The organism is Streptomyces sp. NPDC029956 (assembly GCF_055574655.1).
In genome coordinates this window covers 204186-260410 of the sequence record NZ_JBVHZJ010000001.1, presented here as the reverse complement: position 1 = coordinate 260410, position 56225 = coordinate 204186, and the positions used below count along the sequence as shown (strand labels likewise).

Below are 56225 nucleotides of genomic sequence, written 5' to 3'. Positions count from 1 at the left end.
AATGGTCCAAGTGGGCCCCCTTCTTCACCGACGCGCGTGTCTGGGAGACGTACATCCTTCCCGCGCTCAAGAACACCGTGATCGCCGCCGCGCTCTCCATGGTGCTGGCCCTGCCCCTCGGCGCCCTCCTCGGCATCTCCCGCCTCTCCGACCACCGGGCCGTACGCGGCGCGGCGGGCACGGTCGTCGAGTTCTTCCGTGCCATCCCCGTCCTGATCCTCATGCTCTTCGCCAACGCGGTCTACTCCGAGTTCACCGACATCAGCCCGGAGACACGCCCGCTGTACGCCGTCGTCACCGGCCTCGTCCTCTACAACGCCTCCGTGCTCGCCGAGGTCGTCCGGGCCGGCATCCTCGCCCTCCCGGCGGGTCAGACCGACGCGGCGAAGGCCATCGGCATGCGCAAGGGCCAGACCATGACGTACGTGCTGCTCCCGCAGTCGGTCACGGCCATGCTGCCCGCGCTCGTCAGCCAGCTCGTCGTCATCGTCAAGGACACCGCGCTCGGCGGCGCGATGCTCGGCTTCTCCGAACTCCTCGCCTCCGTCCGCCCGATGAGCGCCAACTACGGAGCGAACACGATCGCCTGCTTCACCGTCGTCGCCGTGCTCTTCGTCATCCTCAACTTCGCGCTCACCACGTTCGCCTCCTGGCTCGAAGCCCGGCTGCGGCGCGGCAAGAGGTCCACGGGCGCGGTCGTCGGAGCGGACGCGGTGGAGGAACTCGCCACACCGGGCGAACACGCGGGCCCGACCGACGGGACCAGGTGATCCTCCGGACGGGAACGGGGGCACGCGCGCGGGTGTCCCCACGCGCGCGTGCCGCCGGTCAGGCCCGGGGAGGGGCGACAGCGACCCCGGTCAGGCCCCGGGGAGGGCGAGCAGCGCCACCGGCGCGGAGGTCGGACTCGGCGAACCACCGGCCGGTTCCACGGTGACCCCCACCCCCGACGCCCGGTTCACGGGGCCGTCGAGAAGGGTCGCCTCGGCCGTGGCACCCGGGTCCATCAGCCCCGCGGACCGCATCGCACCACCGTCGTCGTACCAGAGCTGATAGACCTTGCCGGCCGGTGGCGGCGCCATTCCGGAGGCGGCGAACACCGCCCGGTCGAGCGACGCGGAGACGATGACCGTGCCCACGGCGCCCCCGTCGAGCCGGCTCGTGGAGACCCGGGCGTCCGGGGCCGCCAGGACCTCGGCGACGGCGTCGTTCGCCGCGCGTGCCCGGGCCGTCTCCTGCCGGGCGTCCTCGGCGAGACCGTGCTGCCAGGAGGCGACCCCGCCGAGCCCGACCGCCCCGGCGAGACAGGCCGCAAGCGCCCAGCGCGACCACCGCTGGAAGCCGCGGGGCCCGCGCGAGCCCCGCGCCGCCTTCCGGGTCGCCGGCGGCTCCTGGCGTACGGTCCTGATCCGTTCCAGCACGCCCGCCCGCAGGGTGGCGGTCGGTGTCGCCGCGACGGCGAGACCGAGCCGGACGACGGTCTCGGAGAACTCCCGGACCTCCTGGGCGCACGACGGACACTCCGCCAGATGGCTCCGTACGGCCTCGTACTCCTCGGAATCCAGTGCGTCGAGCGCGTACGCGCCGGTCATCGTGTGCGGATCCACGGCGTTCACGCGCCCACCCCCAGACAGTCACGGAGCCGGATGAGGCCGTCGCGCATCCGCGCCTTGACGGTCCCCAGCGGCACGGCCAGCAGTTCCGCGACCTCGCGGTAGGTGAGGCCGCGGTAGTACGCCAGGGTCACCGACTGGCGCTGCAGCTCGGTGAGGCCCCGCAGACAGCGCCGGACCTGCTCGCGCTCCAGCCTGCTCTCCACCTGCTCCACCACCTCGTCGTAGGCGGCCGCGTGCTCCAGGCGCGCCGCCCGCTGCTCACGGTTCGACGCCGCCTGCTCGGAGCGCACCCGGTCGACGGCCCTGCGGTGCGCCAGCATCAGGACCCAGGTCATCACCGAGCCCCGTGCGGGCTGATAGCGGGCCGCGGTCCGCCACACCTCGACCAGCACCTCCTGGGCGACCTCCTCGGACTGGGCGGAGTCCCGCAGGACGGTGCGGACGAGGCCGAGCACCGGCCCGGACACGGCTTCGAAGACGGCCGCGAAGGCCTGCTGGTCGCCGAGCGCGACGCGCCCCATCAGCTCGGGAAGGTCCGGAGCCGCTGGTCGGACGTCTCCGATCCACACGTTCTCTGTCACCGGCGGGTTCCTCCAGGAATCAATCGAGTACGGGAGGTGTTCGGAGCCGACGGTCAGGCGGACGGGCCGTGTCGGAGACTTTCTCCGCACGGCTCCGCCGGTGGGGCGGGTCGGTCGATCCTCGTCACTCTTTCGGGTGCACGCAGGCATCCGGACGCGGGTGCGCACCGAATGCCTCGTGAGGGTCGCCGGCCGGTGGACCCGTATCCCCAGGAGTGATCATGAGCACCCAGACCTTCCGTCGCGCCACCGTCGCCGTGACCGCCGCCGTGCTGCTGCCGCTGGGCCTGACGGCCTGTTCGGCCGAGGCGAGCGGCGACGGAGCGGCGGCACCCGCGGCGGCCTCGTCGCAGTCGAGCGCGACCGCCACGCCGGCCGCCGGCCCCTTCGGCCCCGGATGCGCCTCGGTGCCGAAGGACGGCGCGGGCTCCTTCGACGGCATGGCCAAGGACCCGGTCGCCACGGCCGCCTCCAACAACCCCGAGCTGTCGACGCTGGTCACCGCCGTCAAGCAGGCGGGGCTCGTCGACACGCTGAACAACGCGGAGAACATCACGGTGTTCGCGCCGACCAATGCCGCCTTCGCCAAGATTCCGAAGGCCGACCTGGACAAGGTCCTCGCCGACAAGGCGATGCTGACGGACATCCTCACGTACCACGTCGTGGGCCAGAAGCTGGCGCCGAAGCAGTTGGAGAACGGCTCCTTCGAGACCCTCCAGAAGGGCAGGCTGACCACCCAGGGCTCCGGTGAGTCCTACACGGTCGACGAGTCCGCGAAGGTGGTCTGCGGCAACGTCCCCACGGCCAACGCCACGGTCTACATCATCGACACGGTGCTGATGCCTAAGTAGCGGAGGCGTTCTCCGCTGAGGCACCACCCTCCGGCCCCGTCGCGCCCCGGCTGAGTTCGCCCGGCCACCACGCGACGGGGCCGAGGTCCCGTACGAGCGCCGGCACGAGCAGCGAGCGGACGACGAGGGTGTCCAGGAGGACGCCGAACGCGACGATGAAGGCGATCTGGACCAGGAAGGCGAGCGGAATGACGCCCAGTGCCGCGAAGGTGGCGGCCAGCACCACACCGGCGGACGTGATGACGCCGCCGGTGGCGGTCAGTCCGCGCAGGACGCCCTCGCGGACCCCGTGCCGCAGCGACTCCTCCCGCACCCGGGACATCAGGAAGATGTTGTAGTCCACGCCGAGCGCGACCAGGAACACGAACCCGTAGAGCGGGACGGAGGAGTCCGTGCCGCTGAAGCCGAAGACGTTGCCGAAGACCAGGGCCGACACCCCGAGGGTGGCGAAGAAGTTCAGCGCCACCGTGGCCACGAGGAGCAGCGGCATCACGACCGAGCGGAGGAGGAGCACGAGGATGGCCAGGATGACGGCGAGCACCACCGGCACGATCAGCATCCGGTCGCGCTCGGCGGTCCGCTGGGTGTCGTACCGCTGCGCCGTGTACCCGCCGACGAGGGCGTCCGCCCCCGGCACCGCGTGCACGGACGTGCGGAGCCGGGCCACCGCCGCCTTGGCCGCGTCGCTGTCGGCGGCGTCGGTCAGGGTGACGTCGATCCGGACCCGTCCGTCGACGACCAGCGGCGCCCCGGCCCCCGGCCGGCCCGAGGCGGTGACGGCCGCGGCCGAGTCCACTCCCTCGACCCGTTCGGCGGCCGCGGTCACCCGGGCCGCCGCGTCCGCGTCGGCGATGACGATCGCCGGGTTGCCGGCCCCGCCGGGGAAGTGCCGTCCGAGTTGCTCCTGGGCGGCGACGGACGGGGCGTCGTTCACGAAGATCTCGTCGAGCGGAACCCCCTTGGACTCCAGGACCGGGGCGAAGGCGGCGCAGGCCAGCAGTCCGGCGAGCGTCGCGGCCCACACCTTGCGGGGAGCGCGGTCCACCAGCGCGGCCACGCGACGCCAGATCCCGTGACCGCCGCCCTCGGACTCGGACGGGCGGGGCCGGGAGGGCCAGTACGCGGCACGGCCGAGCAGGACCAGGACGGCGGGCAGGAACGTCAGCGTGCTCAGGACGGCGCAGACGATGCCGATGGCACCCACCGGACCGAGGGCGCGGTTGTTGGTCAGATCACTGAACAGCAGAGCCAGCAGGGCGAGGGCCACGGTGGCCGCGCTGGCCGTGATGGGACCGGCGGACTGGCGCAGCGCCGCGCGCATGGCGGGGACGCGCTCTCCGTCGAGCCTGGCGAGCTCCTCGCGGTAGCGGGCGGCGAGGAGCAGCGCGTAGTCGGTGGCGGCGCCGATGACCAGGATCGACAGGATGCCCTGGACCTGCCCGTCGACCCGGACGACGTCGTGGTCGGCGAGCACGTACACCACGGCGCACGCCAGGGCGAGCGCGAGCACCGCGCCGACGATGATGATCAGGGGCAGCAGCACGCTGCGGTACACGAGCAGCAGGATCAGCAGCACCGTGACCAGGGCGACCACGAGCAGAAGCCCGTCGATGCCGGCGAAGGCGTCCGACAGGTCGGCCTGGGTGGCGGCGGGACCGGCCAGCCACACGGTCGTCCCGGGCACCGCGGAGGCCGCCCGGTCGATCTCCGCGAGCGTGGGCGTGAGCTCCTCGCCGAGGTCGGGGCGGAGCTGTACGACTCCGCGCAGGGCCTTCCCGTCCTCGGAGGGGAGCGCCGGGGTCGGGGTACCGACGACACCGGGCTGCCCGGTGAGCGTGGCCAGCGCGCGTGTGGCGGCGGCGCGCGTCTCGGGGCCGATCGGTGCGTTGCCGGGTGCGGTCCAGACGACGAGTGCGGGGAGCGTCTCGTCCTGGCGGAAGGCCCGCTGGGCCTCGATCACCCGGGTGGACTCGGCGTTCTGGGGGAGGAAGGCGGCCTGGTCGTTGGTGGCGACCTCACCGAGCTTTCCCGCGTACGGGCCGAGCCCGCCGCCGACGGCGAGCCAGAGGACGAGCAGGACGAGGGGCAGCAGACGGGCGGCCCATCGTGTGGGGCGGGGCATGCGGACTCCAGGGCAGGGGTCTCTCGACACGGAGGAAGTGTCTCAAGGAGAAAGAATCTCAATGATTGAGAGAGATTGAAGCACGGAGAGGTCACGCGCGGCAGCAGGGGGTGCCCACGGCTCGCCGGGGGGAGGGTCAGCGGCGCGGGACGGGCAGGTCGCCGAGTTCCTCGTTCAACGCGTCCAGGAAGCGCACGGCCACAGCCAGCTCCTCCGCGTCGAACCGCAGCCGGGCCCGCTCCGCCGCCTGCGCCAACGGCATGAAGTAGCTGCGGGCGGCGGCCTTCGCCCCCTCCACGTAGTGCACATGGACGACCCTGCGGTCGGCGCTCTCCCGGGAGCGGCGGATGTGCCCGGCCCGTTCGAGCCGGTCGAGGCAGGCCGTGACCGCTCCGGAGGTCAGCCCCAGGTGCTCCCGCAGCCGGCCCGGCGTCAGCGGCTCCGGGCTGTCCAGGACGACCGAGAGCGCCTGCACGTCCGTGGGATGCAGTCCCTGCGCAAGCGCGAAACCATGGACCAGCCGGTTGATCTCACCGTTCGTCCGCCGCAGTGCGCGGGCGAAGCTCAGGGCATCACCCGGCACGCGCGCGGGCGGCGCGGTCCCACCGGTCTCGGGTTCCTCTGTACTGGCCACACGATCAGCCTATAGAAGCCCGCCGGTGCATCCGCGGCGGCCGCACCCCGGGAAGAGAACAGGTGGAGGCCGAAACCCCGGCCGGTGGGGGAGCGCGGCACCTGCACCGCCGGCGGACCTCCATCGAGGGAACGGAGCAGATCCATGAGCGACGCGTCAGGGCACGAGGCCCCGGGACCGCTGTGCCTGGTCACCGGCGCCAGCGGCTACATCGGCGGCCGCCTGGTCCCCGAACTCCTGGAGGCCGGGTTCCGGGTGCGGTGCCTGGCCCGTACCCCCGCGAAACTCCGCGACCACCCCTGGGCCGGAGAGGTGGAGACCGTCCAGGGCGACGTCACCGACGCCGAGACCCTCGTCCCCGCCTTCCGCGACGTCGATGTCGCGTACTACCTGGTGCACGCCCTGGGCGCCGGGCGCGGCTTCGAGCGAACCGACCGCACGGCGGCCGAGAACTTCGCCCGGCAGGCCCGAGCCGCCGGTGTCGGCCGCATCGTCTACCTCGGCGGCCTCACCCCGCACGGCGTGCCCGACCAGGAGCTCTCGCCGCACCTGCGTTCACGCGCCGAGGTGGGCCGCATCCTCCTGGAATCCGGGGTTCCCACCACCGTGCTCCGCGCCGCCGTCATCATCGGATCCGGCTCGGCCTCGTTCGAGATGCTCCGGTACCTCACCGAACGCCTGCCCGTGATGGTCACCCCCAGCTGGGTCCGCACCCGGATCCAGCCGATCGCCGTCCGGGACGTCCTGCGCTACCTGGTCGGCAGCGCGCGGATGCCCGCGGAGGTCAGCCGGACCTTCGACATCGGCGGCCCCGACGTCCTCACGTACCTCAGCATGATGCGCCGCTACGCCGCAGTCGCCGGACTGCCCCGGCGGCTCATCTTCCCCGTGCCGGTGCTCACCCCGCGGTTGTCCAGCCACTGGATCGGACTGGTCACCCCGGTGCCCTGGTCCATCGCCCGCCCGTTGGCGGAGTCGCTCCGTCACGAGGTCGTCTGCGACGAGCACGACATCGCCGACTGGGTGCCGGACCCGCCCGACGCCCCGCTCCCCTTCGACCGGGCTCTCGCTCTCGCCCTGCAACGGGTCCGCGAGGCGAGGACGACCACCCGCTGGTCCTCCGCGTCGCTGCCCGGCGCGCCGAGCGATCCGCTGCCCACCGACCCCGACTGGGCGGGCGGCAGCCTCTACACCGACGAGCGCGAACTCACCGTCGACGCGTCACCACAGGCGCTGTGGCGGGTCGTCGAGGGCGTCGGCGGGGAGAACGGCTGGTACTCCTTCCCGCTCGCCTGGGCCGTCCGCGGCTGGGTCGACCGGCTCGTCGGAGGCGTCGGTCTGCGCCGGGGCCGGCGCGACGCCCTGCACCTGAGAGCCGGCGACTCCCTGGACTTCTGGCGGGTGGAGGAGATCGAACGGGGCCGGCTGCTGCGGCTGCGCGCCGAGATGAGGCTCCCCGGCCTGGCCTGGCTGGAGATGTACGCCGAGCGCGACGGGAGCGGGACGACCCGCTACCGCCAGCGGGCCCTGTTCCACCCCCACGGACTGGCCGGTCACGCCTACTGGTGGAGCGTCGCGCCGTTCCACGCCGTGGTCTTCGGCGGCATGGCCCGCAACATCGCGCTGACGGCGCAGGCGAGCGAGGCGGCGGCCACCGCCGGCCCCTCGACGGGCTCCGACTCGTCACCCGCGTCGGACTCGTCACCCGTGTCGGACTCGGCACGCGCGTCCGGCCCGACGCCGGTACCGGGCTCGTCGTCCGCGTCCGGTTCGTCGTCCACCTCCGCCCCGTCGTCCACCTCCGCCCCGTCATCCCCCTCCGCCCCGTCATCCCCCTCCGGCTCGTCCGGTTCCGCCCCGTCGTCCGGCTCGTCCGGCTCCGCCCCGTCCCCCGCATCCGGCGCGCCGCCGCAGGGCGAATGACCTCCGCACGTCAGTACAGCGACCCACCGGACAGGCGTCTCGCCGAGCCGGTCGGTGACCCGATGCCAGGAGCGGTGCCATGAACGTCTCGGTCGTCCTGTTCACCTCGGACCTCCGCGTCCACGACCATCCCCCGCTGCGCGCCGCGCTGGGTCGGGGGAACGAGGTCGTCCCCCTGTTCGTACGGGATCCGGCCGTGGCCCGCGCGGGACACGCGGCGCCGAACAGGGACGCGTTCCTCGCGGATTGCCTCGCCGCCCTCGACGGCGGACTGCGCGAGCGCGGCGGCCGGCTCGTGGTGCGCTCGGGCGACCCCGTCGCCGAGGTGTGCGCGGTCGTGCGGGAGGCCGACGCCGACGACGTCCACATGGCGGCCGGCTGCAGCGGGTTCGCCCGGCGCCGCGAGGACCGGCTCCGCCGGGCCCTGGAGGCGGACGGGCGGCGCCTGTACGTCCACGACGCCGTCGTCACCGCGCTGCCCACGGGCGCCGTGACACCGGGCGGCTCGGACCACTACGCGGTCTTCACCCCCTACTTCCGCCGCTGGTCGCGCGAGCGGCTGCGCGAGCCGCTCGCGGCGCCGCGCGTGGTCCGGACGCCCGGGAGCGTCCGCTCCGAGGACCTGCCGGCCCGACCGGACGTGGGGACCGTCTCCGAGGGGCTCGCCGGGGGCGGTGAACAGGAGGGCCGCAAGCGGCTCACCGAATGGCTCGCACGCGGCGTCGACACGTACGAGGAAGGCCACGACGACCTCGCGGGCGACGCGACGTCCCGCCTCTCGCCGTACCTCCACTTCGGCGCCGTCTCGGCGGCCGAGGCGGTCCACCGGGCCCGGTCGCGCGGCGGGGCGGGCGCCGAGGCGTTCGTACGCCAGCTCTGCTGGCGCGACTTCCACCACCAGGTCCTCGCCGCACGCCCCGACGCCGCCGCCGACGACTACCGGACCCGTCACGACCGCTGGCGGCGCGGGAAGGAGGCGGACGCCGACCTCCGGGCGTGGCGTGAGGGCCGCACCGGCTACCCCGTCGTCGACGCCGCGATGCGGCAGCTCGCCCACGAGGGCTGGATGCACAACCGGGGGCGGCTCCTCACGGCCTCCTTCCTGACCAAGACCCTGTACATCGACTGGCGCGAGGGAGCGCGGCACTTCCTGGACCTGCTGGTCGACGGCGACGTCGCCAACAACCAGCTCAACTGGCAGTGGATGGCCGGCACAGGCACCGACAGCCGCCCCAACCGGGTGCTCAACCCGGTGATCCAGGGCAAGCGGTACGACCCGGACGGCGCGTACGTACGGCGATGGGTGCCGGAGCTCGCCGGAATCGAAGGCCCCGCGGTCCACGAGCCGTGGAAGCTGCCCGGACTCGACCGGGCCCGATACGACTACCCGGACCCCGTCGTCGACCTCGCCGACGGTCTCGCCCGCTTCCGGCAGGCCCGGGGCCAGGACTGAGCGGGCCCGGGACGGGACCGGCCGGTGGGGTCCGGCACCGGACCGTGTGACGTATCCAGGTCCGGCACCGGACCGCGTGATGGATCCAGGTCCGGCACCGGACCGCGTGATGGATCCAGGTCCGCACCGGACCGCGTGATGGATCCAGCTCCGCGCCGGACCGCGTGACGGATCCAGGACCGGGACCGCGAGACGGATCCAGGTCCGCACGGGGAGGCGTCCGCTCAGGAGTCTCCCGGAGCGGCCGTGGCCCCCTCGCCGTCCCGTGCGGCGGCGCACAGACCGTGCAGCAGCGACAGGGCCTCCCGCAGACCCGCGGGGCGTACCGTCCCCGGCCCGGGCGTCCGGCCCGCCCAGCCCGGACCCGCGAGGAGTACCGCCGTCCGGGACCGGGCCCCCCTGACGCCCCACGAGGTGTCGGCGACATGGCGGGCGAGCGGGTGGTCCGCCGTCGAACGTGCCTGCGCCCACAGCGCGACCGCGGCGGGCCCCGTCCTGCGGACCGCCTGGTCGAGCGCCTCCGGCGGCACGGCCGCCCCGAACATCAGGGTGGGGATCCCGAGCTCGGCCAGTCCCGCGGCGAGCGCCTCCAGCGGGAGGGTGTGCTGCTCGTGCGGCACACAGGCGAGCAGGACCGGAGGAGTGCCCGCCTCCGAGATCCCGGCACGGCCCGCCGGACCGACCCGGCGCAGCGCCGTCGAGACGTGCCAGGACAGCAGGTGCTCCACCTCGACGTAGCGGTCCTCCGAGGTCTCCCACTTGCGGCCCACGGCATGCAGGGCGGGCGCCAGCACCTCCTCCCAGGCGGTGACCAGACCGTGCCGAGCGATCGCGGCGTCCAGCAGCTCGTCCATGGCCGCCGAGTCCAGCCTGACGGCCGCGCGGCCCAGGCCCCGCAGCTCCCTGCGCACGTCGCCGAGGACCGGTCCGCGGGCGGCGGACGGGGCCGGCGCCTCCCCGGGCGCGGGGACGGGCGCGGCCGGTACGGCTCCGGCCCGGGCCGCCCGGGCCGCTTCCGCCGGAGGAACCCCGGACGCCGTCAGCCGGCACATCTCCTGGAGGACGGCGATGTCGCCCGGGCTCCACCGCCGGTGCCGGCCGCTCTCATGGGTGGCGGGGCCGATGCCGTAGCGCCGGTCCCAGGAGCGCAGGGTGGTGGGCGCGACACCCAGGCGGCGCGCGACCGCGCCGCTGGTGAGCCCCGGCGAGGGTTCGGTCATGGGGCCCACGATACGACGCACGACCGTTGCGAAGGGTGGGGGCCTCCGGGCCGGGACGGAGCCGTGGTGCCCGTCAGGGAGTTCCGTACTCCGAACGGCGGCCGGGCACCGGAACCCGATCGCCGTCCACCTTCCAGGTGAATCGGCCCATCCTCGGCGCCGTCGATGCCGAATGAGGAGCATGACCCTCTCCGAGCCCCCGGGCGAGCCCACCCGCACGGACCGACTCCTCGCGGCCGTCGGCGGCCTGATCGCCGGCTACGTCTCCCTCGCCGTCGCGGACCTCGCCGCCTTCTGGGTGCGGCCCGAGGCGAGCCCGGTGACCGCCGTCGGCGGCGCCGTCGTCGACCGGACACCGGCGGCCGTCAAGGAATGGGCGATCCGTGAGTTCGGCGAGAGCGACAAGGCCGTTCTCCAGCTCGGCATCCTGGTCGTCCTCGGGGTCCTCGCCGTCGGCATCGGGCTCCTCGCGCTGCGTCACCGGCTGCTCGGCTCGGCGCTGGTCGGCGCGTTCGGCGTCCTCGGGGCCCTGGCGGCCGTCACACGGCCCGACTCGAGCTCCGCGCTCGACGCCGTGCCCTCGCTGGTGGGCGGCGCCGTCGGCGCGGCCCTGCTGTACGCCCTGACCGGCATCCTCACCCGGCGAGCCGGGACGGGACCCGCGGCCGCCCGGGCCGACCGCAGGACCTTCCTGGTCGTCGCCGCCTCCGCCGGTCTCGCCGCGACCGGCGCGGCCGCCCTCGCCAGGGCGGTCGGCAGCCCCGTCGAGGAGAACGCCGCCGCCTCCCGTGCGGCCCTGCGCCTGCCCCGACCGGCGTCCCCCGCACCCCCCGTGCCCGCCGGAGCCCAGCTCCGGGTCCCCGGCATCAGCCCCTTCGTCACCCCGAACCGCGACTTCTACCGCGTCGACACCGCGCTCGTCGTCCCCCGGGTCGACGCCGACGACTGGCGGCTGCGCGTCCACGGCACGGGCGTCCGCGAGGAACTCACCGTCACCCTGCCGGAGCTCATGACCCGGCGGATCGTGGAGCGGGACATCACCCTCGCCTGCGTCTCGAACGAGGTCGGCGGCCCGTACGTCGGCAACGCCCGCTGGCTCGGGGTGTCCCTCGCCGACCTCCTGCGCGAGGCAGGCGTCCGGCCGCCCTCCCAGGGCGGCCCCGCCGACCAGCTGGTGGCCCGCTCCGTCGACGGCATGACCATCGGCACCCCGGTCGAGCAGGTCATGGACGGCCGCGACGCCCTCCTCGCCTTCGGCATGAACGGCGAACCCCTGCCCTTCACCCACGGCTTCCCCGTCCGCATGGTCGTCCCCGGCCTCTACGGGTACGTCTCCGCCTGCAAGTGGATCGAGTCGATCGAACTCACCACCTTCGCCGCCTACGACGCCTACTGGGTCCCGCGCGGCTGGGCCGCCCAGGCACCCGTCAAGACCCAGTCCCGCATCGACACCCCCCGCGCCTTCGCCCGGCCCGCCGCCGGCACCGTCATGGTCGCCGGGGTCGCCTGGGCCCAGCACCGGGGCATCCGCAGGGTCGAGGTGCGGATCGACGAAGGCCCCTGGCAGGAGGCCCGGCTCGCCGCCGAGGACAGCAGTGACACCTGGAGGCAGTGGCTGTACCCGTGGCAGGCGACCCCGGGCCGCCACACCCTCACCGTCCGCGCCACCGACGGCACCGGCGCCACCCAGCCCGAGGAGCGCACCGACACCATGCCCGACGGGGCCCAGGGCTGGCACTCGGTCGTGGTGACGGTCGAAGGGGGGTAGCCGCCAGGTCGCCGGCGTACGCCGGTGCGTCCGCGGCGGATGAGCCCGCGCGTCCGAGGTGGAAGAGCCGGTGCGTCCGCGGCGGATGAGCCCGCGCGTCCGCGGCGGACGAGCCGCCACGTACGAGGTGAAGGAGGGCCATGTCCGAAGTGAAGGAGCCGTGACGGTGGAAGGGGGTAGCCGTGACGCCCGGGGTGCGGCATCGTGACGGTCGGGAGGTGGCGACGCTCCGGTCCGGGCAGCGTAACGAACCGGTGCCGACCACCCGTTCGTCGCTCTCATGAGGGAGACTGCTCCCGTGCGTGGACATCTGCCGGACGAGAACCCCGGTTTCGTGGGACGCCGCACGGAACTGGAGCGGATCTCCGCCGCGTTGGCGGAGCATCGCCTCGTCACCGTGACCGGCGTCGGGGGAGTCGGGAAGACCCGGCTCGCGCTGCGCGCCGCGCACCACTCCGCCGACCGGTACCCCGACGGCGCCTGGTGGACGGACCTCAGCCCGCTCGACGGCGAGCGGCTCCTCGTCGCTCTCGTCGCCGACTCGGTCGACCTCTCCGACCACACCCCCGGCATGGCGACCACCGGACTCTGCCGGCGGCTCTCCGACGACCGGCTGCTGCTCGTCCTCGACTCCTGTGAACACCTCGCCGAGCCCTGCGCCCGGCTCGTCGCCGAACTCCTCGCCGCCGCCCCGGGACTCACCGTCCTGGCCACCAGCCGGCGCCCCCTCGGCGTCGAGGGGGAGCAGGTCGTCGCCCTCGACCCGCTGCCGCCCGCCGGGGTCGACGCCCTGGAGCTGCTCCGCCGGGCCGCGGGCGAGGAGTTCACCGCCGCGGGCCCGGCCGGCGAGATCTGCGTACGCCTCGAAGGCATCCCGCTGGCCCTGGAACTGGCCGCCGCCCAGATCCGCCTCCAGGGCGCCGAAGCCGTCCGTGACCAGCTCGGCACCCGCTTCGACGCCCCGCCCTCCGCCCGCTTCGAGCTGCTCGCGCACACCGAGCGGGTGTGGCCGAGCCGCCACCAGACCCTGCGGGCCGCCATCGGCTGGAGCCATGAGCTGAGCGCCCCGCTCGAACGCCTTCTCTGGGCCCGGCTCTCCGTCTTCCGCGGCCCCTTCGACCTGGCGTCGGCGACCGCCGTGTGCATCGGCGGCCCGCTGAACCGGGCGACCCTGCCGGGAGCCCTCGACGGCCTCGTCCGCGCCTCCGTGGTCCGCCCGCCGGACGCGGGCGGCCGGCTCAGGATGCTCGACACGATCCGCGCGTACGGAGCGACCTGGCTGGACCGGACCGGCGAGACCGGAACGGTCGCCGACCGGCACGCCGCCCACTTCCGGGGGCTCGCGCGCCGGGGCGAGAACGAATGGCACGGCGCGCGTCAGCTGCGCTGGTACCGGACCGTCGACGCCCACCACACCGACCTGCGCACCGCTCTCGACCGGCTGCTGCGGACCGACCCCGACGCCGCCCTCGACCTCATCGGGTCGGTCGCCTTCGCCTGGTCCTGCCGGGGCCGTCTCCGCGAGGCCCGCGACGGCCTCGAACAGGCCCTGCTGCTGAGCGGGGCCCGCGGCCGCATCCGGGCCCGCGCGTTGTGGGCGCTCGGCGTCACCCTCGTACTCCAGGGGGAGTTCGGTCCCGCGCAGGAGGTGAGCGAGCGCTGCGCCCGGGAGGCCCGGTACACGGAGTACACGGATCACACGGATCACACGGATCACAGGGACGGCCTGGACGGCGCGGACGGCATGCAGGAAGCCGACGGCGCCGGCGACCACGGTCGTCCCGGTGACCTGACCCTCGACGCCGCCGCCCTCGCCGGGCTCCTCGCCCTGACGACGGGCCGTCCGATGGCCGCGCACGTCGTCGTGGGCCATGTCCTCGACGCCGCCCGGGGCGGCCCCGCCGACTCAGCGGCCCGGCTCCGCTGCCACCTCGTCCGCGTGTTCGCCCTCACGGGACTCGGCCGGCTCGGCGAGGCCCGCGACCGGGCGCTGGCCCTGCGGACCCTGTGCGAGGAGCTGGACGAGCACTGGACCCGGACGGCCCTGGAGTACCAGCTCGCCCTCACGGGCCTCCTGGAGGGCGACCCGGTGACGGCGGCCGGGCACGCGCGCGCGATGCTCGAAGGCACGCGAGGACTCGGCGCGAGCCTGGGGGTGGCGCTCGGGCTCGACGTCCTCGCCACGGCGCTCGCGGCGGCCGGTGACGGCGAGCGGGCCGCCGACGTCTCGGGCACGGGGGAGGCGTACTGGCGCTCCACCGGCCAGCCACGTCGCGGCCTGCCCGGCCTGCGGGCGCTGCACGAGAAGTACACGGACACCGCCCGCGCCACGATCGGCGAACCGGCCTACGAGGAGATCTTCGTACGCGCCCTGACCGGGTTGCCTCAGGACGGCCTGGACCGAGCCCTGCAAGGCCCCCGCCGGACCTGAGACGGCACACCGGGCAGTGTGCCGCCCCCCACCGGGGGACGGCCCGTCCGCGCCCCGTCCCCGACCCGTCCGCGCCGAGGTGCCGGACGCCGGGCCGCGGCGCACCATGAGGGCATGGACGGATCCGACGGATCCCTGAGCGGTCTGAGCGACATCAGCACACCGGGACGCGTGGCCGGGCCGGACGAAGGCGTCTCCGTACAGGAGTTGGCCCTCGCCGCCCGCAATCACGGACTGCCCCTGGAAGCGCTGCGGTACGACGTCACTCCGCCCGGGCTGCACTACGTCCTCGTCCACTACGACATCCCCGACACCTCCGCCGACGGCTGGCGGCTCACCGTCGGCGGCCGCGTGCTGCGGACCCTCGACCTCGGCCTGGAGGCGCTCCGCTCCCGGCCGTCCGTCACCCGACGGGTCACCCTGGAGTGCGCCGGGAACGGCAGGGCCCGGCTGTCGCCCCGGCCGGTCAGCCAGCCCTGGCTCGTCGAGGCCGTCGGCACCGCCGACTGGACCGGTGTCCCCCTCGCCGCGCTCCTCGCCGAGGCGGGTGTCGCGGAGGACGCCGTCGAGGCGGTGTTCACCGGCGCCGACCACGGGGTGGAGCGGGGCGTCGAGCAGGACTACCGGCGGAGCCTCCCCCTCACGACGGCCGCCGACCCGGCCCGGGACGTCCTCGTCGCGTACGCCATGAACGGAGCGCCCCTGCCCCCGCAGCACGGCAGCCCGCTCCGGCTCGTCGTCCCCGGCTGGTACGGCATGGCCCATGTGAAGTGGCTCCACGACATCACGCTCACCGACACCCCGTACACCGGCTTCCAGCAGGCCGTGGCCTATCGCGTACGGCAGGCGCCGGAGGAGCCGGGAACGCCCGTCACCCTCATCGCGCCCCGGGCCCTGATGACGCCACCCGGATTCCCCGACTTCATGTCCAGGACCCGCGTGGTCCGCCCCGGCCCCGTCCCGCTCACCGGCCGCGCCTGGTCGGGCCACGGGCCGGTCACCCGTGTCGAGGTGAGCGAGGACGGTGGGGCGGCGTGGACCGATGCGGAGCTCGTACGGGATCCCGCGCACCCCTGGGCCTGGTCCGCCTGGCGGACCACCTGGACGGCGACCCCGGGCCTGCGTCATCTGACCGTGCGGGCCACCGACGCCGAGGGCAACGTCCAGCCGCTCGTCGAGGCCTGGAACCGCGGCGGATTCGCCAACAACCTCGTCCAGCGGGTCGAGGTCCTCTGCACCCGCGGTCCCTGAGGGGCTCCCGGATCGCCCCGACCCACCGCTCACCCCGCAGTCCGGCTTCTGTGCTGGAAGCCCCCTCCGAAGCCTGACCTGCCGTTTCGGGGAGGGCGGGTGACGCGGTGGGGTACGGGGCAGGGCCACGCGGTGGGATACGGGGCAGGGCGACGCGCCGCCGCCCCGGTGCGTAGAGTCGACTCCCGCAGCCCCTGAACCCGATGAGGAGACTCCCGTGACCGACCCGGCGTCCACCGCCCTCCAGCAGCAGATCGCCCGGGACCTCCAGGTGGCCGAGACCTTCGACCCGCGGGCCGAGATCGAGCGCCGCGTGGCCTTCCTGACCGAGCGCCTCACCTCCACGGGTCTGCGCTCCCTCGTCCTCGGCATCAGCGGCGGCGTCGACTCCACCACCGCCGGACGCCTCTGCCAGCTCGCCGTGGAGCGGGCCCGCGCCGCCGGACACGAGGCCACCTTCTACGCGATGCGCCTGCCGTACGGCGTGCAGGCCGACGAGAAGGACGCGCAGACCGCGCTCGGCTTCATCCGCGCCGACGAGGTCCTCACCGTGGACGTCCAGGCCGCGAGCGACGGGGCCCTGGAGGCCGCCCTCGCCGGTGGCGTCACCTTCCGCGACGCCCACCACCAGGACTTCGTTCAGGGCAACATCAAGGCCCGTCAGCGGATGATCGCCCAGTACGCGGTCGCCGGAGCCAACGACGGGCTCGTCGTCGGCACCGACCACGCCGCCGAGGCCGTCTCCGGCTTCTTCACCAAGTTCGGCGACGGTGCCGCCGACGTCGTGCCGCTCACCGGTCTGACCAAGCGGCGCGTCCGCGCGGTCGCGGCCGAGCTCGGCGCCCCGGCCGAACTGGTCTGGAAGACCCCCACGGCCGACCTGGAGACCCTGGACCCGGGCAAGCCCGACGAGGACGCGCTCGGTGTCACGTACGACGACATCGACGACTTCCTGGAGGGCAAGCCGGTCGCCGATGCCGCCTTCGCCACGATCGTGCGCCGCTACGAGCTCACCGAGCACAAGCGTCAGCTGCCGGTCGCGCCCTGAGCACCGCGCGCCTCAGCCTGAGCGGCGGGCGGCGGACACTCGGCGGATCCTGGAAGGGGTGCCCGCAAGGGGCCCCCGGAAAGGAGCACGCCATGTTCGGCGAAACCCCGGCATTCAGCGGTTTCTCGGTCGACGACCTGGACGCCGCCCGGCGCTTCTACGGCGAGACCCTCGGTCTGGAGGTGGGCGAGGAGGGAGCGGGCGACATGCGGATGCTCTTCCTCACCCTGGCGGGCGGGGCCCGGGTCTTCGTCTACCCGAAGGACGACCACACCCCCGCCAGTTTCACGATCCTCAACTTCGCGGTCGACAACATCGACCGGGCCGTGGACGACCTGACGGGACGTGGAGTGGCCCTGGAGCGCTACGAGGGATTCGAGGCCGACGCGAAGGGCATCGTGCGGGTCGACGGCGGACCGGCCATCGCATGGTTCACGGACCCCGCGGGCAACGTCCTGTCGGTGCTCCAGGAGAACTGACCGGCGATCTCAGGGCGTCGGCGTAGCCGTCCGGCACCGTCCCCGCCCCCGAACGGACCGGCCCGCGTGCGCCGCGGCCCCGTACCGCCTCGAATGGGAGGGTGATCGCGCCGCCCGACGACTGCCTCGCCCGCAACGAGTGGATCTGCGGCGCCTATCTCTCGACCCGGAGCGAGATCCTCACCGACGCCGTCGTCCAGCACCTCCAGCTGACGACCGTCTCCGTCGCCCTCGGCCTGGTGCTCGCCCTGCCCCTCGCGGTCGCCGCCCGCCGGTGGCGCTGGGCGGCCGGGCCGGTCCTGGGGGTCACCACACTCCTGTACACGATTCCGGCGCTCGCGATGTTCTCGCTGCTCCTGCCCGTGTACGGGCTGTCCGCCGCCCTGGTCGTGGCCGGCCTCGTCCTCTACTCCCTCACGCTCCTCGTCCGGAACATCCTGGCCGGGCTCCGCGCCGTTCCCGAGGAGACCCGCCAGGCCGCCCGCGGCCTCGGATACGGTCCGGTCCGGCTGCTGCTCGCCGTCGAGCTGCCGCTCGCCGTGCCCGCCGCCATGGCCGGACTCCGGATCGCCACCGTCTCGGCCGTCTCCCTCGTCACGATCGGCGCGATCGTCGGGCACGGCGGACTCGGCAACCTCATCTACTCGGGCATGAACACCTACTTCAGGGCCCAGGTGCTCACCGCCTCCGTGCTCTGCGTCCTGATCGCGGTCGTCGCCGACCTGCTCCTCCTCGGCGCGCAACGCCTGCTCACCCCCTGGACCCGCGGGCAGGCCGCATGACCACCCTCGCCGACGCCTGGTCCTGGCTCACCACCTCCGCGCACTGGTCCGGCGAGAACGGCGTCTGGCACCGACTCGCCGAGCACCTCTTCCTCACCGTCGTCTGCCTCGCCGTCAGCTGTGCGATCGCCCTGCCCGTGGCCCTCGTCCTGGGGCACCTCGGCAAGGGCGGCGCGCTCGCCGTGAACCTCTCCAACGCCGGCCGGGCCGTTCCCACCTTCGCCGTCCTCGTGCTTCTCCTGCTCAGCCCGATCGGTTCGTACGGCGAGTGGCCGACGATCATCGCGCTCGTGCTGTTCGCCGTGCCCCCGCTGCTGACCAACGCGTACGTGGGGATGCGCGGCGTCGACCGCGACGTCGTACGGGCCGCCCGGGGCATGGGCATGACGGGCCGCCAGACCCTGACCCTGGTGGAGGTGCCGCTCGCGCTGCCGCTGATCCTCACCGGTGTACGGATCGCCGCCGTCCAGCTCGTGGCCACCGCCACCGTGGCCGCGCTCGCCGGCGGCGGCGGGCTCGGCCGGATCATCACGGCCGGGTTCAACCTCGCCTCCACCCCGCAGGTCGTCGCCGGGGCGTGCCTCGTCGCCGTCCTCGCGCTGCTCGTGGAAGGGGTCTTCGAGGGGGTCCAGCGCCTCGCCCCCGGCGGGGCGTCGCGGGGGAGCGGCCCGTGAGCGGACCGCCCCGCCCGCTCCGGAGCGCCGCCGCCGGTCTCCTCCTGGCGGCCTGTGCCGTGCTCGGCGGCTGCGCCACGGGTCCCTCCCTGGAGGCCCAGGGCGAGGTCACGGCCCCACCGGGCGACAGCCGCCGTCTGACCGTCGGCTCGGCCGGGTTCACCGAGAGCGACCTGCTGGCCCAGCTGTACGCCCTGCTCCTCGAGGACGCCGGGTACGGGACGAAGATCCTCTCCGTCACCAACCGCGAGCTGTACGAACCGGCCCTGGAGCGCGGTCAGATCGATGTCGTCGCGGAGTACGCGGCGACCTTCGCCGACTGGCTGAACGCCAAGGCCAACGGGGCCGACGCGCCGACCGTCGGCTCGCCCGACCCGGACGCCACGATGAAGGCCCTTCGTGAGCTCGCCGCACCCCGCGGGCTCACCGTCCTCGACGCGGGCCGGGCCGTCGACCAGAACGCCTTCGCCGTCACCGCCGAGTTCGCCGCCGAACACCGGCTGAAGACCCTCAGCGACCTCGGCGCCACCGGCCTCCCGATCCGCCTCGCGGCCGGTGACGAATGCGTCCGGAGACCGTACTGCGCCCCCGGTCTGAGGGAGGTCTACGGCATCGACATCACGGCCGTCGATCCCAAGGGCGTCGGCACCACGCCGGCCAAACAGGCCGTCCAGAACGGTCAGGACCAGTTGGTGCTCACCACGACCACCGATGCCACCCTCGACGAGTTCGGGCTCGTCCTGCTCGCCGACGACAGGCACCTGCAGAACGCCGACCTCGTCGTCCCCGTCGTCAACCGGGCCCGCGCCGGCGGCGAGGGCGTCACCCGGGCGCTCTCCCGTCTCAACACGGTGCTGACCACCGAGGATCTGGCGCGGCTCAACGAGCAGGTGGACGGCTGGCGGCGTCTCCCTGAGGACGTGGCGCGGAACTATCTCGTGACGAAGGGGCTCCTTCCGCGCCGAGTTCGGGGAGTGTGGCTTCAGCCCGCTGAACTGCGTCTCCTGTCATGACTCTTGCGGGGCGGTTCGAGACCCTGCTATTCATCCGTTAGGAAAGTTTCCTTCCAGTCCAACGGCGCCTTCGTCCGCATCCCCCGGCCTTCCCCAAGGCCTCGTTCGTCGTTCCGTGGAGACCCCCATGACTTCGGCACGATCCGCACGACTCCGCACCCGCATCGTCCTACGCCCCGGCGTCCGACGCCTCGGCGTCGCCGGAACCGCCCTCGGCGCGCTGCTCCTCGGCCTCGCCGTCACCCCGCCGACCGCGACCGCCGCCCCCGTCACCCACGAGGCGGAGACGGCCACCGTCTCCCGTGGCGCCGTCGAGTCCAACCACACCGGATACACCGGCGGCGGATTCGTCAACTACGACAACGCCACCGGAAGTCACGTCCAGTGGAACGTCAACGCCGCCCAGGCGGGCCCCGCCACCCTCACCCTGCGGTACGCCAACGGCACCACCACCGACCGCCCCATGGACATCGCCGTCAACGGTGCCGTCGCCGCCTCCGGCACGTCCTTCGCCGGCACCGGAGCCTGGACGAACTGGGCCACCACCACCGTCACCACCACCCTCAAGGCCGGTGCCAACACCATCCGGGCCACCGCCACCACCGCCAACGGCGGCCCCAACGTCGACCACCTCACCGTCGACAACGCCACCACGCCGCCCACCACCGGCAGCACCCCCGCCGCGATCAACGGGCAGCTCGAGGTCTGCGGCACCAAGCTCTGCAACCAGTACGACAAGCCGATCCAGCTGCGCGGCATGTCCAGCCACGGCACCCAGTGGTACAGCCAGTGTCTGACCGGCGGCTCGCTCGACGCCCTCGCCAAGGACTGGAAGGCCGACGTCCTACGCGTCTCCACCTACGTCCAGGAGGAGGGCTACGAGACCGACCCGCGCAAGTACACCGACCTCGCCCACTCCCTGATCGAGCAGGCCACCGCTCGCGGCATGTACGTCATCGTCGACTGGCACATGCTCGACCCGGGCGACCCGCACTACAACCTCGCCCGCGCCAAGACCTTCTTCACCGAGATCGCCCAGCGCCACGGCGCCAAGACCAACCTGCTCTACGAGATCGCCAACGAGCCCAACGGCGTCGCCTGGTCCCGTATCAAGAGCTACGCCGAACAGCTCATCCCGGTCATCCGCGCCAAGGACGCCGAGACCCCGATCCTGGTCGGCACGCGCGCGTGGTCCTCGCTCGGCGTCTCCGACGGCGCGAACGAGTCCGAGGTCGTGTCCAACCCGGTGAACGCGACCAACATCATGTACACCTTCCACTTCTACGCGTTCTCGCACCGGGACGAGTACCTGAACACCCTCTCCCGCGCCGCCGACAAGCTGCCCGTCTTCGTCACCGAGTTCGGCACCCAGAACTACGCCGGTGAGGGCAGCGACGACTTCGCGATGTCGCAGCGCTTCCTCGACCTCATGGCCGCGAAGAAGATCAGCTGGGTCAACTGGAACTTCTCCGACGACGAGCGCAGCGGCGCCGTCTTCAAGACCGGCACCTGCGACGCCGGCGGAACCTGGACCGGCACGAGCTCCCTGAAGCCGGCCGGTGTCTGGATCCGGGACCGCGTCCGGACCGCGGACGACTTCCCGACCTCCTGACGACCCTGCCCCCGGTACGCCCCCGCCGTGTGATCCACTGTCCTCGCGGGGGCGTACCGAACAGGAGCAGGAACAGCGTGACCACCTACCGGCAGCCCGGGCTCGTCCTCACCGACCACCGCTTCCCCGTCCCCCTCGACCACGCCCGCCCCGACGGTGAGCGGATCGAGGTCTTCGGCCGTGAGGTCGTCGCGAGCGGCAACGCCGGCGCGGGCCGTGAGCAGCTCCCCTGGCTGGTCTACCTGGAGGGCGGCCCCGGTTTCGGCGCCCGCCGGTTCATCGGCCCGCAGGCCTGGCTCGGCCGGGCCGTCCGGGAGTTCCGCGTCCTCCTCCTCGACCAGCGGGGCACCGGCCGTTCGACCCCCGCCAACCGCCAGACCCTGCCGCTCCGCGGCACCCCCGCCGAGCAGGCCGACTACCTCGCCCACTTCCGCGCCGACTCGATCGTCGAGGACTGCGAGCTCATCCGCCGCCGGCTCACCGGGGGCGCCCCCTGGACCGTCCTCGGCCAGAGCTTCGGCGGCTTCTGCGCCACCCACTACCTCTCGACCGCGCCCCAGGGTCTTGAGCGGGTCCTGATCACCGGCGGTCTGCCCTCCCTGCACGCCACCGCCGACGAGGTGTACCGCGCCGCCTACCCCCGGATCCGGCGCAAGAACGAGGCCCACTACACCCGCTACCCACAGGACGCCGAGCGGGCCCGCGCCGTCCTCGCCCACCTCCTCGACCACGAGGTCACCCTGCCCGGCGGCGGCCGGCTCACCCCCGAGGCCTTCCAGTCCCTCGGCATCCTCCTCGGCTCCGGCGAGGGCACCCACCAGCTCCATCTGCTCCTGGAGGGCGCGTTCGTCCCCACTCCCGGCGGACCCGCGCTCGCCGACGCCTTCCTGGAGCAGGTCCAGGCCCAGCTGTCGTACGCGGGACACCCGCTGTACGCCGTGCTCCACGAGGCCATCTACGCCCAGGGGAAGGGCCCCACCGACTGGGCGGCCGAGCGGGTCCGCGCCGAGTACCCCGAGTTCGACGCCCGCGCCGCGCTCGCCGAGGGCCGGCCGCCGCTCTTCACCGGCGAGACCGTCCACCCCTGGCACTTCACCACCGACCCCGCCCTGCGCCCGCTCCGCGAGACGGCCGAACTCCTCGCCGCCCGCACCGACTGGACCCCGCTGTACGACCCCGAGCTCCTCGCCGCCAACCGGGTCCCGGTCGCCGCGGCCGTCTACCAGGACGACATGTACGTGGACACCGGCCACTCCCTCGACACCGCGCGCACGATCCGCGGCCTGCGCACCTGGGTGACGGACGAGTTCGAACACGACGGAGTACGGGCCGGGGGACCGCGGGTCCTGGACCGGCTGCTCGCGCTCGCCCGCGACGAGATCTGACCGCCGGGGGAGAGGACGACGTGCGGCCGGCGGCGCGCAAAAGTCCAAGGGGTGGACCGCCTCCGCTCATGGAGGCTTCCGGACGGATGCCGGTAGAACTCGGTCCGTGCCCCGTGCGGGGGCCTGCCGAGGAGAGGACCCGGACATGAGCACCCACGTCAGCGAGGAGATCGCCGGCCAGCCCGACTGCTGGCGCCGCGCCGCCGAGATCGCCGACCGCGACGCCGGTCTGCTGCCGGCCCGAGGCGAGCGGGTGGCGGTGGTCGGCTGCGGCACCTCGTACTTCATCGCCCGCGCCTACGCGGCGCTGCGCGAGTCCCTCGGCGCGGGCGAGACCGACGCCTTCCCCGCCTCCGACTCCACGCCGCTCGGGCGCGGTTACGACCGCATCGTGGCCCTCACCCGCTCCGGCACCACCACGGAGGTCGTCCGGCTCCTCGCCGGCGCGGCGGGGCGCATCCCGACCCTCGTCCTCACCGGGGTGCCCGGCAGCCCCGCCGGACAGCGCGCCGACCGGGTCCTCGACCTCGGGTTCGCCGACGAACGCTCCGTCGTCCAGACCCGGTTCGCGACCACGGCACTCCAACTCCTGCGCGCGGGACTCGGGGTGGACCTGGGGCCGTCCGTCACCGACGCCGAACTCGTCCTCTACGAGCGGCTGCCCGCCGCGTGGGAGCGGCGCGGCCAGTTCACCTTCCTCGGCACCGGATGGACCGTCGGGCTCGCCGACGAGGCCGCCCTCAAACTGCGCGAGGTGGCCCGGGTCTGGACCGAGTCGTACGCGGCGATGGAGTACCGCCACGGCCCGATCAGCATCAGCGACGGGTCCAGCCTCGTGTGGTGCCTGGGCCCCTCCCCCTCCGGGCTGAAGGACGAAGTGGAGTCCACCGGAGCCCTGTTCGCGGCCGACGCGATCGACCCGGTCGCCGCGCTCGTCCGCGCCCAGCGGCTCGCGGTCGCGCTCGCGGTGCGCCGCGGACTCAACCCCGACCGGCCCAGGAACGTCTCGCGTTCGGTGATCCTTTCCGGAGCGTTCCGCCCGACCGCGTCGGAGGCGGCCCGTATCCTGCGGTCATGACCGGAACCGATGTCACGGACCTCGCGGAGATGCCCGGTGACTGGCAGCGCGCCCTCGCCGTCGTCGCCCACCCCGACGACCTGGAGTACGGCTGTGCGGCGGCCGTCGCCGCCTGGACGGACGCGGGCAAGGAGGTGGCCTACGTCCTCGCGAGCCGCGGTGAGGCCGGCATCGACACGATCGCCCCGGACGTCTGCGGCCCGCTGCGCGAGCGGGAGCAGCGGGACAGCGCCGCGGTCGCCGGCGTGGACACGGTGGAGTTCCTCGACCACCGCGACGGTGCGATCGAGTACGGGCTCGGGCTGCGCCGCGACATCGCGGCGGCGATCCGCAGGCACCGCCCTGAGCTGGTCATCACCCTCAACCACCGTGACACCTGGGGCGGGAGTCCCGGCGCCCCCTGGAACACCCCCGACCACGTGGCCGTGGGCCGGGCCACGCTCGACGCCGCGGGGGACGCGGGCAACCGCTGGATCTTCCCCGAGCTCGCCGACCGGGGACTCGAGCCCTGGAACGGGGTGCGGTGGGTCGCGGTCGCGGCGTCCAGCACCCCGACCCACGCGGTGGACGCCGGCCCGGGCCTGGACCGCGCGATCCGCTCGCTGCTCTGCCACCGGGCCTACATCGAGGTCCTGACGGACGAGGACCCGGAGCAGTACGTCCGGTCCTTCCTCACCGCGACGACGAGTCAGGCGTCCGCTCGCTTCGGCGGCCGCCCCGCGGTGGCCTTCGAGCTCTTCGGGCGCTGACGGAGCGGGGGGTCAGGGGCGGCGGGTCAGCACACGGGTGGTGCTGCCGTCGTCCTCGGTGATGTCCCGGACGTGCTCGAATCCGATCCGGCCGAGCAGCTTCAGCGAGGCGACGTTGGGCTCGGCCACGGTGGCGTGCACCTCGGCCAGGCCGAGCGTGCCGAACCCGTGGCCCACGAGGGCCTCCGCCACCTCCGTACCGAGCCCCGAACCCCAGGCCGCGGGGGCGAGCGCGTACACGATCTCGTGCCCGCCGACGTCCTCGGACGGCTTGATCTCGGCATGCCCGACGAGCACCCCGTCCCGGCGCACGGCCCAGACGGCGAACAGCTCCTGTGCGTAGACCTTCGTGAAGATCCGCCCGAAGAGGGCCCGGTCGTCCTCCTCGGAGACCGGGCCGTCACCCATCCACGCCGACACCCTCCGATCCTGGAAGAGACCCACGAAGGCCTCCTCGTCCGCGGGGACGTAAGGGTCGAGCAGCAGGCGCTCGGTGTGCAGCGTCGGGATCATGAACGGCGACGCTACCCACCGGTCACCGACCGGGCAACCGGCTTTCGCCGGTGGGAAAGGGCGCTGTCGGGTCAGCCCATCGGAGCCGGCTTCAGGACCGCGAAGGCCGCGCCGAAGGGGTCGGCGAGCCAGGCGATGCGGCCGACGTCGGGGATGTCGGCCGCGGGCATCAGGACCGAACCGCCGTTGCCCTGGGCCGCCGTGACGATCGCGTCCGCGTCCGCGACGTCGAAGTAGACGATCCAGCGGGGGCCCTCGTTCGTGTCCTGGAGTTCGGCCGCGCCGCCGAAGGAGGCGTCCTGCTGGTCGCCGTCGGCGGTCGAGACGACCCGGTACTTCATGCCGGGCGCGTCCATCTCCGCCGACCGCCAGCCGAACAGCGTCCGGTAGAAGGCCAGGGTGCCCTCCGGGTCCGCCGTGTGCAGCTCCACCCAGACGAGGGTGTTCGTCGACGACGTGCGGTCGAGGCCCTTGGTCGTGCCGGGCTGCCAGATCGCGAACCGTGCGCCGCCCGGGTCGGTGAGGGCGGCCATCCGGCCCGCCTCCATGACGTCGAGCGGCGCGAGGCGTACGGCGCCGCCCGCCGACTCGGTGTCCTTCGCCGTGGCGTCCGCGTCCGGGGTCTGGAAGTACACGGTCCAGGCGCTGGACGCGCCCTCCTCGGTGAGCGGGCCGAGGGCGGCGACCGTCCTGCCGTCCTGCTGGAAGAAGCCGTAGCCGCCTGCCTCGGGACCCGCGGAGCGGAACTCCCAGCCGAAGACGGCGGTGTAGAAGGCGGCCGCCGCCTCCGTGTCCGGGCTGCCGAGGTCGATCCAGCAGGGAGAGCCCTTGGTGAACTGCGTACCGAGCATGGGAGGTGTCCCGTCCTTCCGTGAGCCGTCACCTGTGTGCCGTTTCGGCCACCGTGACCGATCCTCGCCTCTCGGCCCGCGCGGCGCAGCCTCAACCGCCGCGGTTCATCCGACCGGCCGACCGGCCACCTTCTCCTCCAGGTCGCCGAACACCAGCTCGTTGTTGAGCGCGGCCGCGGCACGGTATCCGCGGCTCACCGCGTTGACCACCTGCTCCTGCGGACCCGTCACATTGCCGGCCGCCCACACGCCCGGCACGCTCGTCCGCCCCACCTCGTCCACCACCACGAACTCCCCGAACGGGGTCTCGCGCAGCTCCGCGCCCAGCTGTCGCAGCACCCCGTCGCGGGCCGCCAGGCGGGTGCCCGCCGCGAAGACCACCGTGCGGGCCACGGTCCGCCCGTCGGCGAGCCGCACCCCGGTCAGCCGGTCCTCCTCCACCGCGAACCCCGCCACCTCGCCCCGCTCGACCCGGACGCCCGCCGCGTCCAGGAGCGCCGCCTCGTGCTCCGACGGCTCGGCCGAGGTGTGCAGGAACAGGGTCACGTCCTTCGACCAGTGCGCCACCATCAGCGCCTGGTGCGCGGGCATCGTCGGATGCGCGATCACCCCGAAGGCCTCGTCGCGGACCTCCCAGCCGTGGCAGTACGGGCAGTGCAGCACGTCCCGTCCCCATCGCTCGGCCAGTCCGTCGATCGCGGGGAGCTCGTCGACGAGCCCCGTGGTGACGACGAGCCGCCGCGCGCCGGCCGTCTCGCCGCCCGCGAGTGTGAGGACGAACCCGCCGTCCCCGTCCGGTGCCGCGCCCGTCACCTCACCGGTCCGCAGCTCCACCCCGTACCCGGCGATCTCGGCCCGGCCGGCCGCCAGATAGTCGGCCGGGCTCATGCCGTCCCGGGACAGGACGCCCTGCATGTGCGCGGTGGGGGCGTTCCGCGGCTCGCGGGCGTCGACGACCAGGGTCCGGCGTCGTGAGCGGCCCAGGAGCAGGCCGGCGCTGAGCCCCGCCGCCCCGCCGCCGATCACGACTGCCTCGTACGTGTCGTTCTCCAGGTGTGCGTTCATGGGCCGAGCGTCACCCGAGTCCGCGAGATGAGCAAGTGAGCTTGCCGTTTCTGCAAAACTGGACGTATGACCGAAGACGATCGCATCGACGCCGTGCTCAACGAGGTCGGTCCCCGCCTCCGCCGCCTCCGCCGGGATCGCGGGGTGACCCTGGCCGAACTCTCCGCGGACACGGGGATCTCCGTGAGCACCCTCTCCCGGCTGGAGTCCGGGCAGCGCAGGCCCAGCCTCGAACTGCTCCTGCCGCTCGCCCGCGCCCATCAGGTCGCGCTGGACGAACTGGTCGGCGCCCCGGCGACGGGCGACCCGCGGATCCGGGCGAAGCCCATCGTCCGGCACGGCCGCACGATGTACCCGCTGACCCGGCAGCCGGGCGGCCTCCAGGCGTACAAGGTCATCCAGGAGAGACCGCAGCAGGAGGAGCCGGAGCCGCGCGTCCACGAGGGCTACGAATGGCTGTACGTGCTCTCCGGGAGGCTCCGGCTCGTCCTCGGCGAGCACGACGTCGTCCTCGGTCCCGGAGAGGCGGCCGAGTTCGACACCCGCGTCCCGCACTGGTTCGGTCCGACGCCCGAGGGGCCCGTGGAGTTCCTGAGCCTGTACGGGCCCCAGGGGGAACGGATGCACGTCCGCGCCCGCCCGAAGAAGTCGGGCTGAGTGGTTCCCCTCGGATCAAGCGACCGCTTAGTATGCGACCGACCGCTCGGTACGGAGGAGGCTTCCGGATGCAGGCATGGCGTGTGTACGAGAACGGGGAACCGCGCGCGGTGATGCGTCGCGAGGAGGTGGCACCGCCCACGCCGGGCGACGGCCAGGTCCTCCTCAAGGTCCGCGCCGCGAACGTCAACTTCCCCGACGCGCTGCTCTGCCGCGGCCACTACCAGATCCGTCCCCCGCTGCCCTTCACCCCCGGCGTGGAGGTCTGCGCCGAGACCGAGGACGGCCGCAGGGTCATCACCACCGCCGCGCTCCCGCACGGCGGCTTCGCCGACCACGTCCTCGCCGACGCCGCCGGGCTGCTCCCCGCCCCGGAGTCGCTCGACGACGCCGAGGCCGCCGCGCTCCACATCGGCTACCAGACCGGCTGGTTCGGCCTGCACCGCCGCGCCGCCCTCCAGGAGGGCGAGACCCTCCTGGTCCACGCGGCGGCCGGCGGCGTCGGCAGCGCCGCCGTCCAGCTCGGCAAGGCCGCCGGCGCCACCGTCATCGGGGTCGTCGGAGGACCGGAGAAGGCAGCCGTCGCCCGCGCGCTCGGCTGCGACGTGGTGATCGACCGGCGCTCCGAGGACGTCGTCGCCGCCGTCAAGGCCGCGACCGGCGGCCGCGGCGCCGACGTGATCTACGACCCCGTCGGCGGCGAGGCCTACCAGCAGTCCGCGAAGTGCGTCGCCTTCGAGGGACGGATCGTGATCGTCGGCTTCGCGAGCGGCACGGTCCCGGCGCCCGCCCTCAACCACGCCCTGGTGAAGAACTACTCGATCCTCGGCCTCCACTGGGGCCTCTACGCGGCGAAGGACCCGGCCTCGATCGGCCGCTGCCACGAGACCCTCACGGCCTACGCGGCCAAGGGCCTCATCAAGCCCCTCATCGGTGAACGCGTCCCCTTCGCGGGCGCGGCGGACGCCGTCCAGCGCGTCGCCGACGGCACCACCACCGGCCGCCTGGTCGTCCTCCCGGAAGGAGCCCACGCATGACCGACGCCGAGGAACTCCTCGTACGCACCAGGAAGCTGCTGGACGAGCACCCGCCCGCCACCACGGACCGCACCGACTTCCTGCGCGCCCGCTTCGACGCCGGCCTCGCCTGGGTGCACTACCCCGTCGGCCTCGGCGGACTCGACGCGCCCCGCGCGCTCCAGACCGTCGTCGACGCCGAGCTCGCCGCCGCCGGAGCCCCCGACAACGACCCGCGCAAGATCGGCATCGGCCTGGGCATGGCGGCCCCCACCGTCCTCGCCCACGGCACCGACGAGGTCAAGGAGCGCTTCCTGCGCCCGCTGTGGGTGGGCGAGGAGGTCTGGTGCCAGCTGTTCAGCGAGCCCGGGGCCGGATCCGACCTCGCGGCGCTCGCCACCCGGGCCGTCCGGGACGGCGAGGACTGGGTGGTGGACGGGCAGAAGGTGTGGACCTCCAGCGCCCACACGGCACGCTGGGCGATCCTCATCGCCCGCACCGACCCGGACGCACCCAAGCACCGGGGCATCACCTACTTCGTCTGCGACATGACCGACCCCGGCGTGGAGGTCCGGCCGCTGCGCCAGATCACCGGCGAGGCCGAGTTCAACGAGGTCTTCCTCACCGGCGTCCGCATCCCCGACGCCCACCGTCTCGGCGAGGTCGGCGACGGCTGGCGGGTCGCCCAGACCACCCTCATGAACGAGCGGGTCTCCATCGGCGGAGCCCGTATCCCCCGCGAGGGCGGCATGATCGGGAAGGTCGCCACGACCTGGCGCGAGCGCCCCGAACTGCGCACCCGCGAGCTGCACCGGCGCCTCCTCGACCACTGGGTCGACGCCGAGGTCGCCCGGCTCGCCGGGGAGCGGCTCCGCCAGCAGCTCGTCGCGGGCCGTCCCGGCCCCGAGGGCAGCGCCATGAAGCTCGCGTTCGCCCGCCTCAACCAGGCCATCAGCGGCCTGGAGGTCGAACTGCTCGGCGACGAGGGTCTGTTGTACGGGGAGTGGGAGATGCGCCGCCCCGAACTCGTCGACTTCACCGGCCGCGACGCCGGCTACCGCTATCTGCGGTCCAAGGGCAACTCGATCGAGGGCGGCACCAGCGAGGTGCTGCTCAACATCGTCGCCGAGCGGGTCCTGGGCCTGCCGCCCGAGCCCCGCAACGACAAGGACGTCGCCTGGAAGGACCTCGCCCGATGACGGAATCGTCAGAACTGACGGAACAGCCGCTCGACCTCCTCTACTCCGAGACGGAGGAGGACCTGCGGGCCGCCGTCCGCGCTCTGCTCGCCGACCGGGCCGGCCACCAGACCCTCCTGGGCCGGATCGAGACGGACAGCCCCTACGTCCCCGGCCTGTGGAAGTCCCTCGCGGGCGACATCGGCGCCGCCGGACTCCTCGTCCCGGAGAAGCTCGGCGGCCAGGGCGCGAGCCACCGGGAGGCCGCCGTCGTCCTGGAGGAGCTGGGCCGCGCGGTGACCCCGCTGCCCTGTCTCACGAGCGCGGTGGTGGCCACCGAGACCCTGCTCGCCCTGGTGGGGGAGAGCGGCGCGGCGGCCGGTCTGCTCGCGGACCTGGCGGGCGGCGGCACGGTCGCGGTCCTCGCCGTACCGCTGTCGACGGCGCCCGGCGCGGAGCTCCCGCTCGGTGCGACGGTCACGGCGGTCGCCGACGCCACCGCCGCCGACGTGTTCCTCGTCCTGCGGGCCGACGGCCTGTACGCCGTACCCGCCGGCGAGGCGACCGTCGAGCCGCAGACCCCGCTCGACCTCACGCGCCCCCTGGCCACCGTCACCACCGGCGCCGGGACCGGAGCCCGGCTCGCGGGCTTCGACGCGGCCCGTGCGGCGGTCCGCCGCGGACTGCTCGCCGGGGCCGGCCTCCTCGCGTCGGAACAGCTCGGCCTCGCCGAGTGGTGCCTGGAGGAGACCGTCCGGTACACCCGCGAGCGCCACCAGTTCAACCGGCCGGTCGGCTCCTTCCAGGCCCTCAAGCACCGTATGGCCCAGCTCTGGCTGGACCTGGTCGGGGCCCGGGCGGCGGCCCGTGCCGCCGCCGACGCCCTCGCCACCGGCAGCGCTGACGCCCCGCTGATCGTGGCCGTGGCGCAGGCGTACTGCTCCAAGGTCGCGGTCCGGGCGGCCGAGGAGTGCGTACAGCTGCACGGCGGGATCGGGATGACCTGGGAACACCCGGCGCATCTGGCGCTCAAGCGGGCCAAGGCGGACCAGATCGCGCTCGGTTCCACGGGCGCCCATCAGGACGCGATCGCCGCCCTGGTGGACCTGGCGCCGCCGTCCTGACCGGCACGGCGCCTCGCTCGCGGCCGGTCCGAGGCGCCTTGTAAGGGGCCGCGAGGTCCACACCCCTTTACATACTGTTTAATTGCAAGCTGTTCGCAATAACAGTTGATCTCCAAAAAGGGGTGTGGACACGATGACCGCCCGATTCCTCCGCGGCACGGCCGCCGCGACGCTCGCGGGGGCCACCGCCCTCACCGCGGCGGCCTGCACGAACCCCGGCTCCGCCGGGGCCTCCGGCGGGCCCAAGGATTCCGCGGTCGTCGGCATCGCCTACGAACCCGAGACCCTCAGCCCCCTCCTCGGCTACGGCAAGGACGGCAACTCCAAGATCTTCGACGGGCTCCTCGCCTTCGACGCCGACATGAAGCTGAAGCCGGCGCTCGCCACCAAGCTGCCGGACGTAGCCGACGGCGGGCTCACCTACACGTACACCCTCCGCGACGGGGTCACCTTCAGTGACGGCGCACCGTTCACCGCCGAGGACGTCGTCTTCACCTACCGGACGATCCTCGACCCGAAGACGAACAACGCCTCGCGCACCGAGCTCGACGCCCTCAAGAGCGTCGAGGCCGTCGGCGACGACACCGTCGTCTTCCACCTGAAGTACCCTTACGCGCCCTTCGCCGAGCGCACCGTCCACGCCATCGCCCCCGAGCACGTCGCGGCGAAGCAGGACGTCAACACCGGCGCCTTCACCACCGAACCGATAGGCACCGGCCCCTACGTCCTCACCGGCTGGTCCAAGGGCGAGAAGCTCAGCTTCAAGGCCAACCCGACCTACTGGAACGGCGCGCCCGCGGTGAAGAGGTTCACCATGGCGATCATCAAGGACGACGACGTCCGCGCCACCCGGCTCCGCGCCGGCGACCTCGACGGCGCCGTACTGCCGCCGAACCTCGCCGCCGGATTCAAGGGCGACAAGGCCAGGAAGACCTGGCAGGCGAAGACCTACGACTACCGCACGGTCACCCTGCCCACCCACCACGAGGTCACCGGCGACACCGACGTCCGCCGCGCCCTCGACATCGCCGTCGACCGCCGGGCCATGGTCGACAAGATCCTCGAAGGGGCCGGAAAGCCCGCCTACGGTCCCGTCCCCACCGACAGCCCCTGGTTCGCGAAGGGCACCGAGCGCCGCCACGACCTCGCCGGAGCGCAGAAGATCCTCGACGAGGCCGGCTGGAAGCCCGGCCCCGACGGCATCCGCGTCAAGAACGGCGTCCGCGCCGCCTTCCCGCTCTGGTACCTCTCCGGCGACAAGCTCCGCCAGGACCACGCCCTCGCGTACGTCTCCGACGCCAAGAAGGCCGGCATCGACATCACCGCCCAGGCCGGCACCTGGGAGGTCATCGAGCCCCGGATGAAGACCGACGCCGTCCTCGCGGGCGGCGGCGCGCCCGGCGACCCCGACTTCGACCAGTACCTGCTCCTGAAGTCGAGCCTCGCCGGCGACGGCTTCAACAACATGGCCTGGTACGACAACAGGACCGTCGACCGCGCCCTCGACGAGGGCCGCCGCACGAACGACCTCACCAAGCGCCGCGCCGCGTACGACACCGTCCAGCGCGAACTGGTGAAGAACCCCGGCTACACCTTCCTCACCCACATCGACCACCTCTACGTCGTCGCCGACGCCTGGGACGGGCCGAGCACACAGACCGAGCCGCACGACCACGGCCTCGCCTCCGGCCCCTGGTGGAACGTCGAGAGCTGGAAGCCGAAGGGCGCGACCGCCGGAGCGACGAAGAAGTGAAGCGCCGCCTCCCCTGGGGGCCGATGGCGCGGATGACGGGACGGCGCGCCCTGGCCGCCGTCCCCGTCCTCCTCGCCGTCACCTTCGCGGTGTTCGCCGTCGCCGAAGCCTCCCCGTTCGACCCCGTCAAGGCCTACGCCGGCACCGCGGGGCTCACCGCCTCGCAGGAGAACCTCGACCAGCTCCGCGCCAACCTCGGCGTCGACCGGCCCCTCCTCACCCGCTGGTGGGAGTGGCTCACCTCCGCCCTCACCGGCGACCTCGGCGACTCCGCCGTCCTGCGCAGGCCCGTGGCCGAGGTCATCGGCGAACGCCTCGGCTGGTCCGTCCTCCTCGCCGTCACCGCGTTCCTCGTGGCCATCGCCCTCGGCACCCTCCTCGGCGTCCTCGCCGGGCGCCGCCGCGGCGGCGCGATCGACCGGGCCGTCAGCTCCGTCGCGTACACCCTCGAAGCCGCGCCGGCCTTCTGGCTCGGCCTCCTCGCCATCTGGTTCTTCGCGCTGCAGCTGGGCGCCCTGCCCGCGGGCGGACTCACCGACACCGCGAGCGACACCGTCACCTTCGACCAGGTCGCCCGCCACCTCGTGCTGCCCGCGCTCGTCCTCGGCGTCTCCCAGCTGCCCTGGTTCTTCCTGTACGTCCGCCAGGGCGTCGGCGACGCCCTGGACGAGGACCCCGTACGCGGCGCCCGCGCCCGCGGCCTGCACGAACGCACCGTCCTCACCGGTCACGCCCTCCGCTCCGGAATGCTGCCCATGCTCACCCTCATCGGCTCCCGCGTGCCCGAGCTGATCACCGGCGCCCTCCTCGTGGAGACCGTCTTCAGCTGGCCCGGCATCGCAGCCGCCACCGTCCAGGCCGCCACCTCCGTGGACTTCCCGCTGCTCGCCGCGCTCACGGTCCTGGCCACGGCCGCCGTCCTCCTCGGCAATCTGCTCTCCGACCTCCTCTACGGACTCGCCGACCCGAGGGTGGGCTTCGATGGCTGACCCGCGCACCCACCGCCTGCGGCTCTGGAGCTCCGCCCTCGTCGTCGGCGTCGTCCTCCTCGCCGTCCTGGCCGTGCCGCCGCTCGCCCAGCTCGACGAACAGGCCGTCGACCTCTCGCGGAAGCTCCTCCCGCCCTCCTGGGAGCACCCCTTCGGCACCGACGACCTCGGCCGCGACCTGCTCCTGCGCTGCGTCTACGGCCTGCGGATCTCGCTGCTCGTCGGACTGGTCGCGGCGCTCGTCGCCACCGTCGTCGGCACCGCCGTCGGTGCGGCCGCCGGGGCGCTCGGCGGCTGGACCGACCGCACCCTGATGCGGCTCGTCGACGCCTTCTCCTCCGTGCCGCACCTGCTCCTCGGCATCTTCGTGGTCGCCCTCTTCCGCCCCGGCGTCTGGCCGGTGATCGCCTCCGTGGCCGTCACCCACTGGCTCTCCACCGCCCGCATCGTGCGCTCCGAGGTCCTCTCCCTGCGCACCCGGCCCTTCGTCGAGGCCGCGATCTCCGGCGGCGCCACACGGTGGCGCGTCGCCTTCCGCCACCTGCTCCCCGCCGTCCTGCCGCAGGCGGGCCTCGCGGCCGTCCTGATGGTCCCGCACGCCATGTGGCACGAGTCCGCCCTGTCCTTCCTCGGCCTCGGCCTCCCGAGCCACCAGGCGAGCCTCGGCAACCTCGTCCAGAACGCACGCTCCTCGCTCCTCGCCGGACACGGCTGGCCCACCCTCTTCCCCGGCCTCCTGCTCATCGTCCCGACCCTCGCCATCGCCGGCCTCGCCGGCGTCTGGCGCGACCGCCTCAACCCGCGCCGCCGATCGGAGCTCATGCTGTGACCGCCGAGAACGTGCTCCGGGCCCTCGACGCCGTCTCCGCCGGGCGGGCGGAGGACGCGGTCCTCAGCGTCCGTGACCTGAGCGTCCGGTTCCGGCTGCGCGGCGGGCGGACCGTCGAGGCCGTCGCCGACGCCGGCTTCGACCTGGGTGCGGGGGAGTGCCTCGCCCTCGTCGGCGAGAGCGGGTGCGGCAAGTCCGTGCTGGCCTCCGCCCTCCTCGGGCTGCTCCCCGCCAACGCCGAGACCTCCGGTACGGCCCTGCTCGCGGGCCCCGGGGGCGCCGACGCGACCGACCTGCTCGCCGCCGACGAGAAGACCCTCGCCCGCACCGTGCGGGGCCGCCGCGTCGGGCTCGTGCCGCAGAGCCCCGCCGCCCACCTCACCCCCGTCCGCACCGTACGGTCCCAGCTGGAGGAGACCGTCCGCGCCCTCACCGGCACCTCCCGCCGGGCCCGCCGCAAGGCCGCCGAGGACGCCGCGGAGCGGGCCGCCTTCCCCGCCGGCCACCTCGACCGGTACCCGCACGAGCTGTCCGGCGGACTCGCCCAGCGTGCCGCCACCGCCCTCGCCCTCATCGGCGACGCGCGGCTGCTGCTCGCCGACGAGCCGACCACCGGCCTCGACCGCGACCTCGTCGACCGCACGGTGGACGAACTGCGCCGCCACGCCGCCGACGACCGGGCGCTGCTCCTCATCACCCACGACCTGGCCGCCGCCGCGCGCATCGCCGACCGCGTCGCCGTCATGTACGCGGGCCGGATCGTCGAAATCGCCCCCGCCCACCGGTTCTTCGGCCCCAGCGGCCCCCGCCACCCCTACGCCCGAGGTCTGCTCGACGCGCTGCCCGACCGGGCGTTCACCCCGATCCCCGGCATGCCGCCGGAGCTCTCCGCCCTGCCGGAGGGCTGCGCCTTCGCCCCGCGCTGCCCGCTGGCCACCGAACTCTGCTCCACCCGACCGGAGTTCACGGCCAACCTGGCCTGTCACCACCCGGAGCACCCCCGTGCTTGAACTCGACGCCGTCACCGCCGGATACGACCGGCGCGCCCCCGTCTTCCGGGGTGCCTCGCTCACCGTCGCCCCCGGCGAGTCGGTCGGACTCCTCGGCCCCAGCGGCTGCGGCAAGTCCACCCTCGCCCGCGTCGCGGCGCTCCTGCACCGCCCGGACGCGGGCCGTCTCGTCCTCGACGGCACCGAGGTCACAGCCTGGCGCCACCGTGCGCCGCGCGCACTGCGCACCGCCGTCGGCGTCGTGTTCCAGCAGCCCCGCACCGCCGCCGACCCCCGCCTCACCCTCGCCGACCTCCTCGTCGAACCCCTGCGGGCCACCGGCCGACGAGCCGAGGCGGCAGCGCGCCTCGCCGAACTCGCCCCGGCCGTCGGCCTCACCCCCGACCTGCTCGGCCGCCGCCCGCACGAGGTCAGCGACGGCCAGCTCCAACGCGCCTGCCTGGGCCGGGCCCTGGCCCTGCGCCCCCGCTGGCTGGTCTGCGACGAGATGACCGCGATGCTCGACGCCTCCACCACGGCCGCCCTGGTCGCCGCCGTCGAGACCTACCGCGAGGAGACCGGCGCGGGCCTCCTCGCCGTCGGCCACGACCGGGTCCTACTGCACCGCTGGTGCGAGCGTACGGTGGAATGGAAGGACTGCCTGCCCGCCGAGGAGAGCCCATGACCGTGGAGTCCCCGTGGACGCCGGCCGCCGAGGACGACCCCCTGGACGGTCTGCGCGCCGCCCTCGCCGCCGCCCCCTGCGGCTACGAGCCGCGATCGGGATACCAGGACCACTGCTGGATTCTCCACCCCGTGCACGACGAGGGCGTACGGCTCCGCTGGGACCAGGTCCTGGCCCGGGAGGGCCGGAGGCTCGCCGACTGGCCGGGCACCCTGTCGTACCTGGTCTTCGAGGGCGTGACGGGCGCGCACGACCTGGACGGGCCCGATCCGGCGGAGCTGGACCGCGCGACCCTCGCCCGGCTCGTCGGGCATCTGGCCAGAAGCGTGCCCTCGGGGTACGACACCCCGTGCGGTGCCGCGCAGGCCCCCGTGATGAACCGTCCGGGAGAGGTGCTGGCCGCCCGTCGGGGCCGGCTCGGTGACGCGCTCGCCCACCACGACACCACACCCGCGTTCCGGTTCCCCGCCACCTGGTGGGCCGCCGACGGGAGTTGGCTCGTCCTCAGCGACGTGGACCTGAATGCGACCGAGGTCTTCGGGACCGCCGCGCTGATCGAGGGGCTGCTCGCCGACCCGGAGCTCGACACCGTCCGCCGGCCGGGCATCGCCGAGACCCTCGGCGACTGAGCCCGGCCGAATCTCACCCGTATGGCCGCCCCGCCGTTCGCCCGGACGGACCGCGCATTCCGTCACACTGTCCGCCGAACGCCGCAATTCCGGTGCGGCGACGGAGGGACGTGAACGCGATGGCCGTTTCCATTTCTGTCGTGGTGCTGCTGCTGGTACTGGCCGTGATCTTCCTGCGCAACGGCGGACTCAAGGTCACCCATGCGCTCGTCTGTGCCCTGCTTGGCTTCTTCCTCGCCGGCACCAGCATGGCGCCGACCATCCACAACGGGGTCGCCGCCACCGCCAACGTGGTCTCCAGCCTCAACCCATGAGCATGGAGCGGCCATGAACTTCCCCTGAAACAAAGAGCAGTCGCATGTACATCTCACGGACTCGGGCCTAACGTCGCCGCCGGCGCGACAGTTCGTCAGCAACCCGAGGAGCCGCTGTGGCCACGCACCCGCCCCGAAGGCGAGCCCGCGCGCTCACGCTGACCGCGCTCGCCGCCGCCGTCCTGGCGGGGTCCGCCCCCGTGGCCCAGGCCGAGGGGATCCCCCTCGGCCTCGGCCACCGCCTGGTGGAGCACTACGAGGGCGCCCCGGCCACCGCGCGGCGCGTGCCGGGCAAGGGCACCGCCCAGCACCCGTACCTCGCCCCCAACGGGCGCAGCGGCATGCACGCCGACGGCGCGGGCAGCGGCACCCACCCCTACCCCGGGCCGCTCGGCATCGACCCGCGCGTGGACAGCGAGAAGATCGCCGCCGTCGGCGGCGAGTGCGCCACCGTCACCTTCGACTCCGGCGGCCGGCTCCTCACCGTGTGCGGCACCTTCAGCGGCTTCCTGCTGAAACTGCTCGACCCGCACACCCTCGACACCCTCGCCGAGTACAAGCTGCCGCAGCGCTCCTCGACCGTCGAGGCCATCACCCGCCTGGACTTCGAGAAGATCTTCAGGGACACGTCCGGCGGCGCCTACTTCTACCTCGACCACCGGGACCGGGTCGTCCTCGCCGACTCCCGGCAGCACATCCAGCGCCTCGCACACCGTCAGAAAGCGAACAGAGCCTGGGAGTTCGTCGTCGAGAACGACTGGGACCTCACCTCCCTCGTCCCGCACGACTGCGTCGGCTGGACCAACCTCTTCCCCGACGGTGTCTGCGACCCCGTCACCTCGGTCATGCCGGACTGGGCCGGCCGCATCTGGTGGGTCACCCGCCTGGGCCGCGTCGGCACCGTCGACCCGACGACGGGCGCGCTGCGGGCGATCCGGCTCGACGGCGAGGAGATCCAGAACTCCTTCTCCGTCGCCGAGGACGGCGTCTCCCTCGTCACCGACCACGCCCTGTACAGCTTCGACGCCGACGCGGACGGCGTCCCCCGGATGCGCCGACGCGACACGTACGACCGGGGGACCGGCACCAAGCCCGGGTCGGTGAACCAGGGTTCGGGCACCACCCCCGACCTCTTCGGCCTCCACGACGAGTACGTCGCCATCACCGACAACGCCGACGACCGGATGAACGTCCTCGTCTACCGCCGGGGCGCCGACGTCCCCGCCGCCGAACGTCTCGTCTGCAAGGTGCCGGTCTTCGGACCGGGAGCGTCCACCACCGACAACTCCCTGATCAGCTGGGGCAACAGCCTCGTCGTGGAGAACAACTACGGCTACGAGAACCCGAGTACGCTCCTCCTCGGCCGCAGCGTCGTCGGCGGCGCGACCCGGATCGACGTCCGCGCCGACGGCAGCGGCTGCGACACCGTCTGGGAGAGCGACGTCCGCTCGCCCTCGACGGTGCCCAAGCTCTCCACCGCCAACGGACTGCTCTACTTCTACGAGAAGCGCCCGCACGCCTGGGGCATCGACGCCTGGTACCTCACGGCCGTCGACTTCCGCACCGGCGACCGGGTCTTCAGCCGCTTCACCGGCACCGGCCTCGCGTACGACAACAACTGGGCCCCGATCACCCTCGGCCCCGACGGCACCGCGTACATCGGCGTCTTCAACGGCATCGTCGCGGTCCGCGACAGCGCCTGACCCGCACGCGCGCGCACGCACGGGGCCGCCCCGGGACCGCGGTCCCGGGGCGGATCGCGGTCTCCCGTACCGGTCAGACCATCTCGGGCATCTCGCCGACGGTGGTCCTGACGTCGATCACGGCGAACGCGGCGCCCTGCGGGTCCAGGATCGCCGCGAAGCGGCCGAACGGGCTGTCCATCGGCCCGAACACCTTCCGCCCGTTGAGGCGTTCGGCCGCCTCGACGGCCTTGTCGCAGTTGTCGACGGCGAAGTACACCTGGATGTAGGAGGGGATCTCCGGCGGGAAGTCCTCAGCCGTCATCACCATGCGCCCGAGCACCGGATCGGCGCCGAGGTCGAAGACCCGGTAGTCCATGTCCGGGTCCTGCATCTTCTTCGAGTTGTAGCCGAAGACGGTGGTGTAGAAGGGGTCGGCCTTCGCCGGCTCCCGGGTGAAGACCTCGGCCCAGACGTAGGCGCCGCTCTCACCCTCCAGCTCGAAGCCCTCGTGCCGGCCCGCCTGCCAGATGCCGAACACGGCGCCCGCCGGGTCCTGCGCGAGGCACATCGACCCGAAGTCGCCGACCTGCATCGGCTCCATCAGGACGGTGCCGCCCGCGGCCTTGATCTTCTCCGCCGTGGCGGCGGCGTCGGGAGAGGCGAAGTACAGACACCAGGTCGACTGCGCCTCACCGTCGTCCTGCCCCGGCATCGGCGGGACGACCGCCGCGACCGCCTTCCCGTTCCGGTACGCCTGCGTGTAGTTGCCGAATTCCGTGGAGGACTCGCCGAAGGTCCAGCCGAGCACGTCGCCGTAGAACGTCTTGGCGACCTCGACGTCCTTGAACATCGCGTCGGCCCAGACAGGCGTGCCTTCAGGTCGTACGGCCATGACGGTGACTCCCACTTCCGATTCGATGACGTGTTCCTGTGAGCCACGCTAGTCACGCTCGCCCCCGCCCGCTCGGTGACACGACGTGCCCGTTCCGAATGCTGCGACCATCGGAGCCATGAGGACACTGGGGGGTCACCCGATGATCGAGGTACCGGGGGGCCGGGTCACGCTCTCGGACCGGCGGACGGAACGAAGCTGGGCGGTCGACGTCGGCCCCTTCGCCCTGGGCGCCGCGCCCGTGACACAGGGACTGTACGAACAGGTCATGGACGCCCGGCCGAGCACCGCGCACGGCGACCGGCTCCCGGTCGAAGGGGTGTCCTGGGGCGACGCGATCCGCTTCTGCGACGCACTCTCCGTACGCGAGGGGCTCCGCCCCGCCTACCGCGTCCCGGCGGACGACGCCGACGCCGAGGCACCCGACTGGGACCGGACCGCCGACGGCTACCGCCTCCCCACCGAGGCCGAGTGGGAGCACGCCTGCCGCGCCGGGACCACGGAGCCGCGCTACGGCCCGCTCGACGAGATCGCCTGGTACCGCGGCAACTCCGGCGAACGCCTCCACGAGGCCGGCGGCCGGCGGCCCAACGACTGGGGCCTCCACGACATGCTGGGCAACGTCTGGGAGTGGTGCTGGGACGTGTACGACCCCGAGGTCTACGGCAGCTACCGGGTGCTGCGCGGCGGCGGCTGGTTCGACGAGCACTGGAGCTGCCGCGCCTCGGTCCGCCGCCGCAGCCACCCGACCCTGCGGATCGACGACGTGGGCTTCAGGCTCGCCCGCACCCTCCCGGGCTGAGCAGGCCGGAAGGGATCAGCCCGGCAGCCGGCCGAGCGAGTAGCGGTGGAACGGCCCGTCCGGCAACGGCAGCTCAGGCCGCCACATCCGCAGCACCTGGGCGGACGGCAGGAACAGCGCCTCAGGCAGCCGGTCGGGGTCCGTCCACACCCAGCGCTCGATCTTGTCCGGCTCGGCCGCGGCGGGCACGCCCCGGAAGCCCCGTACCGCCGTCGCGGCGGTGATCCGGGTCATCCGGTCGGAGGTGATCGAGTCCAGGACCAGCCCGATGACCTCCACGTCCACGGCGTCCGCGACGAGCGTCGTCTCCTCGGCCAGCTCGCGGACCGCCGCCTCCTCCACGGACTCACCCGGCTCGACCTGCCCGCCCGGCAGCTCCCACACCCCGGAGCGATGCAGCCCGAGCAGCACCCGGCCCGACTCGTCGGTCACCACGATCCCCGCACCGAGCGAGGCCCGGGCGGACGGCGGCTGGACATTGCGCTGGGCGGCTGCGGCCCCTTCGGCGGTACTCATGGCACCCCTTCTACCAGCAGCGTTCCCCGCGCCACAACGGCGCCGCGGAGCCGCCGGACACCCGACCTTCAGGCCCGGGTCACCGGGGGAACCACCGCGACCGGGCAGTGCGCGTGGTGCAGGACGGCGTGGGCGACCGAGCCGACGAGCAGCGAGCCGAACCGATGCCGGTGGTGACGGCCCACGACCAGCAGGCCGGCGTCCCGCGAGCCGTCCACGAGGAGGCCCGCCGCGTCCGCGGGCACCACCGTCGACACCAGCTCGACCTCCGGCCGACGCGCGACGAAGGGCCGCAGCCGTTCCTCCTGCTCCCGCGCGGCCTCCCGTACGAACGCCTCCGCGTGGTCGGCGAGGGGCAGCGGCGGGGGCACCTGGAGCGCCGGGGCGGGGGCCACGACGGGGGACGCCGGCTGAGGCGGCAGCCGGAGCGCCGTCACGGCCTCCAGCGGCACGCCCCGGTGCTCCGCCGCCTCGAACGCGAAGGCCACCACCTCGTCCGGAGTCTCCTCCGGGTGCAGCCCGAGCAGCACCCGGCCCGCCTCCGGCCCGCCCTCGACGGCGGCCGTACGGGCCTCGTGCGGGACGACGACGAGCGGACAGGGAGCCGTCGCGGCGAGCGAACGACTGGTCGAGCCGAGCAACAGGCTCGCGAAGCCGCCGTGCCCGCGGGAACCGGTGACCAGGAGCGCCGCGCCCCGGGCCGCCGCCGGCAGGGCGTCGGTCACGGAGCCGTCCAGCGAGTCGTACCGGACGGGCATGTCGTGCCCGCGCTCCTCGACGACCGTGCGTACGGCGTTCATGACCGTGTCGGGCAGCTCGGGGGACGGACCGAGGGAGGCGATGCGGGCGGCGCCGAGCTGGAGGGCGTCGGAGCGCACATGGGCCACCACCAGGGGTGATCCCAGGTGCTCGGCGGCGCTCAGGGCCCATGCGAGGGCCCGGAGACTGTGGTCGGACCCGTCCACGCCGACGACGACCGGCGGCTCGGACGCGGTGTTCGTGTCACTCATGAGGGAATGACTCCCGCGGCGGGGCGTCCGCCACACCCGTCAGGGCCGGTCACGCCCGGCGCCGCCGGGTGGGGAAACGGCACCGGACCGGTCCCTACGGGCGAAGCCGTCGGGACCGGTCCGGTGGTGAAGCGATGGAGCGCCCTGCCGAAGCGATCAGGCGCCCTGCGGGCCGCGCGCCGCCCGCTCCGCGTCGCGCTCCTTGATGCGGACGGTCTCCTTGCGGACCTCCGCCTGGGTGGCGCGCTCCTTCTGCAGCCACTCGGGCAGCTCCTGCCGGAGCTCCTCGATCTGCTCGGTGGTGAGGGGGTCGGTGATGCCGCCGCGGGCGAGACCGGCGATGGAGATGCCGAGCCGCTGCGCGACCACGGGGCGGGGGTGCGGACCGTTCTTCCGGAGCTCCTGGAGCCAGGCCGGGGGATCGGCCTGGAGCTCGTTCAGCTCGGTGCGCGAGACGACACCCTCCTGGAACTCTGCGGGGGTGGCCTCGAGGTACACACCCAGCTTCTTCGCCGCGGTGGCGGGCTTCATCGTCTGGGTGCTCTGGTGCGACGTCATGGTGTCAAGGGTATCGAGCGTGCGGGCGAGTTCCGACCACGGCAGCTACCGGTAACCTGGCGGAGTGACAGGCTCGGACGCTTCCCCCGCGGATTCCCCCTCATTCCCCTCCTCCTCCCCTTCCTCCTTCAGGCTCGCCTACGTGCCCGGAGTGACGCCCTCGAAGTGGGTGCGGGTCTGGAACGAGCGCCTGCCCGACGTACCCCTGACGCTGCTCGCCCTGACGCCCGCCGAGGCCTTCGGGGCACTCCGGGAGGGCGCGGCCGACGCGGGTCTGGTCCGGCTCCCGGTCGACCGGGACGACCTGAGCGCCATCCCGCTCTACACGGAGACGACGGTCGTCGTCATCCCCAAGGACCACCTGCTCGCGGCGGCGGAGGAGGTCACGGTCGAGGACCTCGCCGACGAGCTCGTCCTGCACCCGCTCGACGACACCCTCGGCTGGGAGCAGCTGCCCGGCCTGCCCGCGAACGAGCGCCCCGCGACGACCTCCGACGCGATCGAGCTGGTCGCGGCGGGCGTCGGCGTGCTGGCCCTGCCGCAGTCGCTCGCCCGGCTGCACCACCGCAAGGACCTCACCTACCGGACGCTGACCGAGGTCCCGCAGTCGCGGGTGGCCCTGTCGTGGCAGGCCGCGGACGAGGCGCCCGACCTGGTGGAGGAGTTCATCGGCATCGTGCGCGGTCGCACGGTGAACAGCACCCGGGGCCGCCGCGCCGAGGCCCAGAAGGGCCAGAAGCAGCCGAAGGACCAGAAGGAGCGGAAGTCCGGCGCCAAGCCCGGCCGGTCCGCGAAGCCGGGCGCGGGTTCGCGTACGGGCAAGCCCGCGGCCCGGAAGCCCGGCGCCGCCGGAGGCTCCGGCCGGGGCCGGACCGGCGGGAAGCCCCGCAAGCGCTCCTGACCCGCTGCCCGTCCGTACGGCGGACGCGGACCGCTCCGGCGGGCGGGTGCTCGGCATACTGACCCCTCCTGATCATCGAGATCACGCAGGAGGAGCTTTGGCCGCCAGTTTCAGGACCGTCGTCGAGGTGGGACCGGATCATCTCGCGCAGGCCCGGTCCATCGACCGGGTGTTCCAGGAGGCGATCGCGCCGGCGACCGTCAACTTCGACTTCGAGGCGATACGGGAGGCCGCCGCGGCCGTCCCGGACAGCACCGTGGTGAAGATGGTGCGGGGCTGGGGGCTCCAGGAGTACGCCCCCGTGCTGGTCATGGTCCTCTCCCTCAAGGAGGCCGTCCGGCAGGCGCTTCCGCCGGAGTGCGCGGAGGCCGGGTTCTGGGCCACCGTCGAGCGGGAGCTCGTCCAGGCCTTCACCGGTCTCGCCGCACAGGAGGGGCAGCCCGGTCTCTCCTTCTACGAGGAGTCGGGGGAGCGGACCCGGTTCTACCGGGACCTGTTCTTCGCCCTGCAGGACGAGGAGACCGGGGAGCACATGTACGCCCTCGCCTTCTGCGTCGACGTGACCGTCGAGCTGCCGAAGGCGCGGGCCGTCGCCCTGGAGCTGACGGACATCGTTCCGTTCGCGGTCCGGCTCAACGCGATCGTGGTCCGCCAGGCCCTGGACCTCGTGGCCTGACGTCCCACGCCGCGGTGGATCGCCGGCCCGCCGTCCCGGGCCGGACCTTCGGATCCGTCCGGGCTTCACACGTCGATGCGCCGCCGACCGTTCCGCGCCGCCGCGACGAGCTCCGGCACCGTGGCGAGTTTGACCCGCGGACGACCCGCGTCCTGTCCTTTCGCCCGCTCGGTCCTGTCGATGGCCGCGAGACCGCGCGCGTCGACGAGATGACGGCTGCGGCTCCTCGCCAGTCGGCGGAACTCCTGCGCCGTGCCCGTCGGCTTCGGCAGGGCGCCGGCGACCGCGTCGGCGAGCAGCGTCCCGACGGTCTCCTCCGCGCAGGCCCGGTTGGCCCCGATGCCGCCGGTGGGCCCGCGTTTGATCCAGCCGACGACATAGCCGCCGGGCAGCCCGGCCACCCGCCCGGCCTCGTGCGGCACCGTGCCGGTCGCCTCGTCGAAGGGCAGCCCCGCCAACTCGACCCCCCGGTAACCGATCGCCCGGACGAGGAGACCCGCCTCGATCTCCGTACCGGACGGCGCCCCGTCCTCCGTGACCCGGACCGCGCGGACGGCGTCGGTGCCGACGGCCTCGACCGGGGCCGAGTGGAAGCGGAGCACGATCCGGCGCCGGCCCGCTGCCGGGGGCCGCGTCCAGTCCACCGTCTCCCGCGTCACGTCCCGCAGCAGCGCCGCCCTGTCCCCGTCAGCCGCCGCGTCCACGCTCGCACCGGTGCGCGGGTCCCGGTCGTCGACGACCAGGTCCACGCCCGGGAGGTGCTTCAGGGCGAGCAGCTCGGGGCTCGTGTACGCCGCGTCCTGGGGGCCCCGGCGGCCGAGCAGCACGACCTCGCGCACGCGGGTGCCGCGCAGGGCGGCGAGGGCGTGGTCGGCGATGTCCGTGGCGGCGAGGGTGTCGGGGTCCGTGACGAGGATCCGGGCGACGTCGAGCGCCACGTTGCCGTTGCCGACGACCACGACCCGTTCGGCGGTGAGCCGGACGGCGTCCGCGCCGGTCTCGGGATGCGCGTTGTACCAGGAGACGACGGAGGTCGCCGAGACGCTGCCCGACAGGTCCTCGCCGGGGATGCCGAGCCGACGGTCGGCGGGCGCGCCCACCGCGTAGACCACCGCGTCGTGGTGTGCGGCGAGTTCCTCGACGGTGACCTCCTTGCCGATCTCCACCCCCAGACGCATCCGGACCCGGGGGTGGGTGTGGAAGCGGGCGAAGGCCTTCCCGGCCCCCTTGGTCGCCGGGTGGTCCGGCGCCACGCCGTACCGCAGGAGTCCGCCGGCCACCGGCAGCCGGTCGATGAGGGTGACCTCGGCGCTGGTGTGCAGGAGGAGGTCCTCGGCGGCGTACATGCCCGCCGGACCCGTGCCGACGACAGCGATCCGCAGCGGGGCGAAGTCGGCGGGCAGGGAGCGCGGGAACGTGGGTTGGCCCCACGGGTGGAAGTTGGGCGAGGCGAGGGCCGGCGGAGGCGTCCGGTCCGCGTAGTACTCGGCGTTGACGGCCTCGTATTCGCGCAGCCCTCCGGTGAGCCGGTCCGCCGGGAGGATCGCGTCGACGGGGCAGGCGTCGGCGCAGGCCCCGCAGTCGATGCAGGCCCTGGGGTCGATGTACAGCATCTCCGTGGTGCCGAAGTCCGGCTCCTCGGGCGTCGGGTGGATGCAGTTGACCGGGCAGACGGCGACGCAGGTGGCGTCGTTGCAGCAGGTCTGGGTGATCGCGTAGGTCATGTCGTCGGCTCTGCTCTGCTCGGCTCGGAGGGGTCAGACGAGGTGGGCGCGCTGGTAGAAGAAGAGCGCGGGCCGGGTCAGCATCCCGACGTCGGCGAGGAACTCCATCAGTCCGGAGCAACTGGCGCGCAGCTGTGCCTTGTAGTGCTCGTTGGCGGCCGCCTCGCGGCGGGCCCGCTCGGGGTCGAGGCCGGCCCGCACGTACACCTCCGGGTTCACCAGGCTGGTGATGATGTAGTACGCGGCGATGGCGACGACGAGCGCCTGGAAGTGCCGACGGGCCCTGCTCGCGCGGGCGAGGGCGCGGCGCGTCTCGTCCCGGGCGAACTTCATGTGCCGGGACTCCTCGACGACATGGATGTTGCTGATGGTGCGGACGAAGGGGACGACGCGCTCGTCGCGCATCCAGTCGCGCTGCATGACGTCGAGGACCTCCTCGGCGACGAGGATGCCGGCGTAGGCTGCCTCGCCGAAGCCGACGGTCTTCATGAAGCGGCCGAGTTCGAGGACGGCCCGCTTGGGCCGGTACGCGGGTGCGCCGAGCTTCTGGGAGCCGCGGGCGAACATGATCGAGTGTCGGCACTCGTCGGCGATCTCGGTGAGGGCCCACTGGAACCTGGGGTCGGTGTGGTCCATGCGGTAGATGTCGCGGAGCACCATCTGCTGGAGGATCATCTCGAACCAGATGCCGGTGCTGGCGACCGACGCGGTCTCCTGCCGGGTCAGCTCCTTGCGCTGCTCCTCGGTCATCTCGTTCCAGTAGGCCGTGCCGTAGAGGGAGTTCCACTCGGGGCTCTGGCCGTGGAAGTCCTTGTCGAGGGGCGTGTCCCAGTCGACCTCGACGGCGGGGTCGTACGACAGCTTCGCGGCCGACCGGAGCAGTCGCTCGGCCGTGGAGCTGTCGTACTGACCCTCGTTCTCCGGGCGAACGGTGCTGCTTGCCATGGTGCGGCTCCTTGGATCGCGCGATCGGCGGCTGGGGCGCTTATTAGACGTCGCGTCTAGCAAGCTTGTTAGACGGAAGGTATAGCAAGGCTCCCGGCCAGGCCTACCCCCCGGTACGGACTTTTTCCCGCGGGCACGCGAACGGGGCCGGAAACCCGGTGGGTTCCGGCCCCGTCACAGGGTCGCGTGGAGAGAGGACCTCAGTGTCAGAAGGTCAGGTTCCAGGCGTCGATCTTGCCCGTGTCCTGGCTCGCGTTGTCGTTCACGCGAAGCTTCCAGACACCGTTCGCGACCTCCGAGGAGGCGTTGACCGTGAAGGTCTGGACGATGTTGTCCGTGCCGCTGCCGGTCCGGTTGTGCACCGTGTAGACGGTGCCGTCCGGGGCCACCAGGTCGACCTTCAGGTCGCCGATGTAGGTGTGCTTGATGTCCACACCCACCTTGAGCGTGGCCGGGGCGTTGCCCGTCACGCCGCTGACCGTGATCGGGCTCTCGACCGTCGCGTTGTCGGCGACCGTCACGTCGGTGAGGTTCTCGAAGTACGCGCCGGGCGGCGGGGTGGTGCCCCCGACGGCCTTCAGAGCGTCGACCGCGCCCTCACCGAAGAAGCCGTTCTTGGTCGAGGTGCCCTTGCAGCGGGTGTCCGAGGGGCACGCGCGGTCCGTGGCCTGGACGCCCAGCTGGTCCCGGATCTGCGCCGGGGTGAACGTCGGGTTGGTGCTCGCGATCAGCGCCGCGACACCCGCCACGTGGGGGGAGGCCATCGAGGTGCCGCTCATGTTGCCGTACTTGCCGCCCGGCAGCGTCGAGTACACCTGGGTGGAACCGTCGCCGCCCGGCGCGGCGATGTCGACCACGCCGTTGCCGAAGTTCGAGTACGAGGCCTTGGCGCCGCCGCTGGCCTGCGAGGCGACCGTCACGACACCCGGGAGCTCCGTGGGGATGTCGATGCAGGCGTTGGTGATGGTGCGGGTGACCGGGGTCGAGTCGTTGGGGCTCTCGGAGTCGGTCGTCTTGTTCGCCAGGTCGTAGTTGGAGTTGCCGGCGGCGGCCACCTGGAGCGAACCCTTGCCCTCGGCGTACACCTGCGCCCGGCGGACACCCTCGATGATGGCGGCCTGGTCCAGGTTGTCCGGGCAGTTGAACTGCCACGGGTCCGTGTAGTAGCTGTTGTTGGTGACCTTGAAGCCGTGGTCACCGGCCCACATGAAGCCGCAGATCGTGTTCTCCGCGAAGAACAGGCTGCTGGTCGGCTCCGCGATGCGGACGGAGGAGATCTTCACGCCGGGCGCGACGCCGATGACGCCCTTGCCGTTCTTGGCGGCCGCGACCGTGCCCGCGACGTGCGTGCCGTGGGTGCCGACGTCACGCCAGGCGCCCGTGCGCGTGTCCGCCTTGCCGTAGGCGCAGGAGGCCGAGTCGGCGGCGTTGAAGTTGGGCGCGATGTCCTGGTGCTGGTCGTCGACGCCGGTGTCGAGGACACCGACCTTCACCGTCGCCGAACCGGTGGTGACCGCCCAGGCCTGCTCGGCCTTGATCTGCGTCATGTCCCAGCGGTTCGACTCCGTGAGCGTGGTCGTCGACTGCGAGGGGTTGGCCGGGAGCGCCGGGTTGTAGGCGTCGGCGGGGACGTCCGAGGTACGGGTCGCCCCGACCTGCTGGACACCGCCGACGGTGCGCATCGCCGAGGCGAACGACGTGGACGTCGAGTGCGCCACGATCACGCCGATCGCGTCATAGGCGGCGAAGACCGAACCGCCGTTGCTCGTGACCGCGCCGGTGACCGCCGAGGTGCCGCCGGGGGCCGTGATCACCAGGTACGCGCGGGTGCCCGCGGCCCAGGCGGCCGGAGCCGCCGCCGGTGTCGTCGTGGTGGTGCTCTGCGTCGCCCCCGCCGAACGGGCCGCGACGGGCTCCGTGTCGGTCGGTGCTGCCTGGGCGAATCCCGCGGGAGCGGCGAGCGCGACGGTCGTACCGAGCGCCGCGGCGGCCATGGCCGACGTTCTCAACCGGCTGGATATGAGGGAAAACAATGCGTCCTCCGATGACCCGGTGGCGCGGGTGGCGCCCGCCGGGCCCTGTGATGTGTGGGGTGGACGCAAGATCCCAGAGTCGCGAGGCGGAAGGAAGCGTTCAGCCCGAGAAGCCCGTTCGCGTTACGCACTGTTGACCGAGAGGGGCGATTTACTGGACAGGTGTCCATGTATGATGGACGTCTGTCCAGGAAATCCGGACAGGGTGAACGGTGAGGAGACGACGGTGGAGACGACGGCGAACGTGCTGGTGGGCCTGGTGGCCGCCCTGCACGCGTACATCCTGGTTCTGGAGATGTTCCTGTGGGAGAAGAAGCCGGGGCGCGGCCTCTCCGGCTTCGACGCCGACATGGCCCGCGCCACCGCGCCGCTCGCCGCGAACCAGGGCCTCTACAACGGCTTCCTCGCCGCCGGACTCGTCTGGGGTCTGATCGCCGACGACCCGACCGGCTTCCGGGTCCAGGTCTTCTTCCTCGGCTGCGTCGTCATCGCCGGTCTGTACGGCGGTGCCACCGCCAACCGCCGCATCCTGGTCGCCCAGGCACTCCCGGGAGCGCTCGCCCTCGGCGCCGTCCTGCTCAGCCGGTGACCCGGCCGTGACCGCCACACCCGGTGACCCCCGGGCGGCCAGGACGCGGGCGAAGCTGCGCCGGGCCCTCTTCGACGAGTGCGCCGAGCGCCCGCTGGCCGATGTCACCATCGCCACGCTGGTACGCCGGGCCGGCGTCGGCCGTGCCACCTTCTACGTCCACTACGGCGATCTGGAGGCGCTCGCCGTCGACGCCTGCGCCGATGTCGTCCGCGACGCCGTGGACGCCCTGCACGCCTGGCGCGGCACCCCCGACCCGGCGTCCCCGCCGCCCGCACTGCTCGGCTTCCTCGCCGAACTGGCCCCGCACGCGGGCCTCTACCGGGAGCTGCTGCGGCCGGGCGGCGGCGGACCGCTCGGCCTCGTGCTCCACGAGGACCTGCGGGCCCGCAGCTTCCACGAGCGCAGCCTGGCCGGGGCCCCGGAACCGGAACTGATCGCCTCGGCCGTGGCCGCGACCTTCGCCGGCGTGCTCGCCGACTGGCTCCACGGCCTGGTGGAGGGCGACTCCGACCGGATCGCCCACCAGATCTGGCGCCTGGTCGTCACCCTCCACCGCACGCCGCTGGGGTAGCCGGAGCCGCTGGACGCGGTCAGGGGCGGGAGTGGCACTCCCGCCCCTGAGAGCGCGTCGGGGGCGGCTGTCGCCCCCGACGCCACGTCGGCTACCTCAGGTACGGGCCCGCGACGCCGATCCTGCCCGGGCCGTTCAGGACGTACACCCGCAGGTTGCCCTTGCCCGGCGCGCCGACCGAGAGCGTGCCGTTGGTGACGGTCTTCACGTCACCGGTGACCGCGTCGGTGTACGTGCCGTTCGGGATGCCGTTGTACGTGGCGCCGCCCGTGATCGTGACCAGGGCGAAGCTGTCCGTGCTTCCGCTGGTGTAGCGGCGCTTGAACGCCATGCCGCCCGAGACGCCCTCCGTGGAGTACTGGCCCATCTGGAGCGCGGGGACCGCCCGGCGGATCTGGTTGAGCCGCTGCACGTGCTTCACCAGGGGCTGCTCCAGCGTGGTCGCGACCGCTCCGGATGCCGCGGAGACCTGGGAGAAGTCCGAGGCCGTGACCGAGCCGGCGACGTGGGCGCCGAAGTACGCGCGCCCGGTCGTGGCCAGCGGGCAGGACGGCCCGCAGTCGATCTTCTGGCCCTTCTGGAACTCGATCTCGGAGCCGTAGTACAGCGTCGGGATGCCGCGGAAGGTCCACATCAGGGACATGTTCTCGGCCCAGGCGTCGGTGCCGCCGGTGTACCGCTCGCTCGACTTGTTGGGTCCGTAGTCGTGGCTGTCGACATAGACGACGTTGTAGGTGGCGTCGTTGTAACTGTCGTCCGAGTCCTTGCCGTTGAAGAAGGCGTTGGACGCGTCACCGAAGTTCATGTGCATGCGCATGTCGATGACGTTCATGCCGGAGAAGCGGCTGTGGTCGGGCGTGTGGTAGCTGTTCCCGCTCAGGAAGGCGTTGGTGGAGGTGGGCTGGCTGCCCGTGCCCTGCTGCTGCTCGTAGTCGTACATCTCCAGCGCGGCCTTGGTGTCGTCCGCGTCGTACTCCTTGCGCTCCTTCCAGGTGAAGAACTGCGCCGAGTGGTTCACCGAGCCGCGGTTCCACTTGTCGTTGACAAAGGCGGCGACCTCGCCGAACACGAAGAAGTTCTTCGCGGCCTCGGCGCCGTGGCTCTGCGTCACCCGCTCCTGGATGGCGGGCAGGAAGCGGCGGTTCCAGGTGGTGCGCGGGATGTGCACGGCCGTGTCGACGCGGAAGCCGTCGACGCCCATGTCGATGTACTTGTTGTAGGCGCCGATCAGATAGTTCTGGACGGTCGGGTTCTCGGTGTTGAAGTCGGCCAGGTCCTCGTGCAGCCAGCACGAACGGGAGTCCTCGCCCTCCCAGTTGCCGATCCAGCACTGGTGGAAGAGGGCCTTCGGGAACATCCCGGACGTCGGGCTCGGCCACTGGCAGTTGTAGACCGTGTAGCCCTCGGCGCTCCTGCCGCCGGTGGGCTTGCCCCAGTTGAGGCAGGTGTTGCCGGTCGGCTCGGCCGTCGACCACAGGTCGCCGTTGTAGTACGACTTGCCGGTCTTCGCGTCGATCGTCAGGCCGTCGTACTCGAAGCCGGGCTGCTTCTCGTCGTAGTACCAGCTCCACTGGCTGTCCCGCACGCCGTACACCGTGGGCGTGAACAGGCCCTTGGCGCCCCAGCGCGAGGAGTGGTTGTAGACGACGTCCTGGTAGATCTTCATGCCCTTGGCGTGGGCGGCGTCGATCAGGTCCTGGTACGAGGCGCCGGCCGACTCGAGGCGCGGGTCGACCTTGTAGAAGTCGTAGCCGTGGTACCCGTGGTAGTCGTAGTCGGACCGGTTGAGCACCACCGGGGTCACCCATATCGCCGAGAAACCGAGGCCCTTGACGTAGTCCAGCTTCTGGATGAGGCCCTTGAAGTCGCCCCGGAACATGGGGTCGTCGTCGGCCGCGTTGCCCGACTTGACGTGTTGGCTGCCGCCGCGGTTGTTCGACGGATCGCCGTCGTTGAAGCGGGCGGTGAGCACGAAGTAGATCGGGTCCTTGCGCGGGTCGGTGCCGAGCGGCTTCCCCGTGGCGGGATTCGCCGGCCTGTCCCCGGTGGTGGCCGTCGCGGGCGCCGAGGCGGCGGAGACGTTGCCCGCCGCGTCCACGGCCTTCACCGTGTAGGTGTACGCGGTCCGTTCGGCGAGTCCCGTGTCGGAGAAGACGGTGGAGCCGACATCGGTGACGACCGTTCCACCGCTGCCGCCGACCCGCGTGACCTGGTACCTCGTCACGCCCTTGTCGTCGGTGGCGGGGTCCCAGGCGAGCAGGACCGAGACGCCGTCCGCGGCGGCGGTGACCTTCGTGGGGGCGGTCGGGGCCTGGGTGTCGGGCACCTCGGCGACGCACGGATCGGCCGCGTTCGCCGTCACCGCGTTGTTCCGTACGGTGCTGACGCCCGCGCCGATCGTGTAGTCGGCGCCGCCGTTGTTGTCCCAGGTGCCGTTGCCGTTGTTGAACGCGGCCTTGAGGGAGGTGGCCGTGCCGAGATCGACCTCCCGCTTCCACCAACCGGCGCAGGCGGACTGCATGCCGACACCGGGGACCGTGGTCCAGGCGCCGCCCGCCGGCTGGTAGTGGATGTTGGCGGTCGACCAGCCCAGTGCCTCGGTCGAGTAGTAGACCGTGGCCTTCGCTCCCGCCGTCGGGGTCGGTTCGGGCTCGGTTCCGGCGCAGGGGTCCGAGTGGGCGACCACCCCGTCCTTGACGGTGATCGCGCCGGTGCCGAGGGCGTAGTTCCTGCCGCCGTTGTTGTCCCAGGTGCCGCTGCCGTTGTTGAAGGTCGCCTGGAGACCGGTGGCCGTTCCGAGGGTGACGGTCTTCTTCACCCAGTCCGTACAGGCGGCCTCCATGGCCACGCCGGGGACGGTGGTCCAGGAGCCGCCGTCCGGGGTCCAATGGAGGTTGTACCGCGTCCAGTTCCTGGTCTTCGTCCAGTAGAAGACCGTCGTTGTGTTCTCGGCGGTGGCGGCGACCGCGGCCGTGCGCGGGTCGGTGTCCGAGGCGGCGCCGCCGGACGGTGCGGCCACCAGACCGAGGACGCCGGCGGCGATCGCCAGGGCGGCCGACGGCCGTAGCGGAAGCCGTCGGTGAGTGGGTGTCAGTCCGCGGGTGCGAGTCATCCGAATCTCCAGGCAGGTCCGCGCGTCACCGGGCAGAGCTCTGCCCCGGACCGGAGTCGAAGCTCTCTGGAAACGCTGTCGGAAACTTGCAGAAACTTCTTGCGTGGCCGGAACGTATCGCTGGCCCTCCCCGTCGTAAAGGGTTCTGACGAAGTCCGCGGGTGTGAAAGTGTGGAAGTGTGATCGCCCCTGTGGGTCACGCCGGTGACGAAGGAAGGCGATCGATGAAGCTGCCCGGCCCGCTGTACCCCCTCAATGAACTGCTGGCCTTTCTCCTGGAGTTGGCGGCCCTCGCCGTACTCGCCTGGTGGGGGTGGGAGAGCGCGGAGTCGATCGTTCCGCGCCTCCTGCTCGCTGTCGCGGCGCCCACGGCGGCCGCCGTGCTGTGGGGGCTCTTCGCCGCCCCGAAGGCCCGGTTCAAGATGCCGGTGGCGGCTGTTCTCGCTGTGAAGGCGCTGGTGTTCGGTGCCGCGGCGGCGGCCCTTCTCGCCCTGAAGGGGTCCGGCTGGGCGATCGCCTTCGCCGTCGTCGTGGTGGTCAACACGACCCTCGCGACGCTCGATCGCCGCGAGCGCGCGGCACTCTGACGGGATGCCGGAAGCGAGGCCTTGCGGAGTGCGGCCGTCGGGAGTGCGGCCTTCGGAAGCGAGGTCGTCGGGAGTGCGGCCGGGGCCGGCGGTCGGGGGCGTGGCCGGGACTTGTCGTCGGGGCGCGGCCGGGACCGGCCGTCAGGGGTGCGGCCGGGGCCGGCCCGCCGGTGGTGACGTCGGGGCCGGTCCGTCAGGGGCGCGGCCAGGGGCGCCCCTCCAGTCGCTCGATGTCCCGGTTGAAGCGCTCCAGGAAGGCCGCGAAGCGGGCCACGTCCTCCGGTGACCAGCTCTCCATGACCCGGTCGAGCCCCTCGAGGTTCGAGGTCCGGTCCGCCTCCAGGCGCCGCTCGCCCTCCTCCGTGATGCGGAACTTCCGGGCGATCCCGCCCTCCGGGTCGGGGATGCGCTCCACGACCCCGGCGCGCAGCATCGCCGCGGTCTGCCGGTTGAGGGTGGAGGCGTCGAGCCCGAAGGCCTCGCTGAGCTGCCCGATGGACATCGGTCCGTGCATGCGGATGCGGCTGAGCAGGACGTATGCGCTGCGGTCCAGGTGGCCGCCGGCGGCCCGGGAGCGGGGCGCGTACAGATGGGCGTGCCGACCGAGCAGCATGGTCTCGAACTCGACCAGGTGAAGGGGTTTGTCCTCGGGCTTGTCCATGAGGCCATTGTCCCTCGCCGTGATCGAATGTGCATCATGCATGCCTTGTGTATGACACCATAAATGTGCACTATGCATATGGAGCCATGGTGGACGACCGCCGTGGACGATCGAGGGAGAACACGTGGACGGCACCAAGCCCGACGCCCGACCCGGAGGCGTCGTCGGCGTCCTCGCGCTCGCGGGCATCGTGGCCGCACTCATGCAGACCCTGGTGGTGCCGCTCATCGGCGACCTCCCCGAGCTGCTCGACACCAGCGCGTCCAACGCCTCCTGGGTGATCACCGCCACCCTGCTCGCGGGCGCCGTCGCCACCCCGGTGGCCGGCCGGCTCGGCGACACCCTCGGCAAGCGACGGGTCCTCCTCGTCTCCGTGATCCCGCTGATCGCCGGCTCGGTGGTCTGCGCGCTCGCCTCCTCCGTGGTCCCGATGATCGTCGGACGCGGGCTCCAGGGCCTCGGCATGGGCGTCGTCCCGCTCGGCATCAGCCTGCTGCGCGACATCCTGCCGCCGGAGAAGCTGGGCGGCTCCATCGCCCTGATGAGCGCCTCGATGGGTGTCGGCGGCGCCCTCGGCCTGCCGTTCTCCGCGGCCGTCGCCGAGAACGCCAGCTGGCGCGTCCTCTTCTGGGTCGCCGCCGCACTCAGCGTCGTGGTCGGCCTCCTGATCTGGCGCGTCGCACCCGTGGGACGCCGCGCCGCCGCGCCCGGCCGGTTCGACGTACCCGGAGCGCTCGGCCTCGGCGTCGGCCTGGTCGCCCTGCTGCTCGCCGTCTCCAAGGGCGCGACCTGGGGCTGGGGCAGTGGCACCACCCTCGGTCTCTTCGCCGTCGCCGTGGTCGTCCTGCTCGCCTGGGGCCGGTGGGAACTGCGGACCCGTGACCCGCTCGTCGACCTGCGCGTCACCGCCCGCCCGGTGGTCCTGATGACCAACCTGGCGTCGATCCTGGTCGGATTCGCCATGTACGCGCAGTCGCTGGTCGTCCCGCAGCTCTTCCAGTTGCCCGAGGCGACCGGTTACGGCCTCGGCCAGTCCATGATGGCCATGGGCCTCTGGATGGCCCCGGCGGGCCTGATGATGATGGTCCTCGCACCCCTCGGCGCCACGCTCTCGGCCGCCCGCGGCCCCAAGGTCACGCTCTCCGTCGGCGCCCTCGTCATCGCCGTCGGATACGGCTCCTCACTCGTCCTGATGGGCACCACCTGGGGCCTGCTCGTCGTGACCCTCATCTGCAACACCGGAGTGGGACTCGCCTACGGGGCCATGCCGGCGCTCATCATGGGTGCCGTCCCGCAGGAGGAGACCGCGTCCGCGAACAGCTTCAACACCCTGATGCGGTCCATCGGCACCTCCGTCTCCGCCGCCGTGATCGGTGTCGTCCTCGCCCAGATGACCATCACCCTCGGCGACCACGCACTGCCCTCCGAGGACGGCTTCCGCGTCGCCATGCTCATCGGCTGCGGTGTCGGCCTGGTGGCCGCGGTCGTCGCCGCGCTCATCCCGAGCAGGCACGCCGCCGCGCCGGCCACCGGCGACCCGGCGGGCAAGGACCCGGGGGCCGCGCCCCGCGCCACCGCCACCGAGGCCGCCGCCTGAGCCACCCGAGCGAACGGTGGGGGGGGGGGGGGGGGGGGGGGGGGGGGGGGGGGGGGGGGAGGGAAGGGGGGGGGGGGGGGGGGGGGGGGAGGGGAAGGGGG

General features: G+C 73.0%; 52 protein-coding genes (1 of these 52 only partly in view). 35 read left to right on the top strand and 17 right to left on the bottom strand.

Going from position 1 to position 56225, the window contains the following annotated elements:
- Positions 1 to 770, top strand: partial view of an amino acid ABC transporter permease gene (locus tag ACZ4XX_RS00975; protein WP_468505871.1) — the 3' portion only. It extends 145 nt beyond the left edge of the window; the window shows 770 of its 915 coding nt (coding positions 146-915); the start codon falls outside the window, past its left edge; the stop codon is at positions 768 to 770.
- A gap of 90 nt (positions 771 to 860) precedes the next feature.
- Here ACZ4XX_RS00975 and ACZ4XX_RS00970 read toward each other — a convergent pair whose 3' ends face one another.
- A complete protein-coding gene (locus ACZ4XX_RS00970; protein ID WP_468505870.1) occupies positions 861 to 1616 on the bottom strand; it encodes an anti-sigma factor in 756 nt (251 codons plus the stop codon).
- On the bottom strand, positions 1613 to 2197 hold the full coding sequence (locus ACZ4XX_RS00965; protein ID WP_468505869.1) for a sigma-70 family RNA polymerase sigma factor: 585 nt from the start codon (positions 2195 to 2197) through the stop codon (positions 1613 to 1615). Before ACZ4XX_RS00965 ends, ACZ4XX_RS00970 begins: the two co-directional genes overlap by 4 nt.
- 221 nt (positions 2198 to 2418) lie before the next feature.
- Here ACZ4XX_RS00965 and ACZ4XX_RS00960 point away from each other — a divergent pair, with 221 nt between their 5' ends.
- Positions 2419 to 3048, top strand: a complete 630-nt coding sequence (locus tag ACZ4XX_RS00960) for a fasciclin domain-containing protein (RefSeq protein WP_468505868.1) — start codon at positions 2419 to 2421, stop codon at positions 3046 to 3048.
- On the opposite strand, the gene ACZ4XX_RS00955 is transcribed toward ACZ4XX_RS00960, so the two are convergent.
- Together ACZ4XX_RS00955 and ACZ4XX_RS00950 are read right to left on the bottom strand one after the other, a co-directional pair.
- Positions 3041 to 5170, bottom strand: coding sequence for an MMPL family transporter (locus ACZ4XX_RS00955; protein WP_468505867.1), 2130 nt, complete (start codon positions 5168 to 5170; stop codon positions 3041 to 3043). The two genes, ACZ4XX_RS00960 and ACZ4XX_RS00955, sit on opposite strands and share 8 nt — an antisense overlap.
- A 136-nt stretch (positions 5171 to 5306) precedes the next feature.
- Positions 5307 to 5804 carry a MarR family winged helix-turn-helix transcriptional regulator gene (locus ACZ4XX_RS00950; protein WP_468505866.1) on the bottom strand — a complete coding sequence of 166 codons (498 nt, stop codon included), beginning with the start codon at positions 5802 to 5804 and terminating at the stop codon, positions 5307 to 5309.
- Positions 5805 to 5948: 144 nt separating this feature from the next.
- On the opposite strand from ACZ4XX_RS00950, the gene ACZ4XX_RS00945 reads away from it, so the two are divergent.
- Together ACZ4XX_RS00945 and ACZ4XX_RS00940 are read left to right on the top strand one after the other, a co-directional pair.
- Entirely contained in the window at positions 5949 to 7727 is a 1779-nt protein-coding gene (locus ACZ4XX_RS00945) for an SDR family oxidoreductase (protein WP_468505865.1), read from the top strand.
- A 79-nt stretch (positions 7728 to 7806) separates the two neighbouring features.
- Positions 7807 to 9180, top strand: coding sequence for a cryptochrome/photolyase family protein (locus ACZ4XX_RS00940; protein WP_468505864.1), 1374 nt, complete (start codon positions 7807 to 7809; stop codon positions 9178 to 9180).
- A gap of 224 nt (positions 9181 to 9404) precedes the next feature.
- Here the strand turns inward: ACZ4XX_RS00940 and ACZ4XX_RS00935 are convergent, their stop codons facing one another.
- Complete coding sequence (locus ACZ4XX_RS00935; protein WP_468505863.1) at positions 9405 to 10400, bottom strand: MerR family transcriptional regulator; 996 nt, start codon at positions 10398 to 10400, stop codon at positions 9405 to 9407.
- A gap of 181 nt (positions 10401 to 10581) precedes the next feature.
- Here ACZ4XX_RS00935 and ACZ4XX_RS00930 point away from each other — a divergent pair, with 181 nt between their 5' ends.
- The 12 genes from ACZ4XX_RS00930 to ACZ4XX_RS00875 all read left to right on the top strand — a co-directional run bounded on the left by ACZ4XX_RS00930 (position 10582) and on the right by ACZ4XX_RS00875 (position 24670).
- Positions 10582 to 12168: a molybdopterin-dependent oxidoreductase gene (locus ACZ4XX_RS00930; RefSeq protein ID WP_468505862.1), complete on the top strand. Its 1587-nt coding sequence runs from the start codon at positions 10582 to 10584 to the stop codon at positions 12166 to 12168.
- 280 nt (positions 12169 to 12448) lie between these two features.
- Entirely contained in the window at positions 12449 to 14599 is a 2151-nt protein-coding gene (locus tag ACZ4XX_RS00925; RefSeq protein WP_468505861.1) for an ATP-binding protein, read from the top strand.
- 114 nt (positions 14600 to 14713) lie between these two features.
- Positions 14714 to 15850, top strand: a complete 1137-nt coding sequence (locus ACZ4XX_RS00920; protein WP_468505860.1) for a sulfite oxidase — start codon at positions 14714 to 14716, stop codon at positions 15848 to 15850.
- A gap of 217 nt (positions 15851 to 16067) precedes the next feature.
- Positions 16068 to 16898 carry an ammonia-dependent NAD(+) synthetase gene (gene nadE / locus ACZ4XX_RS00915; RefSeq protein ID WP_468505859.1) on the top strand — a complete coding sequence of 277 codons (831 nt, stop codon included), beginning with the start codon at positions 16068 to 16070 and terminating at the stop codon, positions 16896 to 16898.
- Positions 16899 to 16990: 92 nt separating this feature from the next.
- Positions 16991 to 17377 carry a VOC family protein gene (locus tag ACZ4XX_RS00910; RefSeq protein ID WP_468505858.1) on the top strand — a complete coding sequence of 129 codons (387 nt, stop codon included), beginning with the start codon at positions 16991 to 16993 and terminating at the stop codon, positions 17375 to 17377.
- Positions 17378 to 17478: 101 nt separating this feature from the next.
- Complete coding sequence (locus ACZ4XX_RS00905; protein WP_468505857.1) at positions 17479 to 18159, top strand: ABC transporter permease; 681 nt, start codon at positions 17479 to 17481, stop codon at positions 18157 to 18159.
- The gene (locus tag ACZ4XX_RS00900; RefSeq protein WP_468505856.1) at positions 18156 to 18833 is read left to right on the top strand and encodes an ABC transporter permease; all 678 of its coding nucleotides are present in this window, start codon (positions 18156 to 18158) and stop codon (positions 18831 to 18833) included. Before ACZ4XX_RS00905 ends, ACZ4XX_RS00900 begins: the two co-directional genes overlap by 4 nt.
- Positions 18830 to 19846, top strand: coding sequence for an ABC transporter substrate-binding protein (locus ACZ4XX_RS00895; protein WP_468505855.1), 1017 nt, complete (start codon positions 18830 to 18832; stop codon positions 19844 to 19846). The genes ACZ4XX_RS00900 and ACZ4XX_RS00895 overlap by 4 nt, the downstream gene beginning before the upstream one ends.
- A 127-nt stretch (positions 19847 to 19973) precedes the next feature.
- Positions 19974 to 21458 (top strand): cellulase family glycosylhydrolase, encoded by a 1485-nt coding sequence (locus ACZ4XX_RS00890; protein WP_468505854.1) that lies wholly within the window; start codon positions 19974 to 19976, stop codon positions 21456 to 21458.
- A 77-nt stretch (positions 21459 to 21535) separates the two neighbouring features.
- The gene (locus tag ACZ4XX_RS00885) at positions 21536 to 22843 is read left to right on the top strand and encodes an alpha/beta fold hydrolase (RefSeq protein WP_468505853.1); all 1308 of its coding nucleotides are present in this window, start codon (positions 21536 to 21538) and stop codon (positions 22841 to 22843) included.
- A 145-nt stretch (positions 22844 to 22988) separates the two neighbouring features.
- Positions 22989 to 23921 (top strand): SIS domain-containing protein, encoded by a 933-nt coding sequence (locus ACZ4XX_RS00880; protein WP_468505852.1) that lies wholly within the window; start codon positions 22989 to 22991, stop codon positions 23919 to 23921.
- Entirely contained in the window at positions 23918 to 24670 is a 753-nt protein-coding gene (locus ACZ4XX_RS00875; protein WP_468505851.1) for a PIG-L deacetylase family protein, read from the top strand. The genes ACZ4XX_RS00880 and ACZ4XX_RS00875 overlap by 4 nt, the downstream gene beginning before the upstream one ends.
- A gap of 12 nt (positions 24671 to 24682) precedes the next feature.
- On the opposite strand, the gene ACZ4XX_RS00870 is transcribed toward ACZ4XX_RS00875, so the two are convergent.
- From ACZ4XX_RS00870 to ACZ4XX_RS00860, 3 genes are all read right to left on the bottom strand, one after another.
- A complete protein-coding gene (locus ACZ4XX_RS00870; protein ID WP_468505850.1) occupies positions 24683 to 25183 on the bottom strand; it encodes a GNAT family N-acetyltransferase in 501 nt (166 codons plus the stop codon).
- A 71-nt stretch (positions 25184 to 25254) separates the two neighbouring features.
- Positions 25255 to 26034, bottom strand: a complete 780-nt coding sequence (locus tag ACZ4XX_RS00865; protein WP_468505849.1) for a VOC family protein — start codon at positions 26032 to 26034, stop codon at positions 25255 to 25257.
- Between the two features lie 105 nt (positions 26035 to 26139).
- Positions 26140 to 27099, bottom strand: coding sequence for an NAD(P)/FAD-dependent oxidoreductase (locus ACZ4XX_RS00860; protein WP_468505848.1), 960 nt, complete (start codon positions 27097 to 27099; stop codon positions 26140 to 26142).
- Between the two features lie 66 nt (positions 27100 to 27165).
- On the opposite strand from ACZ4XX_RS00860, the gene ACZ4XX_RS00855 reads away from it, so the two are divergent.
- The 12 genes from ACZ4XX_RS00855 to ACZ4XX_RS00800 all read left to right on the top strand — a co-directional run bounded on the left by ACZ4XX_RS00855 (position 27166) and on the right by ACZ4XX_RS00800 (position 38965).
- Complete coding sequence (locus tag ACZ4XX_RS00855; RefSeq protein WP_468505847.1) at positions 27166 to 27756, top strand: helix-turn-helix domain-containing protein; 591 nt, start codon at positions 27166 to 27168, stop codon at positions 27754 to 27756.
- A 68-nt stretch (positions 27757 to 27824) separates the two neighbouring features.
- On the top strand, positions 27825 to 28793 hold the full coding sequence (locus tag ACZ4XX_RS00850; protein WP_468505846.1) for an NADPH:quinone oxidoreductase family protein: 969 nt from the start codon (positions 27825 to 27827) through the stop codon (positions 28791 to 28793).
- Positions 28790 to 29971, top strand: a complete 1182-nt coding sequence (locus tag ACZ4XX_RS00845) for an acyl-CoA dehydrogenase family protein (protein WP_468505845.1) — start codon at positions 28790 to 28792, stop codon at positions 29969 to 29971. The genes ACZ4XX_RS00850 and ACZ4XX_RS00845 overlap by 4 nt, the downstream gene beginning before the upstream one ends.
- Positions 29968 to 31074, top strand: a complete 1107-nt coding sequence (locus tag ACZ4XX_RS00840) for an acyl-CoA dehydrogenase family protein (RefSeq protein ID WP_468505844.1) — start codon at positions 29968 to 29970, stop codon at positions 31072 to 31074. The genes ACZ4XX_RS00845 and ACZ4XX_RS00840 overlap by 4 nt, the downstream gene beginning before the upstream one ends.
- A gap of 133 nt (positions 31075 to 31207) precedes the next feature.
- Entirely contained in the window at positions 31208 to 32827 is a 1620-nt protein-coding gene (locus ACZ4XX_RS00835; RefSeq protein WP_468505843.1) for an ABC transporter substrate-binding protein, read from the top strand.
- On the top strand, positions 32824 to 33816 hold the full coding sequence (locus ACZ4XX_RS00830; protein WP_468505842.1) for an ABC transporter permease: 993 nt from the start codon (positions 32824 to 32826) through the stop codon (positions 33814 to 33816). The genes ACZ4XX_RS00835 and ACZ4XX_RS00830 overlap by 4 nt, the downstream gene beginning before the upstream one ends.
- Positions 33809 to 34645, top strand: coding sequence for an ABC transporter permease (locus ACZ4XX_RS00825; protein ID WP_468505841.1), 837 nt, complete (start codon positions 33809 to 33811; stop codon positions 34643 to 34645). Before ACZ4XX_RS00830 ends, ACZ4XX_RS00825 begins: the two co-directional genes overlap by 8 nt.
- A gap of 11 nt (positions 34646 to 34656) precedes the next feature.
- Positions 34657 to 35655 (top strand): ABC transporter ATP-binding protein, encoded by a 999-nt coding sequence (locus ACZ4XX_RS00820; RefSeq protein WP_468505931.1) that lies wholly within the window; start codon positions 34657 to 34659, stop codon positions 35653 to 35655.
- Positions 35648 to 36319, top strand: a complete 672-nt coding sequence (locus ACZ4XX_RS00815; RefSeq protein ID WP_468505840.1) for an ABC transporter ATP-binding protein — start codon at positions 35648 to 35650, stop codon at positions 36317 to 36319. Before ACZ4XX_RS00820 ends, ACZ4XX_RS00815 begins: the two co-directional genes overlap by 8 nt.
- Positions 36316 to 36948 carry a hypothetical protein gene (locus ACZ4XX_RS00810; protein ID WP_468505839.1) on the top strand — a complete coding sequence of 211 codons (633 nt, stop codon included), beginning with the start codon at positions 36316 to 36318 and terminating at the stop codon, positions 36946 to 36948. Before ACZ4XX_RS00815 ends, ACZ4XX_RS00810 begins: the two co-directional genes overlap by 4 nt.
- 119 nt (positions 36949 to 37067) lie before the next feature.
- Complete coding sequence (locus ACZ4XX_RS00805) at positions 37068 to 37262, top strand: hypothetical protein (protein WP_073905938.1); 195 nt, start codon at positions 37068 to 37070, stop codon at positions 37260 to 37262.
- Between the two features lie 116 nt (positions 37263 to 37378).
- The gene (locus ACZ4XX_RS00800) at positions 37379 to 38965 is read left to right on the top strand and encodes a hypothetical protein (protein WP_468505838.1); all 1587 of its coding nucleotides are present in this window, start codon (positions 37379 to 37381) and stop codon (positions 38963 to 38965) included.
- A 73-nt stretch (positions 38966 to 39038) separates the two neighbouring features.
- Here ACZ4XX_RS00800 and ACZ4XX_RS00795 read toward each other — a convergent pair whose 3' ends face one another.
- A complete protein-coding gene (locus ACZ4XX_RS00795) occupies positions 39039 to 39839 on the bottom strand; it encodes a VOC family protein (RefSeq protein WP_468505837.1) in 801 nt (266 codons plus the stop codon).
- 118 nt (positions 39840 to 39957) lie between these two features.
- Between ACZ4XX_RS00795 and ACZ4XX_RS00790 the strand changes: the two genes are divergently transcribed.
- The gene (locus ACZ4XX_RS00790; protein ID WP_468505836.1) at positions 39958 to 40641 is read left to right on the top strand and encodes a formylglycine-generating enzyme family protein; all 684 of its coding nucleotides are present in this window, start codon (positions 39958 to 39960) and stop codon (positions 40639 to 40641) included.
- A gap of 15 nt (positions 40642 to 40656) precedes the next feature.
- Here the strand turns inward: ACZ4XX_RS00790 and ACZ4XX_RS00785 are convergent, their stop codons facing one another.
- The 3 genes from ACZ4XX_RS00785 to ACZ4XX_RS00775 form a co-directional block, all read right to left on the bottom strand.
- The gene (locus ACZ4XX_RS00785) at positions 40657 to 41157 is read right to left on the bottom strand and encodes a nucleotide triphosphate diphosphatase NUDT15 (RefSeq protein WP_468505835.1); all 501 of its coding nucleotides are present in this window, start codon (positions 41155 to 41157) and stop codon (positions 40657 to 40659) included.
- A 68-nt stretch (positions 41158 to 41225) separates the two neighbouring features.
- A complete protein-coding gene (locus tag ACZ4XX_RS00780) occupies positions 41226 to 42167 on the bottom strand; it encodes a universal stress protein (RefSeq protein ID WP_468505834.1) in 942 nt (313 codons plus the stop codon).
- 156 nt (positions 42168 to 42323) lie between these two features.
- On the bottom strand, positions 42324 to 42725 hold the full coding sequence (locus ACZ4XX_RS00775) for a DUF5997 family protein (protein ID WP_468505833.1): 402 nt from the start codon (positions 42723 to 42725) through the stop codon (positions 42324 to 42326).
- A 64-nt stretch (positions 42726 to 42789) separates the two neighbouring features.
- Here ACZ4XX_RS00775 and ACZ4XX_RS00770 point away from each other — a divergent pair, with 64 nt between their 5' ends.
- Complete coding sequence (locus tag ACZ4XX_RS00770) at positions 42790 to 43626, top strand: LysR family substrate-binding domain-containing protein (protein ID WP_468505832.1); 837 nt, start codon at positions 42790 to 42792, stop codon at positions 43624 to 43626.
- Positions 43627 to 43723: 97 nt separating this feature from the next.
- Positions 43724 to 44302, top strand: coding sequence for a type-2Aa cytolytic delta-endotoxin (locus ACZ4XX_RS00765; protein ID WP_030313032.1), 579 nt, complete (start codon positions 43724 to 43726; stop codon positions 44300 to 44302).
- 65 nt (positions 44303 to 44367) lie between these two features.
- Here the strand turns inward: ACZ4XX_RS00765 and ACZ4XX_RS00760 are convergent, their stop codons facing one another.
- From ACZ4XX_RS00760 to ACZ4XX_RS00750, 3 genes are all read right to left on the bottom strand, one after another.
- On the bottom strand, positions 44368 to 46026 hold the full coding sequence (locus ACZ4XX_RS00760) for an FAD-dependent oxidoreductase (protein ID WP_468505831.1): 1659 nt from the start codon (positions 46024 to 46026) through the stop codon (positions 44368 to 44370).
- A gap of 33 nt (positions 46027 to 46059) precedes the next feature.
- The gene (locus tag ACZ4XX_RS00755; protein WP_468505830.1) at positions 46060 to 46971 is read right to left on the bottom strand and encodes an AurF N-oxygenase family protein; all 912 of its coding nucleotides are present in this window, start codon (positions 46969 to 46971) and stop codon (positions 46060 to 46062) included.
- Between the two features lie 206 nt (positions 46972 to 47177).
- Positions 47178 to 48965 carry a S8 family peptidase gene (locus ACZ4XX_RS00750; RefSeq protein ID WP_468505829.1) on the bottom strand — a complete coding sequence of 596 codons (1788 nt, stop codon included), beginning with the start codon at positions 48963 to 48965 and terminating at the stop codon, positions 47178 to 47180.
- Positions 48966 to 49230: 265 nt separating this feature from the next.
- Here ACZ4XX_RS00750 and ACZ4XX_RS00745 point away from each other — a divergent pair, with 265 nt between their 5' ends.
- Positions 49231 to 49593: a DUF1304 domain-containing protein gene (locus tag ACZ4XX_RS00745; protein WP_468505930.1), complete on the top strand. Its 363-nt coding sequence runs from the start codon at positions 49231 to 49233 to the stop codon at positions 49591 to 49593.
- A 7-nt stretch (positions 49594 to 49600) separates the two neighbouring features.
- Positions 49601 to 50167 carry a TetR/AcrR family transcriptional regulator gene (locus ACZ4XX_RS00740; RefSeq protein WP_468505828.1) on the top strand — a complete coding sequence of 189 codons (567 nt, stop codon included), beginning with the start codon at positions 49601 to 49603 and terminating at the stop codon, positions 50165 to 50167.
- Positions 50168 to 50258: 91 nt separating this feature from the next.
- Here ACZ4XX_RS00740 and ACZ4XX_RS00735 read toward each other — a convergent pair whose 3' ends face one another.
- On the bottom strand, positions 50259 to 53279 hold the full coding sequence (locus ACZ4XX_RS00735; protein ID WP_468505827.1) for a carbohydrate binding domain-containing protein: 3021 nt from the start codon (positions 53277 to 53279) through the stop codon (positions 50259 to 50261).
- A 224-nt stretch (positions 53280 to 53503) separates the two neighbouring features.
- On the opposite strand from ACZ4XX_RS00735, the gene ACZ4XX_RS00730 reads away from it, so the two are divergent.
- Positions 53504 to 53866 carry a YrdB family protein gene (locus ACZ4XX_RS00730; RefSeq protein WP_468505826.1) on the top strand — a complete coding sequence of 121 codons (363 nt, stop codon included), beginning with the start codon at positions 53504 to 53506 and terminating at the stop codon, positions 53864 to 53866.
- A gap of 193 nt (positions 53867 to 54059) precedes the next feature.
- Here the strand turns inward: ACZ4XX_RS00730 and ACZ4XX_RS00725 are convergent, their stop codons facing one another.
- On the bottom strand, positions 54060 to 54527 hold the full coding sequence (locus ACZ4XX_RS00725; RefSeq protein ID WP_468505825.1) for a MarR family winged helix-turn-helix transcriptional regulator: 468 nt from the start codon (positions 54525 to 54527) through the stop codon (positions 54060 to 54062).
- Between the two features lie 124 nt (positions 54528 to 54651).
- Between ACZ4XX_RS00725 and ACZ4XX_RS00720 the strand changes: the two genes are divergently transcribed.
- A complete protein-coding gene (locus tag ACZ4XX_RS00720; RefSeq protein ID WP_468505824.1) occupies positions 54652 to 56124 on the top strand; it encodes an MFS transporter in 1473 nt (490 codons plus the stop codon).
- Positions 56125 to 56225 lie beyond the last annotated feature (101 nt).

Bases quoted from the DNA above. Each gene is read 5' to 3' on its own strand.
- ACZ4XX_RS00960 (WP_468505868.1), top strand. From the start codon at position 2,419: ATGAGCACCCAGACCTTCCGTCGCGCCACCGTCGCCGTGACCGCCGCC.
- ACZ4XX_RS00955 (WP_468505867.1), bottom strand. From the start codon at position 5,170: ATGCCCCGCCCCACACGATGGGCCGCCCGTCTGCTGCCCCTCGTCCTG.
- ACZ4XX_RS00945 (WP_468505865.1), top strand. From the start codon at position 5,949: ATGAGCGACGCGTCAGGGCACGAGGCCCCGGGACCGCTGTGCCTGGTC.
- ACZ4XX_RS00940 (WP_468505864.1), top strand. From the start codon at position 7,807: ATGAACGTCTCGGTCGTCCTGTTCACCTCGGACCTCCGCGTCCACGAC.
- ACZ4XX_RS00935 (WP_468505863.1), bottom strand. From the start codon at position 10,400: ATGACCGAACCCTCGCCGGGGCTCACCAGCGGCGCGGTCGCGCGCCGC.
- ACZ4XX_RS00930 (WP_468505862.1), top strand. From the start codon at position 10,582: ATGACCCTCTCCGAGCCCCCGGGCGAGCCCACCCGCACGGACCGACTC.
- ACZ4XX_RS00925 (WP_468505861.1), top strand. From the start codon at position 12,449: ATGAGGGAGACTGCTCCCGTGCGTGGACATCTGCCGGACGAGAACCCC.
- ACZ4XX_RS00920 (WP_468505860.1), top strand. From the start codon at position 14,714: ATGGACGGATCCGACGGATCCCTGAGCGGTCTGAGCGACATCAGCACA.
- ACZ4XX_RS00910 (WP_468505858.1), top strand. From the start codon at position 16,991: ATGTTCGGCGAAACCCCGGCATTCAGCGGTTTCTCGGTCGACGACCTG.
- ACZ4XX_RS00900 (WP_468505856.1), top strand. From the start codon at position 18,156: ATGACCACCCTCGCCGACGCCTGGTCCTGGCTCACCACCTCCGCGCAC.
- ACZ4XX_RS00890 (WP_468505854.1), top strand. From the start codon at position 19,974: ATGACTTCGGCACGATCCGCACGACTCCGCACCCGCATCGTCCTACGC.
- ACZ4XX_RS00880 (WP_468505852.1), top strand. From the start codon at position 22,989: ATGAGCACCCACGTCAGCGAGGAGATCGCCGGCCAGCCCGACTGCTGG.
- ACZ4XX_RS00875 (WP_468505851.1), top strand. From the start codon at position 23,918: ATGACCGGAACCGATGTCACGGACCTCGCGGAGATGCCCGGTGACTGG.
- ACZ4XX_RS00870 (WP_468505850.1), bottom strand. From the start codon at position 25,183: ATGATCCCGACGCTGCACACCGAGCGCCTGCTGCTCGACCCTTACGTC.
- ACZ4XX_RS00865 (WP_468505849.1), bottom strand. From the start codon at position 26,034: ATGCTCGGTACGCAGTTCACCAAGGGCTCTCCCTGCTGGATCGACCTC.
- ACZ4XX_RS00860 (WP_468505848.1), bottom strand. From the start codon at position 27,099: ATGAACGCACACCTGGAGAACGACACGTACGAGGCAGTCGTGATCGGC.
- ACZ4XX_RS00855 (WP_468505847.1), top strand. From the start codon at position 27,166: ATGACCGAAGACGATCGCATCGACGCCGTGCTCAACGAGGTCGGTCCC.
- ACZ4XX_RS00850 (WP_468505846.1), top strand. From the start codon at position 27,825: ATGCAGGCATGGCGTGTGTACGAGAACGGGGAACCGCGCGCGGTGATG.
- ACZ4XX_RS00845 (WP_468505845.1), top strand. From the start codon at position 28,790: ATGACCGACGCCGAGGAACTCCTCGTACGCACCAGGAAGCTGCTGGAC.
- ACZ4XX_RS00840 (WP_468505844.1), top strand. From the start codon at position 29,968: ATGACGGAATCGTCAGAACTGACGGAACAGCCGCTCGACCTCCTCTAC.
- ACZ4XX_RS00835 (WP_468505843.1), top strand. From the start codon at position 31,208: ATGACCGCCCGATTCCTCCGCGGCACGGCCGCCGCGACGCTCGCGGGG.
- ACZ4XX_RS00825 (WP_468505841.1), top strand. From the start codon at position 33,809: ATGGCTGACCCGCGCACCCACCGCCTGCGGCTCTGGAGCTCCGCCCTC.
- ACZ4XX_RS00810 (WP_468505839.1), top strand. From the start codon at position 36,316: ATGACCGTGGAGTCCCCGTGGACGCCGGCCGCCGAGGACGACCCCCTG.
- ACZ4XX_RS00805 (WP_073905938.1), top strand. From the start codon at position 37,068: ATGGCCGTTTCCATTTCTGTCGTGGTGCTGCTGCTGGTACTGGCCGTG.
- ACZ4XX_RS00795 (WP_468505837.1), bottom strand. From the start codon at position 39,839: ATGGCCGTACGACCTGAAGGCACGCCTGTCTGGGCCGACGCGATGTTC.
- ACZ4XX_RS00790 (WP_468505836.1), top strand. From the start codon at position 39,958: ATGAGGACACTGGGGGGTCACCCGATGATCGAGGTACCGGGGGGCCGG.
- ACZ4XX_RS00785 (WP_468505835.1), bottom strand. From the start codon at position 41,157: ATGAGTACCGCCGAAGGGGCCGCAGCCGCCCAGCGCAATGTCCAGCCG.
- ACZ4XX_RS00780 (WP_468505834.1), bottom strand. From the start codon at position 42,167: ATGAGTGACACGAACACCGCGTCCGAGCCGCCGGTCGTCGTCGGCGTG.
- ACZ4XX_RS00775 (WP_468505833.1), bottom strand. From the start codon at position 42,725: ATGACGTCGCACCAGAGCACCCAGACGATGAAGCCCGCCACCGCGGCG.
- ACZ4XX_RS00760 (WP_468505831.1), bottom strand. From the start codon at position 46,026: ATGACCTACGCGATCACCCAGACCTGCTGCAACGACGCCACCTGCGTC.
- ACZ4XX_RS00755 (WP_468505830.1), bottom strand. From the start codon at position 46,971: ATGGCAAGCAGCACCGTTCGCCCGGAGAACGAGGGTCAGTACGACAGC.
- ACZ4XX_RS00750 (WP_468505829.1), bottom strand. From the start codon at position 48,965: ATGGCCGCCGCGGCGCTCGGTACGACCGTCGCGCTCGCCGCTCCCGCG.
- ACZ4XX_RS00735 (WP_468505827.1), bottom strand. From the start codon at position 53,279: ATGACTCGCACCCGCGGACTGACACCCACTCACCGACGGCTTCCGCTA.
- ACZ4XX_RS00730 (WP_468505826.1), top strand. From the start codon at position 53,504: ATGAAGCTGCCCGGCCCGCTGTACCCCCTCAATGAACTGCTGGCCTTT.
- ACZ4XX_RS00725 (WP_468505825.1), bottom strand. From the start codon at position 54,527: ATGGACAAGCCCGAGGACAAACCCCTTCACCTGGTCGAGTTCGAGACC.